The organism is Tenacibaculum amylolyticum (assembly GCF_964511145.1).
GTDB lineage: Bacteria > Bacteroidota > Bacteroidia > Flavobacteriales > Flavobacteriaceae > Polaribacter > Polaribacter amylolyticum.
On the sequence record NZ_CAZEFZ010000010.1, the window covers coordinates 1 to 57,671 of the forward strand.

General features: G+C 32.7%; 60 protein-coding genes (1 of these 60 running past the window's edge). 43 read left to right on the forward strand and 17 right to left on the reverse strand.

Annotation, left to right across the window (positions count from 1 at the left end; genetic code table 11):
- The 4 genes from ACKTTC_RS05040 to trkA form a co-directional block, all read right to left on the reverse strand.
- Nucleotides 1-1,682 (reverse strand): hypothetical protein (locus ACKTTC_RS05040; protein WP_408038715.1); only part of this gene is annotated, 1,682 nt, incomplete at its 3' end.
- A gap of 99 nt (nucleotides 1,683-1,781) precedes the next feature.
- On the reverse strand, nucleotides 1,782-2,438 hold the full coding sequence (locus ACKTTC_RS05045; protein WP_408038716.1) for a phage tail protein: 657 nt from the start codon (nucleotides 2,436-2,438) through the stop codon (nucleotides 1,782-1,784).
- 227 nt (nucleotides 2,439-2,665) lie between these two features.
- Entirely contained in the window at nucleotides 2,666-4,165 is a 1,500-nt protein-coding gene (locus ACKTTC_RS05050) for a TrkH family potassium uptake protein (protein ID WP_408038717.1), read from the reverse strand.
- Complete coding sequence (trkA, locus tag ACKTTC_RS05055) at nucleotides 4,165-5,511, reverse strand: Trk system potassium transporter TrkA (RefSeq protein ID WP_408038718.1); 1,347 nt, start codon at nucleotides 5,509-5,511, stop codon at nucleotides 4,165-4,167. Before trkA ends, ACKTTC_RS05050 begins: the two co-directional genes overlap by 1 nt.
- 145 nt (nucleotides 5,512-5,656) lie before the next feature.
- Here trkA and radC point away from each other — a divergent pair, with 145 nt between their 5' ends.
- The 3 genes from radC to ACKTTC_RS05070 are packed head-to-tail and all read left to right on the forward strand — an operon-like array spanning nucleotide 5,657 to nucleotide 8,567.
- Nucleotides 5,657-6,343, forward strand: a complete 687-nt coding sequence (gene radC / locus ACKTTC_RS05060; protein ID WP_408038719.1) for a RadC family protein — start codon at nucleotides 5,657-5,659, stop codon at nucleotides 6,341-6,343.
- A gap of 11 nt (nucleotides 6,344-6,354) precedes the next feature.
- On the forward strand, nucleotides 6,355-7,665 hold the full coding sequence (locus tag ACKTTC_RS05065) for a polysaccharide deacetylase family protein (RefSeq protein ID WP_408038720.1): 1,311 nt from the start codon (nucleotides 6,355-6,357) through the stop codon (nucleotides 7,663-7,665).
- Nucleotides 7,662-8,567 (forward strand): hypothetical protein, encoded by a 906-nt coding sequence (locus ACKTTC_RS05070; protein ID WP_408038721.1) that lies wholly within the window; start codon nucleotides 7,662-7,664, stop codon nucleotides 8,565-8,567. The genes ACKTTC_RS05065 and ACKTTC_RS05070 overlap by 4 nt, the downstream gene beginning before the upstream one ends.
- Here ACKTTC_RS05070 and ACKTTC_RS05075 read toward each other — a convergent pair.
- From ACKTTC_RS05075 to ACKTTC_RS05090, 4 genes are all read right to left on the reverse strand, one after another.
- Nucleotides 8,547-9,818 carry an MATE family efflux transporter gene (locus ACKTTC_RS05075; protein WP_408038722.1) on the reverse strand — a complete coding sequence of 424 codons (1,272 nt, stop codon included), beginning with the start codon at nucleotides 9,816-9,818 and terminating at the stop codon, nucleotides 8,547-8,549. The genes ACKTTC_RS05070 and ACKTTC_RS05075 overlap by 21 nt on opposite strands.
- Nucleotides 9,815-10,936: a glycosyltransferase gene (locus ACKTTC_RS05080; RefSeq protein WP_408038723.1), complete on the reverse strand. Its 1,122-nt coding sequence runs from the start codon at nucleotides 10,934-10,936 to the stop codon at nucleotides 9,815-9,817. Before ACKTTC_RS05080 ends, ACKTTC_RS05075 begins: the two co-directional genes overlap by 4 nt.
- A gap of 262 nt (nucleotides 10,937-11,198) precedes the next feature.
- Nucleotides 11,199-11,810, reverse strand: coding sequence for a DUF3575 domain-containing protein (locus ACKTTC_RS05085; protein WP_408038724.1), 612 nt, complete (start codon nucleotides 11,808-11,810; stop codon nucleotides 11,199-11,201).
- A gap of 92 nt (nucleotides 11,811-11,902) precedes the next feature.
- The gene (locus ACKTTC_RS05090) at nucleotides 11,903-13,012 is read right to left on the reverse strand and encodes a helix-turn-helix domain-containing protein (protein ID WP_408038725.1); all 1,110 of its coding nucleotides are present in this window, start codon (nucleotides 13,010-13,012) and stop codon (nucleotides 11,903-11,905) included.
- 87 nt (nucleotides 13,013-13,099) lie between these two features.
- Between ACKTTC_RS05090 and ACKTTC_RS05095 the strand changes: the two genes are divergently transcribed.
- The 4 genes from ACKTTC_RS05095 to ACKTTC_RS05110 are packed head-to-tail and all read left to right on the forward strand — an operon-like array spanning nucleotide 13,100 to nucleotide 16,483.
- Entirely contained in the window at nucleotides 13,100-13,783 is a 684-nt protein-coding gene (locus ACKTTC_RS05095; protein ID WP_408038726.1) for a YjjG family noncanonical pyrimidine nucleotidase, read from the forward strand.
- Between the two features lie 32 nt (nucleotides 13,784-13,815).
- A complete protein-coding gene (locus ACKTTC_RS05100) occupies nucleotides 13,816-14,364 on the forward strand; it encodes a hypothetical protein (RefSeq protein WP_408038727.1) in 549 nt (182 codons plus the stop codon).
- Nucleotides 14,365-14,370: 6 nt separating this feature from the next.
- Entirely contained in the window at nucleotides 14,371-15,750 is a 1,380-nt protein-coding gene (locus ACKTTC_RS05105) for a DUF5723 family protein (RefSeq protein WP_408038728.1), read from the forward strand.
- A gap of 1 nt (nucleotide 15,751) precedes the next feature.
- Complete coding sequence (locus ACKTTC_RS05110; protein WP_408038729.1) at nucleotides 15,752-16,483, forward strand: hypothetical protein; 732 nt, start codon at nucleotides 15,752-15,754, stop codon at nucleotides 16,481-16,483.
- Here the strand turns inward: ACKTTC_RS05110 and ACKTTC_RS05115 are convergent.
- Nucleotides 16,480-17,751 carry a replication-associated recombination protein A gene (locus ACKTTC_RS05115; protein WP_408038730.1) on the reverse strand — a complete coding sequence of 424 codons (1,272 nt, stop codon included), beginning with the start codon at nucleotides 17,749-17,751 and terminating at the stop codon, nucleotides 16,480-16,482. The genes ACKTTC_RS05110 and ACKTTC_RS05115 overlap by 4 nt on opposite strands.
- A gap of 76 nt (nucleotides 17,752-17,827) precedes the next feature.
- Between ACKTTC_RS05115 and ACKTTC_RS05120 the strand changes: the two genes are divergently transcribed.
- Entirely contained in the window at nucleotides 17,828-18,577 is a 750-nt protein-coding gene (locus tag ACKTTC_RS05120) for a rhomboid family intramembrane serine protease (protein WP_408038731.1), read from the forward strand.
- Nucleotides 18,578-18,581: 4 nt separating this feature from the next.
- Here ACKTTC_RS05120 and rlmB read toward each other — a convergent pair whose 3' ends face one another.
- The 8 genes from rlmB to ACKTTC_RS05160 form a co-directional block, all read right to left on the reverse strand.
- Nucleotides 18,582-19,319: a 23S rRNA (guanosine(2251)-2'-O)-methyltransferase RlmB gene (gene rlmB / locus ACKTTC_RS05125; RefSeq protein WP_408038785.1), complete on the reverse strand. Its 738-nt coding sequence runs from the start codon at nucleotides 19,317-19,319 to the stop codon at nucleotides 18,582-18,584.
- A gap of 80 nt (nucleotides 19,320-19,399) precedes the next feature.
- On the reverse strand, nucleotides 19,400-20,923 hold the full coding sequence (locus ACKTTC_RS05130) for a RagB/SusD family nutrient uptake outer membrane protein (protein WP_408038732.1): 1,524 nt from the start codon (nucleotides 20,921-20,923) through the stop codon (nucleotides 19,400-19,402).
- A 19-nt stretch (nucleotides 20,924-20,942) separates the two neighbouring features.
- Entirely contained in the window at nucleotides 20,943-24,281 is a 3,339-nt protein-coding gene (locus tag ACKTTC_RS05135) for a SusC/RagA family TonB-linked outer membrane protein (RefSeq protein ID WP_408038733.1), read from the reverse strand.
- 170 nt (nucleotides 24,282-24,451) lie between these two features.
- Complete coding sequence (locus tag ACKTTC_RS05140; RefSeq protein WP_408038734.1) at nucleotides 24,452-25,792, reverse strand: vanadium-dependent haloperoxidase; 1,341 nt, start codon at nucleotides 25,790-25,792, stop codon at nucleotides 24,452-24,454.
- Nucleotides 25,782-29,039, reverse strand: coding sequence for a VCBS repeat-containing protein (locus tag ACKTTC_RS05145; RefSeq protein ID WP_408038735.1), 3,258 nt, complete (start codon nucleotides 29,037-29,039; stop codon nucleotides 25,782-25,784). Before ACKTTC_RS05145 ends, ACKTTC_RS05140 begins: the two co-directional genes overlap by 11 nt.
- Before the next feature lie 69 nt (nucleotides 29,040-29,108).
- The gene (locus ACKTTC_RS05150; protein WP_408038736.1) at nucleotides 29,109-30,686 is read right to left on the reverse strand and encodes a RagB/SusD family nutrient uptake outer membrane protein; all 1,578 of its coding nucleotides are present in this window, start codon (nucleotides 30,684-30,686) and stop codon (nucleotides 29,109-29,111) included.
- 11 nt (nucleotides 30,687-30,697) lie between these two features.
- Nucleotides 30,698-33,874 carry a SusC/RagA family TonB-linked outer membrane protein gene (locus ACKTTC_RS05155; RefSeq protein ID WP_408038737.1) on the reverse strand — a complete coding sequence of 1,059 codons (3,177 nt, stop codon included), beginning with the start codon at nucleotides 33,872-33,874 and terminating at the stop codon, nucleotides 30,698-30,700.
- A gap of 117 nt (nucleotides 33,875-33,991) precedes the next feature.
- Entirely contained in the window at nucleotides 33,992-35,656 is a 1,665-nt protein-coding gene (locus ACKTTC_RS05160) for a BamA/TamA family outer membrane protein (protein ID WP_408038738.1), read from the reverse strand.
- A 178-nt stretch (nucleotides 35,657-35,834) separates the two neighbouring features.
- Here ACKTTC_RS05160 and rpsL point away from each other — a divergent pair, with 178 nt between their 5' ends.
- From rpsL to eno, 35 genes are all read left to right on the forward strand, one after another.
- Nucleotides 35,835-36,215: a 30S ribosomal protein S12 gene (gene rpsL / locus ACKTTC_RS05165; RefSeq protein WP_075342596.1), complete on the forward strand. Its 381-nt coding sequence runs from the start codon at nucleotides 35,835-35,837 to the stop codon at nucleotides 36,213-36,215.
- 31 nt (nucleotides 36,216-36,246) lie between these two features.
- The gene (rpsG, locus tag ACKTTC_RS05170; protein ID WP_408038739.1) at nucleotides 36,247-36,723 is read left to right on the forward strand and encodes a 30S ribosomal protein S7; all 477 of its coding nucleotides are present in this window, start codon (nucleotides 36,247-36,249) and stop codon (nucleotides 36,721-36,723) included.
- Nucleotides 36,724-36,728: 5 nt separating this feature from the next.
- Nucleotides 36,729-38,846 (forward strand): elongation factor G, encoded by a 2,118-nt coding sequence (gene fusA / locus ACKTTC_RS05175; protein ID WP_408038740.1) that lies wholly within the window; start codon nucleotides 36,729-36,731, stop codon nucleotides 38,844-38,846.
- An 8-nt stretch (nucleotides 38,847-38,854) separates the two neighbouring features.
- A complete protein-coding gene (gene rpsJ / locus ACKTTC_RS05180) occupies nucleotides 38,855-39,160 on the forward strand; it encodes a 30S ribosomal protein S10 (RefSeq protein ID WP_075342599.1) in 306 nt (101 codons plus the stop codon).
- 717 nt (nucleotides 39,161-39,877) lie between these two features.
- Nucleotides 39,878-40,495, forward strand: coding sequence for a 50S ribosomal protein L3 (rplC, locus tag ACKTTC_RS05185; protein ID WP_408038741.1), 618 nt, complete (start codon nucleotides 39,878-39,880; stop codon nucleotides 40,493-40,495).
- Nucleotides 40,495-41,124, forward strand: coding sequence for a 50S ribosomal protein L4 (gene rplD / locus ACKTTC_RS05190; RefSeq protein ID WP_408038742.1), 630 nt, complete (start codon nucleotides 40,495-40,497; stop codon nucleotides 41,122-41,124). The genes rplC and rplD overlap by 1 nt, the downstream gene beginning before the upstream one ends.
- Nucleotides 41,125-41,134: 10 nt before the next feature.
- Entirely contained in the window at nucleotides 41,135-41,422 is a 288-nt protein-coding gene (gene rplW, locus ACKTTC_RS05195; RefSeq protein ID WP_132722874.1) for a 50S ribosomal protein L23, read from the forward strand.
- A 14-nt stretch (nucleotides 41,423-41,436) separates the two neighbouring features.
- Complete coding sequence (gene rplB / locus ACKTTC_RS05200) at nucleotides 41,437-42,261, forward strand: 50S ribosomal protein L2 (RefSeq protein ID WP_075342603.1); 825 nt, start codon at nucleotides 41,437-41,439, stop codon at nucleotides 42,259-42,261.
- Between the two features lie 6 nt (nucleotides 42,262-42,267).
- A complete protein-coding gene (rpsS, locus tag ACKTTC_RS05205; protein WP_075342604.1) occupies nucleotides 42,268-42,546 on the forward strand; it encodes a 30S ribosomal protein S19 in 279 nt (92 codons plus the stop codon).
- A gap of 9 nt (nucleotides 42,547-42,555) precedes the next feature.
- Nucleotides 42,556-42,960, forward strand: coding sequence for a 50S ribosomal protein L22 (gene rplV / locus ACKTTC_RS05210; protein ID WP_408038743.1), 405 nt, complete (start codon nucleotides 42,556-42,558; stop codon nucleotides 42,958-42,960).
- 11 nt (nucleotides 42,961-42,971) lie between these two features.
- Nucleotides 42,972-43,691, forward strand: a complete 720-nt coding sequence (gene rpsC, locus ACKTTC_RS05215; RefSeq protein ID WP_408038744.1) for a 30S ribosomal protein S3 — start codon at nucleotides 42,972-42,974, stop codon at nucleotides 43,689-43,691.
- Nucleotides 43,692-43,710: 19 nt separating this feature from the next.
- Nucleotides 43,711-44,142, forward strand: a complete 432-nt coding sequence (gene rplP / locus ACKTTC_RS05220) for a 50S ribosomal protein L16 (RefSeq protein WP_408038745.1) — start codon at nucleotides 43,711-43,713, stop codon at nucleotides 44,140-44,142.
- A 12-nt stretch (nucleotides 44,143-44,154) separates the two neighbouring features.
- The gene (gene rpmC, locus ACKTTC_RS05225) at nucleotides 44,155-44,346 is read left to right on the forward strand and encodes a 50S ribosomal protein L29 (protein WP_408038746.1); all 192 of its coding nucleotides are present in this window, start codon (nucleotides 44,155-44,157) and stop codon (nucleotides 44,344-44,346) included.
- A gap of 19 nt (nucleotides 44,347-44,365) precedes the next feature.
- The gene (rpsQ, locus tag ACKTTC_RS05230; RefSeq protein ID WP_100925418.1) at nucleotides 44,366-44,623 is read left to right on the forward strand and encodes a 30S ribosomal protein S17; all 258 of its coding nucleotides are present in this window, start codon (nucleotides 44,366-44,368) and stop codon (nucleotides 44,621-44,623) included.
- Nucleotide 44,624: 1 nt separating this feature from the next.
- The gene (gene rplN / locus ACKTTC_RS05235; RefSeq protein ID WP_408038747.1) at nucleotides 44,625-44,993 is read left to right on the forward strand and encodes a 50S ribosomal protein L14; all 369 of its coding nucleotides are present in this window, start codon (nucleotides 44,625-44,627) and stop codon (nucleotides 44,991-44,993) included.
- Nucleotides 44,994-45,007: 14 nt separating this feature from the next.
- Nucleotides 45,008-45,316 (forward strand): 50S ribosomal protein L24, encoded by a 309-nt coding sequence (rplX, locus tag ACKTTC_RS05240; RefSeq protein ID WP_408038748.1) that lies wholly within the window; start codon nucleotides 45,008-45,010, stop codon nucleotides 45,314-45,316.
- A gap of 2 nt (nucleotides 45,317-45,318) precedes the next feature.
- Entirely contained in the window at nucleotides 45,319-45,870 is a 552-nt protein-coding gene (gene rplE / locus ACKTTC_RS05245) for a 50S ribosomal protein L5 (RefSeq protein ID WP_408038749.1), read from the forward strand.
- 4 nt (nucleotides 45,871-45,874) lie between these two features.
- Nucleotides 45,875-46,144: a 30S ribosomal protein S14 gene (rpsN, locus tag ACKTTC_RS05250; RefSeq protein ID WP_091891535.1), complete on the forward strand. Its 270-nt coding sequence runs from the start codon at nucleotides 45,875-45,877 to the stop codon at nucleotides 46,142-46,144.
- Nucleotides 46,145-46,309: 165 nt separating this feature from the next.
- The gene (locus tag ACKTTC_RS05255) at nucleotides 46,310-47,494 is read left to right on the forward strand and encodes a DUF6973 domain-containing protein (protein ID WP_408038750.1); all 1,185 of its coding nucleotides are present in this window, start codon (nucleotides 46,310-46,312) and stop codon (nucleotides 47,492-47,494) included.
- Nucleotides 47,495-48,116: 622 nt separating this feature from the next.
- Nucleotides 48,117-48,515: a 30S ribosomal protein S8 gene (gene rpsH, locus ACKTTC_RS05260; protein ID WP_408038751.1), complete on the forward strand. Its 399-nt coding sequence runs from the start codon at nucleotides 48,117-48,119 to the stop codon at nucleotides 48,513-48,515.
- Nucleotides 48,516-48,531: 16 nt separating this feature from the next.
- A complete protein-coding gene (rplF, locus tag ACKTTC_RS05265) occupies nucleotides 48,532-49,077 on the forward strand; it encodes a 50S ribosomal protein L6 (protein WP_408038752.1) in 546 nt (181 codons plus the stop codon).
- A gap of 11 nt (nucleotides 49,078-49,088) precedes the next feature.
- Nucleotides 49,089-49,439 carry a 50S ribosomal protein L18 gene (gene rplR, locus ACKTTC_RS05270; RefSeq protein WP_408038753.1) on the forward strand — a complete coding sequence of 117 codons (351 nt, stop codon included), beginning with the start codon at nucleotides 49,089-49,091 and terminating at the stop codon, nucleotides 49,437-49,439.
- A gap of 11 nt (nucleotides 49,440-49,450) precedes the next feature.
- Complete coding sequence (gene rpsE, locus ACKTTC_RS05275; RefSeq protein ID WP_408038754.1) at nucleotides 49,451-49,972, forward strand: 30S ribosomal protein S5; 522 nt, start codon at nucleotides 49,451-49,453, stop codon at nucleotides 49,970-49,972.
- An 11-nt stretch (nucleotides 49,973-49,983) separates the two neighbouring features.
- Complete coding sequence (rpmD, locus tag ACKTTC_RS05280) at nucleotides 49,984-50,166, forward strand: 50S ribosomal protein L30 (protein WP_274635086.1); 183 nt, start codon at nucleotides 49,984-49,986, stop codon at nucleotides 50,164-50,166.
- A 14-nt stretch (nucleotides 50,167-50,180) separates the two neighbouring features.
- Nucleotides 50,181-50,630: a 50S ribosomal protein L15 gene (rplO, locus tag ACKTTC_RS05285; RefSeq protein ID WP_408038755.1), complete on the forward strand. Its 450-nt coding sequence runs from the start codon at nucleotides 50,181-50,183 to the stop codon at nucleotides 50,628-50,630.
- Between the two features lie 12 nt (nucleotides 50,631-50,642).
- Complete coding sequence (secY, locus tag ACKTTC_RS05290; RefSeq protein ID WP_408038786.1) at nucleotides 50,643-51,965, forward strand: preprotein translocase subunit SecY; 1,323 nt, start codon at nucleotides 50,643-50,645, stop codon at nucleotides 51,963-51,965.
- A gap of 1 nt (nucleotide 51,966) precedes the next feature.
- Nucleotides 51,967-52,182: a translation initiation factor IF-1 gene (gene infA, locus ACKTTC_RS05295; protein WP_068206835.1), complete on the forward strand. Its 216-nt coding sequence runs from the start codon at nucleotides 51,967-51,969 to the stop codon at nucleotides 52,180-52,182.
- Between the two features lie 12 nt (nucleotides 52,183-52,194).
- Nucleotides 52,195-52,311, forward strand: a complete 117-nt coding sequence (gene ykgO / locus ACKTTC_RS05300) for a type B 50S ribosomal protein L36 (protein WP_010181906.1) — start codon at nucleotides 52,195-52,197, stop codon at nucleotides 52,309-52,311.
- A gap of 105 nt (nucleotides 52,312-52,416) precedes the next feature.
- A complete protein-coding gene (gene rpsM / locus ACKTTC_RS05305; protein WP_408038756.1) occupies nucleotides 52,417-52,782 on the forward strand; it encodes a 30S ribosomal protein S13 in 366 nt (121 codons plus the stop codon).
- 34 nt (nucleotides 52,783-52,816) lie between these two features.
- Complete coding sequence (gene rpsK / locus ACKTTC_RS05310; RefSeq protein WP_100925405.1) at nucleotides 52,817-53,203, forward strand: 30S ribosomal protein S11; 387 nt, start codon at nucleotides 52,817-52,819, stop codon at nucleotides 53,201-53,203.
- Between the two features lie 83 nt (nucleotides 53,204-53,286).
- Nucleotides 53,287-53,892, forward strand: coding sequence for a 30S ribosomal protein S4 (gene rpsD / locus ACKTTC_RS05315; RefSeq protein ID WP_408038757.1), 606 nt, complete (start codon nucleotides 53,287-53,289; stop codon nucleotides 53,890-53,892).
- Between the two features lie 105 nt (nucleotides 53,893-53,997).
- A complete protein-coding gene (locus ACKTTC_RS05320) occupies nucleotides 53,998-54,990 on the forward strand; it encodes a DNA-directed RNA polymerase subunit alpha (protein ID WP_408038758.1) in 993 nt (330 codons plus the stop codon).
- A 74-nt stretch (nucleotides 54,991-55,064) separates the two neighbouring features.
- Complete coding sequence (rplQ, locus tag ACKTTC_RS05325; RefSeq protein ID WP_408038759.1) at nucleotides 55,065-55,562, forward strand: 50S ribosomal protein L17; 498 nt, start codon at nucleotides 55,065-55,067, stop codon at nucleotides 55,560-55,562.
- Nucleotides 55,563-55,662: 100 nt separating this feature from the next.
- The gene (carA, locus tag ACKTTC_RS05330) at nucleotides 55,663-56,772 is read left to right on the forward strand and encodes a glutamine-hydrolyzing carbamoyl-phosphate synthase small subunit (protein ID WP_408038760.1); all 1,110 of its coding nucleotides are present in this window, start codon (nucleotides 55,663-55,665) and stop codon (nucleotides 56,770-56,772) included.
- Nucleotides 56,773-56,876: 104 nt separating this feature from the next.
- A protein-coding gene (gene eno, locus ACKTTC_RS05335; RefSeq protein WP_408038761.1) for a phosphopyruvate hydratase crosses the window boundary here: on the forward strand, nucleotides 56,877-57,671 show its 5' portion. It continues 495 nt past the right edge of the window; the window shows 795 of its 1,290 coding nt (coding positions 1-795); its start codon is at nucleotides 56,877-56,879; the stop codon falls past the right edge of the window.

Sequence of the window (57,671 nt, forward strand, 5' to 3'; positions counted from 1 at the left end):
TCAGCACCAGCAAAAGTGAAACTTACCGCATCGTCATTAGCAGCATTAATAGGAGATTGATCTATAGCGACAGAATATCCTGTTGGTACAATGCCATCTACAAACACATTTGCAGTACTTCCTACGTTATTTAATGTTAAATTTGCAGCTGTTCCCGAACCATTTTGTAAAGTTCCTCCATTGGCTGATAAACTTCCTACAGCAATACCATCTGTATCAGAATCACCAGCTTGTACTGTGTACCTAAATGTTAACGCAGAAGTTCCTGAAGAAGCAGGTTGAAAAACAGCTTGACGAGTTGTGCTACCAATAGTAATAGCTAATTGTGGAGTACCACCAGTGGTATTTACAGTTATGTTTTCATCAAAGTTTACTGCAAAGTCTAAGTTTTGACCTACAGAATACGTGGCATTACTAGGAACTGTTACACTTGTAACATTAGGAATAGTAGTGATAGTGATAGTTCTTGTATCATTAACACTTGCAGCATTGGAGTCTGTGGCGGTAATTGTAATGGTTCTATTACTTGTTCCTGGAGTTGTAGAAGTGTTTCTATATCGTAACGATTGTAAAACTTCTTGTACAATAGCGTTAGTAGCATTACTATTAAAAGTAATGGTAAGTGCTGTGTTATTTGTAACAGTACCACCACTAGCACTTAAGACTCCAACTGTAGTTCCATTAGCTAAAATATTTGTTCCACTTACAGTAATTGCAGTGCCATCTCCATCAGTATCAGAAATACTAATTTCATCTGCAGCTTCAGCGTTTGCTGTAATTTGAGTTACCAATGTTCCACCATTCCAATCTGCATCTCCATCAGCATCATTAACTGTACCAGTAGCATCTATTTGTGTAGCTGAATTTCCTTCAGTATAATTTAGTGTTGAGTTGTCAATAGCAATTGTTGGGTCTGTGTTTCCTCCTGTAATTGTAAAAGCAGCTGAGGCGTTATTATATGGAGTATCATCATCTGCTTCCCAGTTATTCAAATCCATAATAGCAGCTAAAATTGTTGCTTTATCACCAGTGTGTGGTGCAGAAGCTTTATAGCGAGCATTTTCCCTTTCTCCTCCACCAGGTAAATCTGGCGCACCAGCATTTAATGGACTTCCTGATATATATAATGATAATGCGTTTGTACCATTAGTTAAGTTAGTTGGTAGTGAGCTTGCGGAACTAGATGTGTTACTAGCTAAGTGCCACCCATTAGCTTGTAGATTATCATCATCTGAATTTATAGCTGCTATGAAATCAGAATTATTAGGAGTTAAAGCATTAGCTGATTGATAGGCGAATATTTGATCACCTCCAGCTGAAGCACTCCACGAACCAGCTACTAAAACTATATTTCCAGTAGTGCTTCCGCCAAAGATTGTTGCAGAAGGTGTGTTTTTATTAATTAACAATTGTGTTCCTGCTGTTAGTGGAGTATCGGAAGTAAAAGTTAATATTCCTTCTGAATTAGTAACTAGCCATGCACTTCCATCCCATGTTCTTTCGGAAAAATGGATAACAGTATTTGAAGTTATATCAACAAGTAATACAATAGAAAATAGGTCAGAACCATCTCTATCCATATGGGTAAAAGCAATATCACCAGGTTGTAATGTTGTTTGAGATTTAACAATATTACCTTGGAGGAAAAGTAATAAAAAAGTTATAAGAGTAATTCTTTTCATTATAGATTAGTTTTAATTAGTTAAGTACTAAAAATACAGAAAAGTAAAGCGCAAACCAAAATCTACACTTTACTTTGTCGTTTATAATCAATACTTTAATTAGTTTCTTGAAGGGAAGATACCTTGTAAAGCTATAATATACCTAACAACGGTATATGGTTGTCTATTCTCAACAGCTCGCGACCCTCCAGTTAACCCTGTAGTAACAGTACCGTTAACAGTAACAGGTGCAGGCGCTAGAGTAGCATCAGGAGTTCCAGTGCTGTAAATGAAGTTATTACCTCCCGCATCTGGTATTGCTAAATGATGATTTGAGGGTTCATCAGAATTTGCTGTATCCTCAACTACAGAGATGTTAGCGATACCTACTGTTTGAGTGAAGATAGCTGTATGATTATGAGAGGGTAAATTTAATGTATTTAAAGTGTTATCTTCTGTGCCTCCTCTTTGCCCTTGTATATAGGTATAGCTAGATCCAGGATGTCTACCAGCACTCATAGCTACTCTACCACGTAAATCTGGTAAACCGAAAGTAGTTCTTCCGTCACCTCCATACATAGTTCCTAATAAAGAAAATAAAGCAGAGTTAGAAGCAATAGGTAATAATTGTCCTTCACAAAAAGCCCATCCTCTTGGTGCGAAATTTCCTGCAAATATTCTAACTTCACCTAAGATAGGTTCTTGTGCATTTGCTGTTGTACTTGATAGACAAAAAGCGATAAATAATAATCCAATAATTTTTTTGATAGAATTCATAATCGTTTAGTTTTTGGTTAGTAAAATTTTATATAATCCCACTAACAAAATTACTTGCGATTAACTGTGTTTTCTTTCAAAAAGGATTAAGTGAGGAAATTTAAGGAATAAGTGCCTACTTTTTTGTAATAAGTGCTGTTACAGTATATACAAGGGTATATATATAGGGTATTAGTACCTTAAATTAGGTTACAGGAGTTTAAATTTTCAGAATAAGCGTAATGAAATTAATTTTTCTTCCAGAAGAAAGGTGTAAATAAAATTAGTACTGTAAAGAGTTCTAAACGTCCTATTAGCATTAAAAAAGAACAAAATAATTTAGCACTATTGGTAAGATGTGAAAAATTATCTACAGGACTAACACTACCAATAGCAGGTCCTATATTTCCTAGTGATGATGCAGATGCTCCTAGAGCAGATTTTACATCTAATCCCATCATAGCTAATATTACTGTACCTACAATAAAAATAAGCATGTATAGGATAAAAAAGGAAATAATATTAAAAACAATTGTTTGTTTTACTGCTTTACCATCGTACCGAACAGGTATGATAGCGTTAGGGTGTAATGATTTTTTAAATTCTAAAAAACTATTTTTCAACATAACAATATGTCGAACAATTTTTACTCCTCCTGAAGTAGATCCAGCAGAACCTCCCACAAAAAATAGGGCAAAGAAAATAGCAGTAATAAAATAGCTCCACATGGTAAAATCAGCAGTAACAAAACCAGTGGTGGTTACTACGGATACTATCGAAAATAACGCATGTCTAATAGCACTTTCAGCTTTTCCTAACACCATAGGATGCTCAATAGAAGTTTGTAATGAAGAATCTTGTAAAAAGATAATACAAAAGCTAACAATTAGGGTAATACATAAAATTCCTAAGCTATAATATTTAAATTCTTCACTACGAATTGCTTTATTCACTTTTCCTTTTAACATAAAATAGGTAAGGACAAAGTTTGTACCTGCAATAAACATAAAGAATATTATGATGTATTGTATTAAAGGCATTCCGTTCCAATAAGCAACACTTGCATTTTTTGTAGAGAAACCACCTGTACTTACAGTAGCCATAGAATGGTTAATAGCATCAAACCAAGTCATCCCAGCAACTTTAAGAAGCAAGAATTCAGCAAGAGTTAACCCCACATAAATTAACCATAATCGCTTAGCTGTATCTGTAATTCTTGGATGTAATTTATCTGCTGAAGGCCCAGGAGCTTCAGCCATAAATAACTGCATCCCTCCAATACCTAAAAGTGGTAAAATGGCAATTGTTAAAACAATAATTCCCATTCCTCCAATCCAATGTGTTGCACTACGCCAAAACAAAATTCCTTTTGGCATACTTTCAATATCAGTTAAAATAGAGGAACCTGTTGTAGAATATCCTGAAATTGTTTCAAAAATGGCGTTTACGACAGAAGGAATACTACCTGTTAGTAAATAGGGAAGCATACCCGTTAAAGTAAGTGTAACCCATCCTAGTGTAACAATTAAATACCCTTCTTTTTTCTGAAGATTCTTATTGTCAGGCTTATTAAAGAAAAACAAAATAAGTCCTAATGAAATGGTTATAATACCTGCATTTAAAATTCCCCAAACAGCTTCTTCTTTGTAGTAGATGCTAAAAGGGATTGCTAACCACATAAAAGCTCCGTTTAGTATTGCAGTAATACCGAGAAAGCGATAAATTAATTTAAGATTTAAATTGTCCATTAATTAAAAAGATCTTCTACGGTTGTAATTGCTTCAGGTAAACAGAATACAATGACATAATCACCTGCTTGTATTTGCATGTCTCCAAAAGACATTAAAGCTTTTCCATTTCTAATAACACCTCCAAAGACAGCTTCTCTAGGGAAACGAAGATCTTTAATAGGCTTTTCGGTTACTTTTGCATTTTCTTGTACTTCAAATTCAAAAACCTCCGCATCTACATTATGTAAATTAGCAAGTGCTAAAATTTCACCTTTACGTATATGACGGAAAATATTACTTGCAGCAATTAATTTTTTATTAATTAAAGTGTCAATACCAATAGTTTGTGAAATATTGATATAATCCATATTTTCAACTAAGGCAACTGTTTTTTTAACACCTTTAGATTTAGCTACCAAGCAAGACATGATATTAGTTTCAGAATCGCCAGTAACAGCAATAAAGGCATCCATATCACGAATATTCTCTTCTTCTAATAATTCTAAATCTCTACCATCTCCATTAATAACAAGAGTAGATCTTAAATCTTCGGCAAGTGTTAATGCTTTTTCTCGTCTTTTTTCGATTAACTTTACTTTAAAGTTTTCCTTACAAAGATTACGAGCAGTTTTTTTACCTATACTACTTCCTCCAAGAATCATAACATTCTTAATTTCTATATGTTCTTTACCACATATAGGGTATAGTTTTTCAACGCTATAATTAGGAACAGAGAAATATACTTGATCATTCATCTTATATCGAGTATCACCTCTAGGAATAATGGTTTGTGCCATTCCTTCTCTTTTTATAGCAATGGTAATAAAATCTACCATGTTAAACTTTTCCTTGGCTTCTTTTACAGTTAAATCTAAAATAGGGGATTTATACCCTAAAGTAGTTCCCATTACATTAAAAAGACCATTTTCGAAAGTAACTGTATCGTTAAAAGAAGATTGATGTAGTAATTGTTTAATCTCTTGAGCAGCAAGCTCCTCAGGAGAAATCATAAAATCTACACCAAAATCTTTAAAGTCTACAATATCACTACTTAAGAATTCAGGATTTTTAATTCGAGCAATTGTTTTTTTAACGCCTAAAGCTTTTCCAACGACGGCTATAGTAAAATTGGTATTTTGGCTTTCAGTTACCGCAAGTAATAAATCTGTAGAACTTATACCAATTTCTTTTAACAAATTAATAGAAGTAGCATCACCTTTTTTGGTAATTACATCTAAATGATTGTTGATATAGTTTAATCGTTCACCATCTAGGTCAACAATATAAGTATCTTGAGATTCGTAAGAAAGTAACTTAGCCAAATGAAAGCCAACATCTCCAGCACCGGCTATTATAATTTTCATATCAAAAATTAACGAAATAGTGTACAAAGGTACATCTTTATGGTGAAAAAAAATAAATCAAATTTTATTTAGTACATAATTTCTTGTAGATTAGTAGGAAATATAAGGTTGTGAATACGTTATATTGTAATTAAAAAAATTGAGCATGGAAAAGTTAAATATCAAGTCTTGGGCTATAGAAGATAGGCCCAGAGAAAAGTTAATGTTAAAAGGAAAAACGGTATTGTCTGATGCAGAACTTATCGCAATTCTTATAGCTTCAGGAAATAGGGAGGAAAGTGCTGTAGAACTATCAAAACGAATTTTAAAATCCATGGGTAACAATCTTAATAAGTTAGGAAGACTTTCTATAGAAGAATTAAAACGCTTTAAAGGAATAGGAGAGGCGAAAGCTATATCTATTATTACAGCTTTAGAATTAGGGAGAAGACGTCATTTTGAAGGAAAAAAGAGAAGTGATAAAATAGTGTCTTCTAAAGATGTTTTTAAATTGATGCAACCTATTATTGGAGATATTCAACATGAAGAGTTTTGGGTAATTTATTTAGATAATGCAAATAAGGTTTTAGCAAAACATCAAATAAGCAAAGGAGGCTTAACAGCTACTTTAGTAGATGTTCGATTAATATATAAAAGAGCATTAGAATTAGCTGCTGTAGGAATTGTTTTGTGTCATAATCATCCTTCAGGAAAGTTAAAACCAAGTAATTCTGATATTCAGCTTACAAATCAAATAAAAGAAGCTGGAGCTACCCTTAATATTAAAGTATTAGATCACGTAATAGTTATTGAAAAAAACTATTTTAGCTTTGCAGATGAAGTAATACTGTAAGACTTTTTTAATTGATACTGATATATACACATAAAATTACGCCAAGGGTACGTTATATTTTTAAGCATATCTTTACTAGAGTATTGTTGATAGATATTGATTTTACAACAAAAATAGAAGATTTTGTAGCTTTTAACGGACCAAAGTTATCGTATACTAAAGTAGCTTTAGGAAAAGAGTTTTTTATAAAAAGTACCGATTTGCTATTTCAACAAGGAGTTAATGATTTTGAAATTCAAGTTTCAAAGTGGGATAATGTACCTTGTTTCTTTTATCAAGGGAATAAATCTACCATTCCTTTTGATATTTTTTCAGCAAGCTTTTATTTAATTACTAGATATGAAGAATATTTACCGCATATAAAAGATATTCACGGTAGGTTTACAGCTAATCAAAGTATTGCTTTTTTACATGGTTTTTTAGAGCAACCTGTTATCGATATTTGGGCGTACAAATTACTTGATGTTCTAAAAGAGAGATTTCCAGATTACAATTATGGAGCTAAACGAAAGTACACATTTATGTCTACTATCGATATAGATAATGCGTATGTATATAAATATAAAAGCTCTATAAGATCTATAGCTGGCGGATTGAAAGATTTGTATAAACTTCATGTGTTTAATGTTATAGATAGATTAGCCGTTCGTTTTAATATTAAAAAAGATCCATTTAATACTTTTGATAAAATTCTTGACCTCAAGAAAAAGTATAATGTGAGGACAATATTTTTCTTTTTAATAGGAGATTATACCTCGTATGATACCAATGTTTCTGCTTCTAAAAGGAAGTTTAAACTACTCATAAAAGATATGGTAGATTATGCCAGAGTAGGACTACATCCTTCTTATTATACGATGAAGAACTTTACAAAGTTGAAAGAAGAAAAGCAGCGATTAGAGAATATAACAAACATGCCTATTTTTAGATCGAGACAACATTATTTGCGCTTTTCTCTTCCAGTTACTTATCAAAAGTTAATCGACTTAGAAATAAAAGAAGACTATTCTATGGGATATGCAAGTCATGTTGGTTTTAGAGCCAGTACTTGTACGCCATTTTATTTCTATGATTTAGATTTTGAAATTCAAACTCCGCTTAAGATTTTTCCTTTTGCTTTAATGGATACTACTTTAAATGATTATATGAAACTTACTCCAAAACAATCTTTAGGAAAAATTAATGATCTTAAGAATGAAGTAAAGAAAGTAAATGGAACATTTATTACATTGTTTCATAACGAAAGTTTAAGCGATTATTTACGTTGGAAAGGTTGGAAAAGAGTATATGAATCGATGCTAAAAATAGCGACACACGAATGATTAGGTTAGTAACAAGGAAAAAGCTAGATGTAGCAAAATATAATGATTGTATTGCGAATTCTATACAATCTAATGTTTTTGGATTTTCCTGGTATTTAGATATCGTTGCCGATAATTGGAGCGTGTTAGTACTAGAAGATTATGAAGCTGTAATGCCAATTCCATGGCGAAGAAAATTCCTTATAAAATACACATATCAACCTTATTGGGTAATTCAATTAGGAATATATTCAAAAGGAGTTGTAGATGAAGATGAGTTTTTAATTGAATTGTTCAGCGATTTTAAATATGTGAGTTTACGTATGAATAGTTCAAATTCATTTAGTATGTTCCACCCATACCATCTTCATAAGGAACTACAAACCATTTCACTTAGAGATTCTTACGATACTATTTCTTCAAACTACAATAGGAATAGAAAAAGAGAGATAAAAAAAGCATTACAAGAAGATCTAACTGAGTCTTGGAATGACTCACCAAAAAAGTTAATAGAATTATTTGAGCAAAACGTAGGTAAGCGCGTGCGTAAAATTACATCTGCAGATTATTTACGTTTATATAAACTAATGCATACATGCTTAGATAAAAATGTAGGGGAATTATTAACTATTTATAATAAGGAAGGAAAGCTAATATCTGGTGCTTTCTTTTTAAAACATCAAGATAGAGTTACCGAGTTAGTTTGTTCTTCAGATTTTAAGAATCGAAATAATGGAGCAAACACTTTTATGAATGATCGTGCGATTTTTAAATATGAACGAAATTTCGAACTCTTTGATTTTGGAGGATCGTCTATGAAAAATATAGCTAAGTATTATAAAAGCTTTGGAGCTATAGATGAAACATACATTCAATTACATTATAATAAACTCCCTCTATTATTACGATTGTTTAAGCGTTGATATAAATTTTTTGTATTCGAAATGAAATAGTAAAGCGGAAGCAATTCCAGTTCCCCACATTAATACAGCAGAAGTAATAGCAGCACCTTTAATACCGTACAAAGAAATGAGTTGCTGGTTGGTTATATAATTAATAATAATTGCTATTGCTGTTATGTAAAAATTGATTTTTACTTTTCCTATAGAGGATAATAGGTTACCGTACAAACCTCTTAAAATAAGAATCCCACAAATTCCAAATACTAAAATTCGAAAACTGTCTTTGTATTGTACAAAAGAAGCATCAAAAGCATATAAAATTTGAGAGCTAAAAAGAAAAGAGAAGAGTAAGATACAACTGCTAATAATTAAAAATAAACGAACGTATCCTTTACTGTATTCTCTAATAAAGTTTTGATTAGCTATTTTTTCTGTAAACGAAACAAAATCAGTAGTGATAAAAACTCTAGGTAGAAAAAGTAAGCTAAAAGGGATTAAAGAAATATACCTGTAAGCAGTAACTAAAGAAGGATCTTTAAGGATACTACCAATTAATAAAATATCAATGGCAAATAATAATATAGTAACTACGTTAGAGAGCCCTCCAAAAATACCATATTTCCAAAATTCTAAATCTATAAACTTTGGCTTTATTCTTTCAGAAATAGTAGTTCGTACTATGTTTGAAAAGAATAACACAGTAAGTAAAGGAGCAATTACAAATGAAAAAGCATATCCTGAGCTTTGAAAAAAGTAACTGAGAATTATTACGGAAAGGACTAACAGCAAATTATATACAATTTCTATTCGAGCATATTTTTTATTGTTATGCTCAAGACGCATTCGAATTCTGATAATTTCAAGCAGAAAAGTAGGTGTGAAAACAAAAGAGAGAATGTATAAATATCGATTAACATTAGGTATTTTAAAAGTAAGTACAGAGGTAACTAATATTAAAACGATAGTTAAAAGTAGAGAAACAATGGTTCCTTTTCTAACAACATACTGTAAAAGCTGTTGTTTTTCTTCTACAGATGTTGTTAAAGCTCCATATCTTATATAGCTTTGATGTAAGCCTAAACCAACTAAAGGGATTAAAAAAGTAACAATATTCCAAGCATACAAAACTTGTCCAAGTGGATTAGGAGCAATAAGTTGTAATGCAATCCATGAAGCAAAAAATGAAAGCAACCTAGCAATTACAGTAGCAGCAAGTACATGACTACCAGCTCTGCTCAGAAAGTTTACTATGTATTGTTTGATTGATTTCAATTACTTAAGTATAAATTAGAAAATTGTTTGGCAATTACTTCCTTACTAAAATGAGTTACAGCATAAGTATGTAATTTTTCAGCAGAAACATAAGTTTTGTGAATTGCTTGTAATTTAATTAACAAAGCTTCTTCATCCTTGGGAGTTATTAAGTATCCAAAATTATTAGGGAAAAACTCATTAACACCGCCAACGTTTGTACTAATTACTGGGGTACCACAAGAAAAACTCTCTAAAATTACACAAGGTAGATTTTCAAAGTTGCTAAACAATACAAAGACAGAAGCTTCTTGCATATAATTAACTACTTCTTGATGTGGAATATGCTCAATGAATTTAATGAAATTAACGACGTTTAACTGGGCTGCTAATTTCTTATACTTTTTTGAGTTTTCTCCAATTAAAACTAAAGAGAAATCTGTAGTATACTCTTTAAATCGTGCTATAGTATTTATAATTCCAGATACATTTTTATGATGATCTTGCATGTTAGACACATGTAAAATAGTATAAGGTGTTTTTGTTTGATGTTTTTTAGAAGCAAATAATTTGGTATCTACTACATTAGGAACACGAACAAAAGCCCCCTTCAAACCAAGTTTTTTCATGGAGTTTTCTAAATCTACAGAAACAGGACATACATATTTCGCATTTTTAGCAATATGTTTTGATAGAAAAACTTCTATTTTCGAAATCTTTTGTACTTGCGGAGAATGGTAACCCGTCCAATGTTCAGAAATTATATACTCTTTTTTTAGAAACCATTTTAAATACAAAGCAAATAACCCAAAAGGAAAAAGTTTGTTGAGATGTACAACATCAAAATGTGTTACTTTTTTCAGTAATAAAAAGAAAGCTTTATAAAACCGTTGGAATTTTACTAAGTTATTTTTGGTCGGTTTTACATATGCAATATGTGTATGGATACCATTAACAATCTTAGAGTCAACTTCAATACTACGAGTTGCATTAATGTCTGAGATAATATGAATTACAGAAACTTGATGAAGCAGGCTAACAGCTTCAGCATGTCGTTGAATAAAATCACCGTTATTAGGTAAAACTCTAGAAGGATACCAACCGCAAAGAAAAAGTATGTGTTTTTTGTTATGCTCCAAGATGATTATTTAGTGTAACTAAAAAGGGTGCTGCTATAACAACACCCTAAAAGTAATTTAAATATTTGATATGAAATATTACGATTACGCAATTTTCCCAATACTTCGTTAATGTTTAAAATGTGAAATCATCATAACAATCAATGTTTTTTTATGATACGGTAATCTGAATTTTAATATTGTAGTTGTCAAAGTTTTTTAAGGAACAACTTCAATAAATAAATTTGAAGACAGCTTTTCTTATAGTGGTTGTTTAAACAAATTAGAATCTTTTTCCGATTGTAATCCCAAATCTACCATATACTTTGAAGAGGTCATTTTCTACGCCAAAAACTCTTCCAAACCCTAAAGAGAGTTCTCCAATCCATCCATTTTTGGACAAAAACTTTCCACCTACACCCATTCCTAAACCAAACCGAGTTTTAATTCCTGAATTACTATCAACTCCAATTCCAATAGTATTGTCATCATTACTAAATAAAACAATTTCACGATCAAATTCATCAACTAGAATTGCTCCGTTTCCTTCAATAAAAAAACCAGCAGCTCTTTTTTCGCCAAAGTAAAACCTGTAGTAAGGCATAGCTGAGAATTTATAATATTCACTGTCTAATCCAACAGCTGCAGAAATTCCTATGGCAGATTCATCATTAAGAACTCTTTCATACGTTAAATCTAAAACACCTGCAATTAAGTATAAACCGTTTATCTTAATTTCATGATCTCCTTTTATTTGGTTTTTTGGTTTTTCTTCTTGTGATTGTGTTGAAATGGAAACAAAAACAAATAATAATAAGAGTATGTTGTGTACAAGAACTCCTTTATGTCTTTTAAAGTTTTGTTTTTTTAATTTAGTTTTTAGGTAATTATTCATGATTAAAAAAGTTTTTTTCAAAGCTAATTTTAGCATGGATTTTAATGTCCAATAACTCCTAATTTGCTAGAAATTGGATAGATTTTTAGAAATTAGGAAAGTTGTTTATGGATATTTTTCTTAAATTCTGTAGGAGTAATACCTGTATGCTTTTTAAAGGCATAGTAAAAAGTAGATTTTGAATTAAACCCAGATTCTAAAGCAATAGAAGTAATTGTATAGTTGGCATAATTCTCATCAAGTAATAACTCTTTAGAATAAGCTATTCTATATCCATTAATTAAATAATTGAAGTTTTGATCGCTTTGCTCATTAATTAATTTAGAGAGTTGGCTACTGCTCATTTGTAATTCAGTAGCGAGCGTTTCTAAACTGAGTAAATTATCTAAAAACCTACGGTTGTCTAAAATATAAGTTTCTATATGATTGAACTTTTTTGAGTTATTATGAAGTACTTTTTCTTGTTTAATTAAACCTTTCTCTCGAATTGCTTTTCGCTCTTTTACTTGACGTAATATGTACACTAATTCATATCCAAGCCAATAAATAAGAATAGTTGTCATTATTCTTAATGGATAATAAAAGATGATAAAACCTGTAAAATTCAAATAAAACTTAACTGCAATTGCTATTATCCAGAAACCATATGTAATTCCTCCTAAAAAAATAAAAGTATTTAACCATTTTAAATTGTCGAAACTAAGCACATCGTTAAATAGTTCCTTTTTATTTTTAATCAAGGAAAATGAGAAAATAAAAATGCTTATAGAAATTAATAAACTAAAAAGTTCTTCAAAAGCAGTATACTTTTCATAAAATAATTGATATTCATGTAATGTGCTATTATCTTTTTGAAAAGCTAAACAAACTACTTGGAAAACAATACTAATTAAAAAAAGCGGAACAATATATTTTAAGATATTAGTAAGATGCTTTTTAATGTTTAAGTAGTTAATTAAGAAAGTATAGAATAGAGGAGCTACTAAAAAATGCCATGGAATCTGAATATATTTCATGACTATAAATTGTTCTGCTAATAACCAAGATTGCATATTGTTTAAAGCAATTACTAAAATCATTAAGTTTAAGTAGTAAATCCCTCTTTCTTTATGGTTGTCTCGTTTAAAAAGAAAAATGCTAAAAGCAAAACCATGTATAGCACTTATGATTAGAAATAGATTAAAAATTTCTGAAATATCCAATTTGCTCCCGTTTAATTGATTGCAATATATTATAAATTTAATGATCCAGTTTACCTTTTAAATTGATTATATCTTTACATTTGGCCTATGGAAATTAAAAAGCACATTTTCTTCGACCTAGACCATACCTTATGGGATTTCGATAAAAATTCAGCATTATCATTTCAAAAAATATTTAAAGAACAAAAAATAGATCTAGAATTAGATACTTTTTTAGAATTGTACATGCCTATTAATTTAGCGTATTGGAAATTATATAGAGAAGAGAAAATAGGTAAAGAAGAGTTGCGATACAAGCGACTAAAAAGTACATTTGATACTCTAGAAATAGAGGTTTCAGACGAATTAATTAATATGATATCTGAAGATTATATTAAGTATTTACCTCATAACAATTTTTTAATTGAAGGAACTATTGAGTTGTTGGAATATTTAAAACCAAAATATGAGTTACATATCATAACTAATGGCTTTGAAGAAGTACAAAACTTAAAATTACAGAAGTCTAAGATAGCAGCTTATTTTGATGTTATAGTTACTTCAGAAAGTGTAGGGGTGAAGAAACCTAATCCTAAAGTATTTGCATTTGCATTAAAAGAAGCAAACATAACAGCAGAAAATGCAATAATGATTGGAGATAGTTTGGAGGCAGATATAGAAGGAGCTATAGCTGTTGGAATGGAAGCAATTCACCTTAACTTAAACAAAGAAGTAGTTGAAGGAAGCTTTACAAGTGTTAAATCATTATTAGAAATAAAACAATATTTGTAATATTACCCCGTTGAAAATTAAGAAAGTACTATATGAGAACATCCCTGTGTTATATTTTGTTACTGTTTTTTTGCTATAGTTTCATTTCATGTGTAGATGATATCGATTTTAATCAAGCAGAAAATTTAGAAATTACGCCAGTAGTAGCTGCATCATTAATTAAAGCAGATATTACTCAAAATGACTTATTTGTAGGAGGAAGCGAAGTTGGAACAATTTCTCAAACTTCATTTTTTACAGTTTTAGATAACGCTACAGCAAGAGAAGATTTAGAGAGAGTAGTTTTAAGGTTTGAAATTCTTAATCAATTTAATAGAGAGTTTAGAATAGATTTTACATTTTTAGATGAATCTGATAGTGTTACTCATGGACCTATTACCTTAAATGTAGGTGCTAATGAAACCAATTTTTCTCAAGAAGAAGAAATATTTGTAGCAAATAATACTTTATTTACAAGTACTAGAAAAATTCAAGTTGTATTAACGTTACCACCTAGTACAGATGGATCTGTAATAGATGTAAATACTCCAACTTCGTTAAGATTTAAATCTGCAGGAACTTTTTACTTTAGAGTCAATTAAAAATCTATGAAAAAAATATTATTGATTATCATATTTAGTATGATTTCTATTGGAGGAATCATGTCTCAAAACAAACAAATTTTATACGGTTTTGATGAAATTCCACAAACATTATTACTAAACCCAGGTGCAGTAACGAATTATAAGTATCACGCTGGAGTTCCATTGTTATCTGGGATTTCTACAAATGCTAGTGTTTCCGGTTTTACTATTGCTGATTTATTTAGAGCAGATAATGTAAATTTTAATACAAAACTAGATAATGTTTTGAATCAGTTAGGAACCAGTGATTATGTAGCAATTAATACACAAGTAGAAGTTATTAATGCTGGATATAAAATTAATGAAAGAGATTATCTAAGTGTTGGATATTATACAGAATTGGATGCCTTTTTTACAATTCCTAAAGATTTTTTACAACTGATTAAAGATGGTAATGCAGGATTTATTAATCGAAATTTCCTATTCTCTAGTGTAAACGTAAAAGCAGATTTATTAGGAGTAATTCATGCAGGTATTTCTAGAAAAATGAGTGAAAAACTAACTATTGGAGGTAGAGTAAAGTTATATTCAGGAGCTTTAAACGTTTTATCGAATAATAACAGAGGAAGTTTTACCACACGTTTAGGAACAGATAATATTTATGTACATACATTAAGTAATGTTGGTGTTTCTGCATATAGTTCTGGGTTTTATGATGCAAATAATGAAATTAATTTAGATGCAAGAGATATTATTGGAAGTACCTTTTTAGGATCTAATTTAGGATTAGGGTTTGATATAGGTGTAACTTACAGAATAGATCCCCAAACTGTGTTTACTGCTAGTTTATTAGATATAGGTTTTATAAGCTATTCGGAAAAAACTCGGAATGGAACTGTAAATGGAAACTATACATTTTCTGGAATCGAATTTTTATATGATAGTACAAATCCAGATTATTGGCAGCAATTAAATGATGATATAGATGCTAATATTTTAAGGGAGAATAATAGAGAATCTTATTCGGTAATGCGTCCAATAAAATTTAACGCTGCATTGCAGTATCAATTCGGAAGAACTAGAAGTGAAGAAAGTTGTTCTGATATTTCGTATAAAAATTATTATGATAATGCTGTTGGTGCGCAGTTGTATACCATTATAAGACCTATTGGTCCTAGATTTGCAATGACAGGGTTTTATCAAAGAAGAATTTCTGAAAAATTCAACACCAAAGTAACATACACAATTGATGATTTTTCATATACTAATTTTGGAATAGGAGTTTCAGCAAATGTTTGGAAGTTAAATATATATGGAGTAGTTGATAATGTGTTTCAACTTTCTGATATTGCAAATGCAAACAATGCATCTTTTCAGTTAGGAATTAATATGATATTCAAATAAAATGAAAAAAATTCTCGTTTTTCTATTTATCTCAGTAGCTGTTACAGCGCAAAAAAAAGTGAATAATTATAAATACATTATTGTACCTAAAAAGTTAGAAGCTTTTAATGAGTCAGATAAGTACCAAACGAGTTCATTAACAAAGTTTTTGTTTAATAAAAACGGGTTCATAGCTTTTTTAAGTGATGAAGAATTACCTGAAGATTTAGCAAAGAATAAATGTGGTGCTTTAACAGCAGATATTAAAGAGGATTCTGGAATGTTTTCTACAAAAACAACTATTGTATTAAAAGACTGTTTTAACAAGATAGTGTATAAGGGTACTGAGGGTAAAAGTAAAATGAAAAACTATAAAAAAGCTTATCATGAGGCTATTAGAAATTCATTTAATGGAATTAAAAAATTAAATTATAAATACATTCCTTTAGAAGAGAGTAATACCAATGCAAACGTTGATGTAGAGAATACGGTAACAAATGTTGTAGATAAAGAACCAAAAAGAAAAGAGAATATAGCGTATGATTTGTTTGCTAATTATAGTAGTAATGGATTCATATTAAAAGATGCATCAAATAATATTTCTTATGAAATACTTAGGACATCTAATCCTGAAATTTTTATTATAAAAAATAAAAACGGTGTATTTCTAAAGAAGGATAGTACTACTTGGATAGCCCAATATTATACTGATGATAAATTAACAATGAAGCCTTATAAAGTTAAGTTTAATTAGTAATTATATTTCTTATTCCACCTTTTCTTAAGAACTTCTCTGAAACTGTTTTCTCTAGCATTGTTACCAGGTTCATATAATTTTGTATTTGAAATTTCTTTAGGCATAAATTCTTGCTCTACAAAGTTGTTGTCATAACTGTGAGAATACATATAATCTTTACCGTAATCTAAGTCTTTCATTAGTTTTGTTGGAGCATTTCTCAAATGTAGGGGCACCGACAAGTCTCCTGTTTTGTGTACTAAATTTTGAGCTTCTCCAATGGCCATATATGATGCATTACTTTTTGGAGAGTTAGCTAAGTAAACTGCGCATTGACTTAATATTATTCTTGATTCAGGGTAACCAATAACCGACACTGCTTGAAATGTATTGTTAGCTAGAATTAAAGCTGTTGGATTAGCGTTACCAATATCTTCTGAAGCAGAAATTAGCATTCTACGAGCTATAAATTTTACATCTTCACCACCTTCTATCATTCTAGCAAGCCAGTATACAGCAGCATTTGGGTCGCTACCACGTATAGATTTTATAAAAGCAGAAACAATGTCATAATGTTGCTCCCCTGTTTTATCATATCTAACCGTATTTTTTTGAATTTTCTGAAGTACAAAATCATTCGTTATTTCTATTATTTCATCAGAAGAAACTAATAGTTCAAAAATGTTCAAAAGTTTACGAGCATCACCTCCAGATACTTGTAATAAAGCATCTGTTTCTTTTAATGTTATTGTTTTTTCAGATAAAATGTCATCTTTTTGAATGGCTCTATTCAATAAAGCAATTAAATCTTCTTTATCAAAAGAGTTGAGAATGTAAACCTGACATCGAGAGAGCAGGGCAGGAATCACTTCAAAACTTGGGTTTTCTGTTGTAGCACCAATTAAAGTTACCCAACCTTTTTCAACAGCACCTAAAAGAGAATCTTGTTGAGATTTACTAAATCGATGAATTTCATCAATAAAGAGAATTGGATTTTTCTGCGTGAATAGGCCACCACTTTTTTTAGCTTTATCTATAACTTCACGAACATCTTTTACACCAGAGTTAATAGCACTTAAAGTATAAAAAGGTCTTTTAGATTCGCTTGCTATAATATTGGCTAAAGTAGTTTTACCCACGCCAGGAGGTCCCCATAAAATTAATGATGGAATAATTCCTTGTCTAATATGTTGAGTTAAAATTCCTTTATCCCCAACTAAATGTTGTTGACTAATATAGTCGTCTAAAGTTTTCGGACGAATTCTTTCTGCCAAAGGTGCGTTCATAAGGTAAAAATACTAAAGATTTCTGACAGAAATTCGGATTTTAAAAAATGGATTTATTTTTGTTATTTAGAAAAGTATGAACGAAAAGGAGTCATTACAGTATAATAATAATATAGTTGCAATTCCATTTGTATTTGTATTTTTAATCTGGTTTATATATTGGATTGAAATTAAATTCGGATTTAATTTTAATAAGTTTGGTATACTTCCTAGAACTTTTAGCGGTTTTAAAGGTGTTTTATTTACTCATTTTATACATAGTGATACAAAACACCTATTTAATAATTCAGTACCTCTTTTTGTGCTTTTAATGAGCCTTTTTTACTTTTATAAAGATGTTGCTTTAAAGGTTTTGGTTTTTGGAGCCTTATTTACAGGATTACTAACTTGGGTTATAGGGAGAGAGTCATATCATATAGGTGCTAGTGGAATAGTATACCTGCTTTTTAGTTTCATTTTTTTTAGCGGAATTATAAGGAAGCATTATCGATTAGTTGCAATGTCTCTTATTACCATTTTTTTATATGGCAGTATGATTTGGTATGTCTTTCCAATAAAAGAAGGAATTTCTTGGGAAGGACATTTGTCAGGTTTATTGATAGGAGTAGTTTTTGCCATTGTTTACAGAAAACGAGGGATTATAAAAGAGAAATATGTATTTTCAAAATCAGCTTTTGATGATATGTTCGATGAAGAAGGGAATTATGTACCACCAGTTTTAGAGGAAGAGAATAGGATAGAGGATGTGGAAGAAAATAAAACAGTAGGAATTAATGAAATTTCCTACCGTTATATTTATAAAGCTTCTTCAAATGAAGAAGAATAGTTTTTTATTGTCTTTGTCTTATCGCTTCGTAGAGAAAAGCACCACATGCAACAGATACATTAAGAGATTCAATTTCTCCTAATAGAGGTAACTTGCCTTTATAGTCTACCATTTTTAAAATAGAATTGCTTACACCTTTATGCTCAGAACCCATAATAATTGCAGTAGGTTGTTTAAAGTCAAAATCATACACTGAATCTTCAGTTTTTTCAGTAGCCGCGACTAGTTTAATATCAGCTGCTTGTAATTGAAAAATAGCATCTTTAATATGATCAACTTTGCAAATAGGTATTTTAAAGGCTGCACCAGCTGAAGTTTTAATAGTTTCTGAGTTTACAGGAGCACTACCACTTTTTTGTATAATAATAGCATCTACGCCAGTACATTCAGCAGTTCTTATGATTGCTCCAAAGTTTCTAACGTCAGATAATTGGTCTAGAACTAGGAATAAAGGCATTTTGTCTGAATCTAAAACTTTTTCAATTACTGAATCTAAATCTTGGAATTCTATAGGAGAGGTTTTAGCAACAGCACCTTGATGATTATTATGTTTAGATAATCTATTTAATTTCTCTACAGGAACAATACTGGTAGAGATCTTGTTTTTTTTAAGAATTTTGTCTAATTGAAAATATAAATCACCTCGTAACCCTTTTTGTAAATAAACTTTTTCAATTGTAGAGCCACTTTCTATAGCTTCTATTATTGCACGTATACCAAATATTGTTGTTGCTTCTGTCATGTTGCAAAAGTAATTCATTTTATGATATAAAAAAACCACCTCTTTTGAGGTGGTTTTATTTATAATAAATACGTTATGTATTATTGGTTCTGATCGTTGATGAATGGGTTGTTTTGAATCTCACCTTGAGGAATTTCAAAAGTCATTCTTTCATCGTTATAAGGAATTGGAACACCTACAAAAGATAAGTGGTTTGCACCTCTTGTTGTAGTTGCTTTGTTACGCTTCATTGCTAAGTAACTCTTACCTTCTCCCCACATCTCTAAACGAGTTTGTAAGTAGATCTCATCTAATAATGCTTGACCGCTTAATGCATCAATATAAGAAGCATCAGGAACTCTTCTAGCCATTAAAGCTTTTAAAGAGGTTCTAGCAGCACCTTCAGCACCAGCTCTAGCATTTGCCTCAGCATTTAATAAGTATGCTTCTTCAATACGCATATAAACGTAATCTGCAGTTACACCAACTTGTGGACCACTAAAGAAATTATTAGTACCAGCAACAGCAGGTGAGTAGTAGAACTTTAATAATGGTTGTAAATTTCTACCACTTGCAGGATTATTAAAGAATTGAGCTCTTCTTACATCATTAGTAGGCATTTGGTTATATAAATTGATATCCATTGCTTTATAGTCTCCAGCTCCAGCATAACTATATGAGTAAGAATCTATTTGTCCCCACCAAGAAATTAATCCTAATTGGTTAGCAGGCACAAGATCAATACCCCACATCCAGCTTGAAGTAGCAACATCGTTAAACCCGTTAGTAACTTCTCCTGGAGCTAACATTGTATGATTTCCAGCATTAATTACTTGTTGAGTTAACTGAGCAACATCGGTATCTCTACCGCCTTTAGCACCTAAAGCATACGCTAAAATCATACGAGCAACGTCTTGGTTAACCGCAGTTTTAGAACCTCTGTTAAACCCATCTAATAAAGTAATGGCCTCATTTAAATCACTTTCAATAAGATCATAAACTTCTTGTGCAGTTGATTTAGGTAAGTTAGCTGGCTCCACTCTTGTGTATAAAGGCAAGATAGGTTCAGATGCATTATATTCTTTTTGATAGAATTGAGCTAGATAAAAATAAGAGTGAGCTCTCATTGCCTTAGCTTGTCCCATATTATATCTTGAATCAGCATCTGTTGGAGTAACATCAGTACCTCCTAAATTGTCAATGATTGTATTTGCAGATCTAATAATTCTATAATAGTATCTCCAAACTTGTCTATTATCACCAAAAGTAAAATCTTGAGTAGCTTCGAATGCAGTAATACTAGCTCTATACCATCCAAATGTACTTCTACTTAAAGCCATATCACCACAAAGCATATCGCTAAATACATCATAAGATTTATGTCCAAAATCATCATGACCACCAGTACCACCACTACCAGTCTGAATCATTTGCGCATACATACCATTTACAAAAGCCGCAGGTATATTTGAATTTGTTTGGGCTCCTACTTCTAATTGAGCAGAGGTAAGGTTTGTAGTAGGTTGACTTTCTCCTGATACCCCGCTATTATTTAATAATTCGTCACTACAGCTATATGACATAGCTAAAATTGCAGAAACAAATAATATTTTTATATTTCTCATTTTTTAATAAACTTTTTAATTAAAACTTAACTCTCACTCCCATCGTGATTGTTGTTGCAGGCGCATAAATTCTTCTTCCTGAACTTCCTGTTTCTCTAATAGCTGGGTTAAATCCTTCTCTAGCTGTATTAATAAATAAGTTATCGCCAGATACCCAGATGTTTATAGCGTCTATACCAGAGTCTTGCATAAAATTACTAGGAACAGTATAACCAATTCTAGCGTTATTTAATGCTATAAAATCAGTACTAGTGATAAAACGAGAAGAAGTTGAAGTGATGTTTTGTACAGCATTATCAGATAATAAAGGCACATCTGTAATATCACCTGGTTGTTGCCATCTGTTTAAGATATCAACGTGGAAGTTTGTACTACCAGCACCAAAACGGTCACTCATTAACTCAGCATACTGATTGTCATAAGCGTATCCTCCTAAACTATATGTGAATTGAGTAGCAAAATCGAAGTTACCTAATTTACCTGAAAGTCTAAAGGCACCTCTTACATCAGGAATTAAGGTCTTATCTAAGAATACTTGAGTTGCATCAGCATAAGTTTTAGTAGTAGTTTTTTGAATATTAGCACTTGGATCAGCTAATCTATATTCGTATAAAGTACTTGTATTACTTGGATCACCATTTGGTAATACAGAGAAATCAGCTTCTCCAGTATCTAAAACACCATTATTGTTTTTATCATCATAATATTGGAACCACATTGGAGCACCATCTGCAGGGTCTACACCAGCCCACTCTTGCATCCAGAAATCAAAGATTGAACGACCAGCAGCATATGCATAAGCACCATCGTTACTAGAACTAGTGTCTATAATTCTTTCTTGACCTGTAGATGGATCGATTGGCATAACTAACATTTCATTACTTAAAACTTCACCATTTACAGATAAATCTAATTTGAAGTTTTCATTGTTAACTAAGTGTCCAGTTACATCAAATTCGAAACCAGAGTTTAATACAGAACCGTCATTTACTAAGATAGAAGCAATACCTAATGATGAACCAACTCTTCTGTTAAAGAATAAGTTATCAGTCTCTTTTCTATAGTAATCGAAGTTAGCATCAATGTAATTACCAACGCTTAATTCAACCCCTCCTTGTAACATTCTTGAAGTTTCCCAAGTTAAATTTTCGTTACCTGGAGTATTTAAGTCTAAAGATAATTCACCTCCAATTAAATCAGAGTTAAAGATATCAAATCCAGAAGCTGTACCAGCACCATCTTGATCTCCAGTAACACCCCAAGAAGCTTTAACTTTTAAATAAGAAAGGAAACTACCTTGCATGAAGTCTTCTTCACTTACTACCCAAGCAGCACCAATAGAACCAAATGTACCCCATTTGTCTTTTACAAAACGAGAAGAACCATCTGTTCTTAAAGATCCTGTGATATAATATTTGTTAGCAAAGTTATAGTTAACTTGTCCAAAGTAAGATTCGATAGCTGATCCATTAGCAAAACCTGTAGCTGGTCTAGAATCTTCTAAGTAGTTACTAAGGTTAACTAAACCTGGTACAATTACATTTTGCTTAGCAGCAGAAGCTTGTTCAAATCTTCTTTCAAATGTTTCATGAGCAGCTAATACTTCTAAAGAGTGGTCTCCAAAAGAAGTTTTATAACGTAATAATTGTAAGAAAGTTTGAGACCATCTGATTTGATCTGTTACAGTAATAGATCCATTTATAGCTCTAGATCCACCATATGCGTGGTTAGAAACATTATTTCTTTGGAAGTAAGAATATTGTCCTCCGAATCTAGTCTCAAATGTTAATTCATCTGTTAATTTAAAATCTGCATTAAAATTACCATTAATAGCATGTGTTTCTCTAGTGTCAGAATCTAATACAGCAGAACCAATAGGGTTTAATAAATCTGCATTTGGTCTATTTCTTGTAAATCCATTAGCTAAACCAGTTAAAGAACCATAATCATATTGGTATCCTCCAAATATTGGATCAGGGATTAAATTAGCTGTATTTGGGAATCTTGCAAATACTGGATATAATGGAGCCATTTTATCGGCAAATTCGAAAACATTTTCAGAACCTACAATTTGTCCATTATTTGTACTTTCTGAAAAAGCATAGTTAAGATTAGAAGTTACTTTTAACCAGCTTTTAACATCTGAAGTTAAGTTTAATCTTGTAGTATATCTTCTAAAATCTGAGTTAATAGTATAACCATTGTCATCTAAATATCCTAAAGATACAAAGTATCTAGATTTGTCTGAACCACCACCCATACGTAGGTTTGCTTCAGTTCTAATACCTTCACCAAAAGCTTCGTCAGCATATCTTTCAGGTGTAAATAATCTTTGTACACCAGGTCTAACATTTCTTGTTGTAGGATCAATTAACGCTGCTCCATTTGCATTCCAAATATTGTAACCAGCACCAGCTCCTACAGGTAAAGATTCTCCTGCAACACCAGTACTTCCTCCAAATAATGATAAGTTAGCGAAAGCTTCAGCATCACCACCTAAACTTGCTGGGATAAACTCAGTAGGATTTACTCTACCTTTGTTGTATAATCCTTCCCATACTAAACCTATCCATTGCTCTGGAGAATCAATAACATCATATCTTGGGATAATTTGAGCATTAACCCCAGATTTTACGTCTACTTCTATATATGACTTTTCCGAAGAAGTTCCACTTTTAGTAGTAATTAAAATAACTCCGTTTGCTCCTCTAGATCCGTAGATTGCAGTTGCAGTAGCATCTTTTAATACTGTAGTACTTTTGATATCTGCAGGGTTAATAGAGTTTAAGTCGAAATTCCCAGCAAAAGGAATACCATCAACTACATATAAAGGAGATCTGTTCCCATTTGGAGAACCATAACCTCTTACACGAACAGTACCAATAGTACCTGGCTGTCCAGAAGTATTGATTACAGTAACCCCAGCTACCTCTCCAGCTAAAGCTTGAGAAACGTTAGAAAAAGATTTAGCCTCTAAATTTTCAGTTGCAACAGTAGCAGCAGTACCCGCATATGATTGTTTAGTAGCAGTACCATAACCAACTACAATAATCTCTTCAAGTAAATTGTCTGTTTCTAATGTTAAACTGATATTATTAGATGAACCAACCACTCTTTCTGCAGTTTTCATACCAACAAAACTGAATACTAATACATCTCCTGTTTTTGCCTTGATAGAGTAGTTACCGTCAAAATCAGTTTCTGTACCAGAGGTAGTCCCTTTTTTTAATACACTAACTCCAGGTAACGGACCTGATTCATCGGAAACAGTACCTGAAATCGTTCTTTCTTGCGCAAATGAAATCTGCACAACCAACGCTAGTAAAAGCGTTAAAATTCCATTAAACTTTGTTTTCATTGTATAATTGTTTGAATTAATCAAATGCTAAAGTCTTAATTTTATCTTAAATAAACAATTTTTTAACAGAAAAAACGAAATAGCGCTGCTTTAAAATAAGGATTGGAAGAATTATTTTAAGGATTAAACAGTAATTAAAGGAATTTTTTAAAGAGTTTTTATTTTGAGAATTAATAGGTATAATTGATCTTTTCTTGATGATTATTGAAAACAGCATGACCTTGTGTTAAGCCTAGGTTTATAGCTGAAATATAATGTATACCACCGTACAGTCTACTCATAGCAGCTTCTTGTGCAGCTTTTCTAAATGATTTGAATTCTCGTGCAGGTAGACCGTAAGGAATTTCAGTAGTATCGTTGAAGTAAAAATTATCCCCAAAAATAGAGGTTAAAGTTTCTGAGGCTGCTCCAGAAACCACAGAATGTCCACTTGTGTACTCCGGAAAAGGAGGGGTTTGTAGTATAGGTTCCCAATCTTCATCGATATAATTATTAATTAATGTTTCTGGTCTGACTAAATTACTTCGGTATTTTTCGTCCCAACAACTAATAAAAGCATCAGCAATAGAAATTGAAGTCTTGGTATATGCGTATACAGTTTTTTCAAAATCAAATTTGCTTTTTAAACAAGCAATCTTACAAATGCCAATCCAGTGTGCTCCAGGAGTTATTTTTTTAGAAGCAAACATAAAATGTCCTTTTGTAACGGAAACATAAGGGTTGCAATCCCAGAATCTAGCAATTGCAATTTCTTCAGAACTATCTCCCTTTTTTGAAATTTCTTTATGAGTATTATAAACTTCAATTAATTCTTTATAAAATGGGCTGTCTTTCTCTAATGAAAATTTAGGGGGTGGTATAGGTTTGAATTGAGAGGCAGAATCTAGTGTGAATGTTCTAATTTTATTCCAATGGGGTTCTATAGCATCCATATAAGATGGAGGTGTAGGTTTCCATTGAGCTGGATCATCAGAGAAGACATTGTGCTCAGGCATTGTTCTAGTTTGAGCATAGTTGTCTTTATTCATCCAATCAATAATTTGTTTAGAATAATGTAAACCATAGGTTTTAGAATTATTAAAAACAGCTGGATTACGTTTTTCCCATTGATTATAGAGGCTATCTCGATACTGGAGTAGTTTTTCTTTTGAAAAGATCAATTCTTTCGCAACATCTAAATATGCAATTAAAGACGATAGTTGATGATTTACATCTTCCTCATTAGAAGGCTTTGTGATTTTTAATTTATTTAGTTGGTTGGAAAGGCTTTTATATTCTTTACTATTTCCATTTAAAGCTTCGTAGGCAGCTATATTAGGATAGACGTATATTCTACTAGCTACAGGTGGTGAAAAAACATCATGAATCATAATTTGTGTTAGTTTGTCAACTAATCCATGATATGATTCTGGAGTGACTACTATCTTCTGCTCTTCTTTTTTACAAGAAATAATTGTGAAAGAAAAAATAGAAGAGATTAATAATATATATATGTATGAGTTATTTTTCATTAATGAAATAAGATTTGATAGTGTCGTTATTAGGGATTACTAATAAAGCCTTTTTGTCTTTTAAGTCTATTACGGATGCATTTCTCACTTCAGTGTCAATAGGGGAAATACCTAGAGAACTAGTTTTTAAATAATGATCTTTGTTTTTTAATAAAAGTCCTTTGTTGCTTTCATAACCACCATGAAAAGTATTTACTGATTTTGAGTTACCAAAAGCTAAAATATTTTGTTCGTTATCAAGGGTTATTTTATTGAAAGAATTTATTGGGGCTAGTTGAAAACTTTTTGGTAAACTTTTAAAAGAGTTAAAAGTACCGTTGTCGTTTTCTATATAGCCAGAAAAAAGATTATTAACCTCGTATTTTGTTGCTCTATTTAAAGCTTCTTTTGTTAATACTTGATCTATGGTTTTCATTGCATAATCTTCGTACTTGACAAATCTTTTCTTTATAATATTCATCTGAGATGCTAATTCGTCTTTTGAATATATTGGGTAATACTTTCCTTCTATATTATAAGCAACTACGGTTTCTTTTTTACCATTATTATCAAAATCTGAGTGATACATTACTAAAGGAGCTTTTTCAGAAGCCTTGAACTTAGTATTATTCCCCCAATTTCCTAATAAAATATCTTGATCTCCATCTTTGTCTATATCGAATGTTGTTACAGTTTGCCATAAACCTGCTAATGAAGGTGAGTTTTTAGTAGGTTCTAGCTTTCCTTGGTTGTTTAAGTATATTCTTGGATAATCCCATTCTGTAGAAACTACTAAGTCTTTAACATTGTCGTTATTTAGATCTTCCCAGATTGCATCTGTTACATGAGATTGTAATTTGAAGTTATTATCTATTTTGAAATTGCCTTTGCCATCATTGTTAAGTAAATATGAGTTAACGGCTTCTCCAAAATCGTTAGGATTGGATCTTATACCTATAAATAAATCGATATCTCCATCTTGATCATAATCATAAGGTTTGACGGTAGATGTAATGTATTTATTATTGGGAATACTGCTTGATCTAACAAAAGTACCATTATCATTACGGTATAACCTGTCAACTTCGTATTTCCAATTTCTGCTTTGATTAATTCCTGAACCAACATAAAGATCTAGATCACCATCATTATCAGCATCAAAAAAAGTAGCACTGGTATCTTCAAAAAGAGCATCCTCTTCAATGTTGGGAATATTTTTAGGTGTAAGTTCGTTACCGTTGTTTAAAAATAATTTAGCTTTATTTCCAGAACTATTTCCGATGAAAACATCATCATATCCGTTTCCATCTATATCACCCATAGCAAAAGCTGGTCCACTTGTAGAAACTTTGTATGGAATTAAGCGTTCAACATAAAAATCATTATATCGATCTTCTTTATGAGTATAGTCGATGATATTAGCTTCTGTAAATAGATTCTCCTTTGTTGAAGTATTAGGAATCCATTTTTTTGAGAGTTTTGGATCGTACTTTATAGTAACTAGTTTGTTTATTTCTGGATTCTTAATAGTTTGTTTTTGGTTATTTGGCCATATAATATTAATTGAGTCAATGGTTGTTATTGAGTCTAATCCGAAATGTAAATTATTAGTTACAGAAGAAATAAAACCTCTTGAATTGAATAATTGTTTAAGTTGTGCTTTGTTTTTTGTGTATACAATAGCTTTGGTACCTATTCCGTTTCTGTTTTTATCTGTATAATCAAAGTTTAATTGAATGTGATTGTTCTCCGCAGTGTTTTCATAAATTAAAGCAAAATCATTCATGTTATTGGTTACTAAATCTAAATCACCATCTAAGTCTAGATCGGCATAAGTAGCACCGTTAGAAAGTGTTGATAAATCCTCTATCCATTCATTGTTTTTACTTTCGAATTTAGAATTATTACCTTTAAATATTTGATTTGGAACACTTCCAGAAGGCATTTCGCTTAAAGAGGCGAGCAACCATTCATCTTTTGATTGTTTTTTGTTGCGATATTTGTATTTGCTAGCAACATACATTCTGAAGTCTAAGTTATTTGGACGCCTTAAGATCCCATTAGCAACGAAAATGTCTTGATAACCATCGTTGTTAAAATCAGCAATTAATGGACTCCAACTCCAATCAGTACTCGCAAGGTTGTTGTATAAGGCTTCTTCATGAAAATATTCACCAGCATTATTAATTTGTAGCATGTTTCTAGCATACTGGTCTTGGTATCCTAATTTCTGTAATTGAAGATGAACATTTAACATTGTGTCATCTCCTTCAGATTCTTTTACAGCGCGTTCGTCTTTAGGAAGCATGTCTAAAGTTATGATATCTTGAAAACCATCTCCATTTACATCAGCAGCATCGCTTCCCATAGAAAACCTGCTAATCATAGAAAATTTGTCAGCTAAAGACTCGGTAAAAGTACCATCTTGGTTGTTTATGTAGTAGTAATCATCTTCATGGAAATCGTTACAAACATAAATATCGTCCCAACCATCATTGTTAAAGTCAGCGATAGAAGCGCTTAAACCATAACTATTAACACCTCCGTAAATTTTAGCTTTTTCACTACTATTTATAAATTTATTATTGTCATTTTCTAATAGGACGTCACCTGTAAGGCTTGTTCTTTTTTCTCTTAATAGGGCAGGGCCATGCGAGGTTTTTGTATGTACAGCATGGTTTACTATATAAACATCTAAATCATCGTCTTTGTCGTAGTCAAAAAAATATGCTTGTGTGGAATAACCTTCATAATCTAGGTTATATTCTTTGGAGCGTTCAGTGAAAGTGTTGTCACCATTATTTATGTATAGCTCATTGTGTCCTTTGAAATCTAAAAGACCTGAAACGGCAGATACATAAATATCGAGAAAACCATCGTTATTTATATCTACTATAGTTGCTCCAGTTTGCCAGTCAGCATTTCCTTTTACACCAGCTTTGTCAGTGATATCTTCAAATGTTAAATTCCCTTTATTAAGATATAGTTTATTGTCTCCTTTATTTGATACAAAATAAATATCAGGTAAATTATCGTTATTAAAGTCGCCTACAGTAACACCGCCTCCGTTGTAGTAATAGATGTAGTTTATTATGTTGTGTTTTACATTGTCTTCAATTACATTCTTAAATGTAACTCCAGTTGTTTCGGGGGGAAGTTTTTTAAACAGGTATGATTTGTTGTTTTGTTTTGGTAGTTTATTTTCTTTACTGCAGTTGTAAAAAGTAATAATTGATAAAAGTAATATTAAAGGTAATTTTGTATTCATTTATAAATGAAGTTATTTCCTATAAAAAAGGGGTTGTTTTAAAACAACCCCTTTTAATTTTATTAGTTATTAATTTAGGGATCCTGAAATAGGATTAAAGTCTGTCTCGAAAGCTGGAACTGGCCAGTATTCTAAGTAACCATAATTGATAGTGGCATTTGTGTTTACGACACCATTAGTATCTAGTACTCTAGCACCTGTTCTGCTTCCTGCAGCAATACCGTATCTTCTTGCATCATAGAAAGAAACGGCTCTCATGAATAATGCTAAACGACGTTCTTTTCTAATTTCTTCTAAAGCATTAGCTTGAGACATTCCCGTACCAACAGTAGCTGGTAAACCAGAGTTTTGGAATGTTCTAACAGCATCTAAGTGTCCTAATCCGCCTTCAACATCATTTGTTCTTACTTTTGCTTCTGCTAAGAATAATTGATTCTCTTCATAAGTACCTGCGTAATACATTGTAACGGCAAGTGGAGTAGAAGAAACGATTGGAGAAGAATCTTGCCAGAAATAAGTTGCTCCATACTGAATTCCTCTACCTCTTGGGTTAGGGAAAGGGAAACCTGAAGCAGCAGCATCGAAATAACGATTTAATCTAGCATCACCAGCATTAATATCTTGGATTAAACGATCACTTGGGAAATACCAGAAACCAGTAACTTGTCCAGGTAACCATCCGTTATCTATAAATGAAGATTCAGACTGCATAGTGAAAGCATTTGTGTTGCTTGTAACACCATTGTTAGCCCAAGTAATAACTTGATTCCAGTTTGCTGCTGTCATGTCAGCAACTTTGGTGTTATATACCATGTTACGAGCTCTTAATGTATTAGCGTTTGCTTGTAATCCATCTTTGTCAACTTTTGAAGCTAAATAAGAAAGGTGTAAATTAGTTAATCTAGCATTGAAAGTAGTGTTGTCTGAAACAGCAGCTAAAAGCGTATTTAATTCATCTAATAAAGTATTAGATTTATTAATTAATTCTGAGTTTGCAACATAAGTAGTAACAGGTTCAGAGCTTGGGTTTGTTAAAAGTCCTCTGTCGTTAATAACTCCTTGTTCGTATATAGAACCTAATCTGTGGTACGCATATGCTTTCCACCATGTAGCCCATGCTTGGAAAGCTTGTTTGTCAGCTTCACTAGCAGGTAAAGCATCTAATGCTTCAATAATAGTGTTAGATTGAACAATTACACTATACATATCTCTCCACTCGTACTGTGTAGCATTATCACTACCAGCAGCTCTTGTGTTTCTAACCTCAATTTCTCCTGGTTGTGGCCCTCCTTGTGGTGGTGTTACAACTGTACCATCGTCAAGAGTGATAGAAGCAGTTTGGTTTACCCAACGGCCTCCAAAATTACCCCAAGGCATTGTCATAACATCTCCCATAGTTTCATGGTAACCGTATACAAACCATAACATTGGGCTTTCATTTTCGTTACCAACACTTTGGAATGTATCATCAGTTGCTAAGAAATCATAAACTCCTTTAGCAAATGTAGTTAAACCATCAACATTACCTAAAGATGATGTAGAAGGTAAGTTGTTGTTAACGGGCTGTATATTAGTTTCAAGTAGATTGTCCTGGCATGAAACTAAAACTGCCAGAATAAATATCGAAATATATTTTATTTTTTTCATCTTTATTAATATTAGAAAGTAATATTGATTCCTAAGTTGTAGCTCTTCGTGTTAGGATGTGTAAATTCATCAAATCCTCTTTGAAAAGTATTTCCAAAACCTCTTGCAGCTTCAGGGTCTAACCCAGTGAAGTCTGTAATAGTAATTAAGTTTCTACCAGAAAGTGTAATGTTTAACTGGTCTAATGCTTCAATACCTAATAAATCTTTTAATTTGAAACGTAAGCTGATATCTCTAAATCTTAAGAAAGATGCATCTTCGATAAAGTGAGACGTAGGAACGTTTGTGTTGTATAAAGAAGTATAGTAAGAAACAAAGGCACCTGTTTGATTTGTTCCAGAAGGATCTTCGATTGTTACAGGTACTGCAGTGTCAGCATGTAAACCATTGTTGTATAACCATTGCTTTGCTCTGTTGTATACATCCATTCCTTGGAACCAATCTAATTGTACAGATAAAGAAACAAAATTGTTAAAAGTTATGTCGTTTAAGAATGTCATTACAAAATCAGGTTGAGTACTACCAAGAGTTCTAGTATCTGGTGTGATTACTACTCTACCAGTATTTTTGTTTACAACATAACCTGTACTAGCTACTGTAAAGTTGTTTCTGTCTGCTACTGGTATAATTGGGTTTCCTTGTAAATCTGTTTGGTCTAAGCTAGTTACTACATCTCTAACATTAAATGAACCGATTTCTTGTCCTTCTTGTAATACGAAGAAATCTCCAGTTACTACAGGTAAACCATTAGCGATTTTGTCAAGAATTGCTGTAGATTTTGTGTAACGAAGACCAAAGTCCCATGCTAATTTTTCAGATTTATAAGCGCTTAAGTTTAAAGAGGCTTCTATACCATCACTACTAATGTCATATGCGTTTGAAGAAACAGCAGAAGAACCTGTACTTGTAGGTAAACCTAAGTCAAAAATAGCACCGCTTGTTTTTCTGTTAAAGTAGTTGATAGATCCATCAATAGAGTTTAACCAACCGTGATCATTGTTGAAGTCAAATCTATAATCTGTACCAACTTCAAATTCTTTTGCAATCTCCACATCTAGAGTTGGGTTAGCAACAGTAGAAGGGATTGAGCTAATTACTTCACTTCCTACAGTAGTTGCTTGGAATGTGAAAATATTTTGTCCAAATAAAGGTTGGATACCAGCCTCACCATACGCTCCTCTTAATTTAAGAGTAGTCACGGTTTCAGAGTCTAAAACATCTGCAATATTGAAATATGCATCTGCTCTTGGGAATGTGAAGCTTTTCCCTGTTCCAAATCTATTTGACTTATCTGTTCTGAAACCAACAGAAAACCCAGCTAAAGAACCATAATCGAATTTTTGGTTCACTAAAACACCATACGTTCTAAATGGAGCTTCGAAAAAGCTGTTGAATGTTTTTACAACTGCTTGGTTAATGTTAAATGTACCAAAACCACCAGCAGGAAGATTTGTTCCTTGGATACTTGTAGTTCTTAAATTTCTGTCTCTCCAATCAAAATTTACAGTAGTAGTCGATGTTACTGGAATCGACCATCCTAGATCTTCTTCTAAATCAAGTACAAGGTTCGCAGAAAGTAATAAGTTTTGAAAGTATTCTTGCGAGTCAATATGATTTAAGATACCAGATAAATTCGGGGAAATTTGTGATGCTTGTAAGTTAGCTGTCTGATTTTCTTGAAAGAAAGTGAAATTCTGAGTATATGTATCGTAACCGTATTTTAATCCTAAGCTAAGTTGATCGATAGGGTTGTAAGTTATATCAAAGTTTGCTATATATCTCGTAATCTCATCTAATCTAGTTTGAATTTGTTGATAGAAGAAAGGGTTTGCAGAGTTAGGATCTGTAGCGTCTGGAGCAACTACTAATTGTCCTGCAGAGTTTCTGTTGAAGAAATTAACATACGGTAAGTTTTGGAATACGTTGTTAATTAAGTTACTAGAATTCGCATTATCAGTATTTGTCCCAGTGTCATTTGAACTGTTTACAACATCGAAACGCGTGTTAATTGTTATTTTGTCATTAAGATCAAAACCTAAGCTTAATCTTGCGTCATATTTTACATATTTACCTTCAACTAAAACACTCTCTTGCTCTGTTCTGTTACCAGAAATTAAATATCTGATTTTTTCAGAACCTCCAGATACAGTTGCACCATGTCTTAAATTAAAAGCATTCTTAAATAAAACATCAGTAGCATCATAAAGTTGCTCAGCATATGGAGTATCATTAATACCTTCAGCACCTAATTGTGTAGTTCCTACGGTTCTTTCGTTTACGTCTACAGCTAAATATTGTCCTAGGTTGTTTAACTGAGTAACAGGAGTTCCGTTTAAGTCTATAATGAAACCGTTTGAATTAGTAGTGTAACGGTGTAAACGTGCTCTTCTCATTGCATCGTTAGTAATTGCTTGAGATAAACCAACATTTGTATTGATAGAAACTACAGGTTTACCAGAACGTCCCTTTTTCGTAATGATGTTAATTACCCCATTTGCTCCTTGGGCACCATATATTGTACCAGCAGCAGCGCCTGAAATTGTTTCTACTCTTTCTACGTTACTAAAATCAATATCTGCAAGACGAGAACTCAAATTTGAAGCTCCACCAAGACTACTTTGCGAAGTAGAAACTTGAACTCCATCAATTAAGATCATTGGTTGAGATGAATTTAAACTACCAATAGCTCTTAATACAATGTTTTGTTGCTGACCTGGTTGTCCAGATGTAGATTGGATTACAGTACCAGCAATTTTTCCTTGTAATGCTTGGTCAATAGATTGAGCACCTGCATCTTGTAAATCTTCTGCTTTAACAGAATTTACAGCAACACCAATCTTTTTTCTTGATGTACCTGATGCTACTCCTGTTACAACAACTTCGTCTAAGACGCTGCTGTCTTCGGTCATGGAAACATTAATTGTGCTGGAGCTTCCAACTGTTTTTTCAATAGTTTTCTTTCCTACAAAGCTGAAAACTAATACGTCTCCTGATTTTGCTTTGATTGAGTAGTTCCCGTCAAAATCTGTTTCGGTACCTACTTTGGTTCCTTTAATTAAAATACTAACTCCAGGTAAGGGTCCTGAATCATCAGAAACAGCACCTGAAATCGTTCTTTCTTGTGCAAAGGAAATGTGCACAATCAACGCTAGGAATAGCGTCAAAATTCCATTAAATTTTGCCTTCATTTTTATATTTATTTGAATTAATGATTGCTAAAGTCTTAAAATAAACTTAAAAAAACAACAAAAACAGTTAATAAAATACAAAATAATGAGGCTATTTGTTAAAAAAAAGAATTGTTTTTAGAAGAAATTTTTTAATGTTAAAGATAGGTTAAAACCCTTATTGGTACTGTTAAAATTGGAGTTTCCTGCGTTTGCAATTATGTTAATTATGGTTTTATTTAATGTAAATGAATAGCCTATGCCGTATCCAAATGCGTTTTTTGTTTGTTTATCAGTGTTTTGAATGATTCCGAAATCAGTGATAGAGTATAGGTAAGAGTTTTTTGAAGTTAGAAATCGGTATTCTAAATTAAAAAAAGAGTATTTAGGGGTGAATATACTTTGTTGTTCAAAGCCTCTAATTGAATTAGGGCCGCCTATTCTGTATAGTTCGTTTACTAGATAATTGTTTGAAAAAAGTATTCCAGTTTCATTGTGTAGGTAGACTGAATTTCTTGGATTTATTTCGTGTAAATAAGAGCTTTCTATGTTGAGTTTGCTTTGTGTTTGTTTGTTGTTATTGGTGGTTCTGGACCCTAATGAGTATTGTAAGTTTATCCTGAGTTTAGTTTTAAATAATGGGTGGTCTTTTGGAATAGTGTAGGATGCGTTAAAACCACCAAAAGTAGTGGAGTAATTTTCGATGCTACTTTGATTTATAACTAAAGTGTTTGTAGAAGTCTCAGTTTCGAAGAAAAGTCCAACTTCTGTGCTTGAATTTATATTGTATAATAAACTAGTGTGGAATTTTGAATTCAAAAAAGTACTATCCTGTTTGTGAATTTCAAAGGATGTTTGATTCGAAAAAGATGAATTGAATAAATATGGGATTTTAGTGTTTAAGTTGAAATTTTGACTATCATTACCATTTGCATTCCATTTAATGTTGAGCTCTTCACCAGTGTTTAATATGTTTACAAGGTCTAGAAAGATATTACCACTGATTAATAAATCTTGGTTATCGGGATTTGAGTTTAGGCTAATTAACCCATCAAAACTACTAACGTTTGTTTTTTCTAAATATAAATAAAGAGTTGTGGAGTCTGTATTGAATAAAACTTCAGGTCTTTTTATTTCTTTTATGAATTTTAAAGATTTCAGATTTCTAGAAGTCTTAAAAATAGCTTCTTGGTCAAAGGTTTTTCCTTTTTTTAATCGAAGAAAGTGGTCTAAATAACTACGAGGAAAGTTTTCGTATCCCTTTACAATTATTTTGTCCAGAATTCTTTTTTCTGATTCGTTAATCTGTATGGTAGCAAACAAGTTGTTTTTTTGAAGTTTAATATTACTTAGTTTTATTTTAGAAAAAGGTTTTCCTTCTTTTTTGAAATAAGACTTTATGGTATTTAAAATGTTACTTAGCTCAGAGAAGTGAATGCTAAGTTTGTTTCTTGTTGAGAAAAGTTTTTTTTGAATAGTTTTATTTTGCTTGGGGAATTGCAAGTGGATTGAGTCTATTTTCTTTCCTAACGAAAGGTTTAATGTAGAGATGCTATCGTTTTTATGAATTAAAGTGTCGACTGTACTGTAGAAATAGCCTTTCAGTTTTAATTGTTGGAATACACTATCAGTTTGAGTTTGTATTGCTGTTTTTGAGTCAAGTTTTTTCTTGAATTTAAGTTGGGTTAAAATAGTTTTTTCAATAGAATCTTTAGAAGTGATTTTGAAAGATAATTTTTGCGCAAAAAGACTCGTTCCTGTTAGTAAAAGGAAAAAAGTTAATATGGATTGTGTTTTTTTCAATGTAGAATAATATGGGCTAAAGTACATTAAAATCAATAGATTTGGTTTAAAATGAATTGATGATTTAAAAATAACTTGCTGATATTTGAATAATTAGAAATTAATCGTACATTTGCACACTCTTAAAAATAGAGAATTAATATTAATAAGTACAAACGAAAACAAGTAATTAATTAGTATGCCAACTATTCAACAATTAGTTCGTAAAGGAAGAACCAAAATAACTAAGAAGAGTAAATCGGCTGCTTTGACTGCATGTCCTCAAAGACGTGGTGTTTGTACGCGTGTGTATACTACTACACCAAAGAAACCTAATTCAGCAATGCGTAAAGTAGCGCGTGTTAGGTTAACGAATGGTAATGAGATCAACGCGTATATCCCAGGAGAAGGACACAATCTTCAAGAGCACTCGATAGTATTAGTTAGAGGTGGAAGGGTAAAAGATTTACCAGGGGTTAAATATCACATCGTACGTGGTGCATTAGATACTGCAGGTGTTGAAGGAAGAACTCAACGTAGATCTAAATATGGAGCAAAACGCCCTAAAGACAAAAAGTAAGATTAATCAGTAACTTTTTTAATGTAAAGACATGAGGAAAAGAAGAGCGAAAAAGAGAGTTTTGTTACCAGATCCAAGATTCAACGATCAGTTAGTAACACGTTTTGTGAACAACTTAATGTGGGATGGTAAGAAATCAGTAGCGTTCAAAGTATTTTACGATGCAATGGATATCGTAAACGAAAAGAAAACTGACGAAGAAAAGTCAGCTTTAGAAATTTGGAAAGATGGTTTGTCAAATGTAATGCCTCACGTAGAAGTTCGTTCACGTCGTGTAGGAGGGGCTACATTCCAAATACCAATGCAAATCCGCCCAGATCGTAAAGTTTCAATGGCGATTAAGTGGATGATAAGTTATGCACGTAAGCGTAACGAAAAAACAATGGCACAACGTTTAGCATCTGAAATTTTAGCTGCAGCTAAAGAAGAAGGAGCAGCAGTTAAGAAAAGAGTAGATACTCATAAGATGGCTGAAGCTAACAAAGCATTCTCACACTTTAGATTTTAATAACAATGGCTAGAGATTTAAAATTTACTAGAAATATCGGTATTGCTGCACATATTGATGCAGGAAAAACTACAACTACCGAGCGTATCTTATTTTATACGGGAGTTTCTCATAAGATTGGAGAGGTTCACGATGGTGCATCTACGATGGACTGGATGGAGCAAGAAGCAGAAAGAGGTATTACAATTACTTCTGCTGCAACAACTTGTGAGTGGAAATTTCCAATTGAAAATGGACAGCCTACTCCAGATACAAAAGGATATCACTTTAATATTATTGATACTCCTGGTCACGTTGATTTTACTGTAGAGGTAAACCGTTCATTACGTGTATTAGATGGATTAGTATTCTTATTTTCTGCGGTTGATGGTGTTGAGCCTCAGTCAGAAACAAACTGGCGTTTAGCTGATAACTATAAAGTGCCTCGTATTGGTTTTGTTAACAAGATGGACCGTCAAGGATCTAACTTCTTAGCAGTATGTCAGCAAGTAAAAGATATGTTAAAGTCTAATGCAGTGCCAATCGTATTAAACATTGGTGATGAAGCAGACTTTAAAGGGATTGTAGATTTAGTAAAGAACCGTGCTATTGTATGGCATGATGATAACTTTGGATCTACATTCGATATCGTTGATATTCCAGAAGATTTAAAAGAAGAGGCTGCAGAGTTAAGAGCAAAATTAATTGAAGAAGTTGCTGCTTACGATGAGAACTTATTAGAGAAGTTCATGGAAGATGAGAACTCTATTACAGAAGAAGAAGTACACGCTGCTTTACGTGCTGCTGTAATGGACATGTCTATCATTCCTATGGTTTGTGGATCGGCATTTAAAAACAAAGGTGTTCAGTTCTTATTAGACGCTGTTTGTCGTTATTTACCTTCTCCAACAGATAAAGAAGCAATCATCGGTACTGATCCTAATACAGGTGAAGAGATTGCTCGTAAGCCATCTGTACAAGAGCCATTCTCAGCTTTAGCATTTAAGATTGCAACAGACCCATTCGTAGGTCGTTTAGCATTCTTCCGTGCATACTCTGGTCGTTTAGATGCAGGTTCTTACGTATTAAATAACCGTTCAGGTAAAAAAGAGCGTATTTCACGTATTTACCAAATGCACTCTAATAAACAAAATGCAATTGATTTTATTGAAGCAGGAGATATTGGAGCAGCAGTAGGATTTAAAGATATTAAAACAGGTGATACTTTATCTGCGGAAAAAGCACCAATCGTTTTAGAATCTATGGATTTCCCAGATCCGGTAATCGGTATCGCTGTTGAGCCAAAAACAAAAGCTGATGTTGATAAATTAGGTATGGCTTTAGCAAAATTAGCTGAAGAAGATCCAACATTTACAGTAAAAACAGATGAAGCTTCAGGTCAAACAGTAATTTCAGGAATGGGTGAGTTACACTTAGATATTATTGTAGATCGTTTAAAGCGTGAGTTTAAAGTTGAAGTTAACCAAGGTCAACCTCAAGTAGAGTACAAAGAAGCAATTACAGCATCTGCAGAACACAGAGAAGTTTATAAGAAACAATCTGGTGGACGTGGTAAGTTTGCGGATATCGTATTCAAAATGGAGCCAGCAGAAGAAGGTAAGCAAGGTTTAGAGTTCGAATCTATCATTAAAGGTGGTAACGTTCCTAAAGAATTTGTTCCTTCAGTAGAAAAAGGTTTCAAAGAAGCAATGAAAAATGGTCCATTAGCAGGATACGAAATGGATGCAATGAAAGTAACCTTAATGGATGGTTCTTTCCACCCTGTAGATTCTGATCAATTATCATTCGAATTAGCTGCGAAATTAGGTTATAAAGCTGCTGCAAAAGCTGCAAGAGCCGTAATTATGGAGCCAATGATGAAATTAGAAGTGTTAACTCCAGAAGAAAATATGGGTGACATTGTAGGGGATTTAAACAGAAGACGTGGTCAAGTAAATGATATGAGCGACCGTTCTGGTTCTAAAGTGGTAAAAGCAATTGTACCATTATCAGAAATGTTTGGTTATGTAACTTCATTACGTACATTATCTTCTGGTAGAGCAACGTCTACTATGGAATTCTCTCACTATGCAGAGACACCAAGTAACATTGCAGAAGAAGTAATCGCTAATGCTAAAGGTTAATTATTAAGATGAGTCAAAAAATTAGAATAAAATTAAAATCTTACGATTATAATTTAGTAGATAAGTCTGCTGAGAAAATCGTTAAGACCGTAAAGAGTACAGGAGCGGTAGTAAACGGACCGATTCCATTACCAACTCATAAAAAGATTTTTACTGTATTACGTTCACCACACGTAAACAAAAAATCTAGAGAGCAATTTCAATTATCTGCTTACAAGCGTTTATTAGATATCTATAGTTCTTCATCTAAGACTATCGATGCCTTAATGAAACTTGAATTACCAAGCGGAGTTGAAGTAGAGATCAAAGTATAAGTATTTTAAATACTTTAAAAATAAGAAGCCTTTTTACATTTTGTAAAGAGGCTTTTTTGTGTTTAAGAGTTTTTTAATTTTATTATAGATCAAATACTTGATATTATTCCTTACTTTACTATAAAACTCTATAATATCACTGTTCCTGACATAATTATTTATAACTATAATGTATGTTTCTGTAAATAGCAACGATATGAGGTGGCTTTTAGTAGAATTACTAAGTCAAATTAAAGTATGGTTTTGCTGTGAAAAATACTTTAATTGATAAAAGGTTTTTTAATCTTAATACTGTTTGTTTACAGAGGTAGTTAATGTTGAATGATAGAAGATTCGATAGGTGAGTAATTGTTTTTTTGAGAGAAGTATGCCTTTTTAATGATTGTAATTTAAATGTGTTTTTCTAGTAATTCCTGCAACTTCCAATAAATCATATAAATAAGTGGTTTTGATTTGTTTATATATGTTTTTTTTTATACTTTCGCAGTCCGAAATTGGATGTTAATCAATTTTAACGCATAATTTCAGTAACATGTCCGGAGGGTTTCGCGAAGGAAAAACGGTAAAACACAAACAGTTAAGAGCTAAAATCGTGTTTTACGCTCTTTTTTTTTGAGTAGGATTTAAAGGACGCCGAAACATTTGTTTCAAATAATTATTTATTAATAGACGCGCTGGATAAAATTGTAAAATCTAATCGTCTTAAAATTAACAGATATGTCTGGGTTAATAGGAAAAAAAATCGGAATGACCAGCTTATTCGACGAGAATGGGAAGAATATCCCATGTACCGTTATCGAAGCAGGTCCTTGCGTAGTTACCCAAGTCAGAACCGAAGAAGTTGATGGTTATTCAGCTTTACAGTTAGGTTTCGATGACAAAAAAGCAAAAAGTTCTAACAAAGCGTTAGATGGCCACTTTAAAAAAGCTGGTACTGTTGCAAAGAAAAAAGTTGTTGAATTTCAAGGTTTTGATGGTGAGTACAAATTGGGTGATTCAATTACAGTAGAGCACTTTACTGAAGGAGAGTTTGTTGATGTTTCAGGGACTTCTAAAGGTAAAGGTTTTCAAGGGGTTGTTAAACGTCACGGATTTGGTGGTGTTGGACAAGCTACACACGGTCAGCATAACCGTTTAAGAGCGCCAGGTTCTATTGGTGCAGCTTCTTATCCTGCAAGAGTGTTCAAAGGAATGCGTATGGCAGGACGTATGGGAGGCGACAAAGTTAAAGTTCAAAATTTAAGAGTATTAAAAGTAGTTCCAGAAAAGAACCTTTTAGTAGTGAAAGGAGCTATTCCAGGACACAAAAACTCTTATGTAATCGTTGAGAAATAATGAAAGTAGCAGTATTAGACATTACAGGAAAAGATACTGGTAGAAAAGTTGAACTTTCTAACGAAGTATTCGGAATTGAGCCAAACGATCATGCAATTTACTTAGATGTAAAGCAATATTTGGCGAATCAAAGACAAGGAACTCACAAGGCTAAAGAAAGAGGTGAGATCACTGGAAGTACTAGGAAGATTAAAAAACAAAAAGGTACAGGTACAGCACGTGCTGGTAGTATCAAGTCTCCAGTATTTAGAGGTGGAGGACGTATCTTCGGTCCAAGACCAAGAAACTATTCTTTCAAATTAAACAAAAACTTAAAGCGTTTAGCTCGTAAATCAGCTTTAAGTATCCAAGCAAAAGATAACAATTTAGTAGTAGTTGAAGATTTCAATTTTGAAACTCCAAAAACGAAAGAATTTGTTAAAGTATTAAAAGCATTAGAATTAGACGCATCAAAGTCATTATTTGTATTAGGTAACGAAAACAAAAACGTTTACTTATCTTCTAGAAATATACAAAATTCTAAAGTGGTAAGTGCTACAGGAGTAAATACTTATAACGTTTTAAACGCTAAAAAAGTAGTTATTGCAGAGAGTACTTTAGAAGGAATTGAATCTAACTTAAGTAAATAGGATTTTTCAGATGAGTATTTTAATAAAACCTATTATTACAGAGAAAGCGACAAACGATAGCGAAAAATTTAACCGTTATACATTTGTTGTAAATAAGAATGCTAACAAAATTCAAATTAAAGACGCGGTAGAAGCTACTTACGGAGTAACAGTAGAGAAAGTAAGGACTTTAAATCACCCAGCTTTAAGAAAAACTAAGTACACTAAAAAAGGACTAGTTTCTGGTTTAACAAGCGGTTATAAAAAAGCGGTTGTTCAGTTAGCAGATGGAGAAATTGATTTTTATAACAATCTATAAGAATAGCAAGACAAATGTCAGTTAGAAAATTAAAACCAATAACACCAGGTCAGCGTTTTAGAGTTGTGAATGGGTTCGACACCATCACTACTGATAAGCCGGAAAAGTCATTATTGGCACCGAAAAAAAGAACTGGAGGTCGAAACAATCAGGGTCGTATGACTACTCCTAACAGAGGAGGAGGACATAAAAGAAGATATCGTATTATCGATTTCAAAAGAAATAGATACAACGATCCTGCTACAGTATTAACTATCGAGTACGATCCAAACCGTACAGCGTTTATCGCGTTAGTTCAATATGCTGATGGAGAAAAGCGTTATGTAATTGCACAAAACGGATTAAAAGTAGGACAAACAATCGTATCAGGAAAAGAAGCTACACCAGATGTTGGTAACGCAATGTTCTTAAGTGATATTCCTTTAGGAACAACTATTTCTTGTATCGAGTTACGTCCAGGTCAAGGAGCTGTTATGGCTCGTTCTGCAGGTTCTTTTGCTCAATTAATGGCAAGAGACGGGAAATATGCTACAGTAAAGTTACCTTCAGGTGAAACAAGATTAATCTTACAAACTTGTTTAGCAACTATTGGAGTTGTATCTAACTCAGATCACCAATTATTAGTTTCTGGTAAAGCAGGTAGATCTAGATGGTTAGGTAGAAGACCTAGAACTAATGCAGTTAGAAAGAACCCAGTTGATCACCCAATGGGAGGTGGTGAAGGACGTTCTTCTGGAGGACATCCAAGATCTAAGAATGGTATCCCAGCTAAAGGATATAAGACTAGATCTAAGACTAAAGCTAGTAATAAGTATATTATAGAACGTAGAAAGAAATAATAAATCATGGCAAGATCATTAAAAAAAGGACCGTACGTTCACTATAAATTAGAAAGAAAAGTGTTAGCTAACGTTGAATCAGGTAAGAAATCTGTAATCAAAACTTGGTCTAGAGCTAGTATGATTACTCCTGATTTTGTTGGACAAACAATTGCAGTTCATAACGGACGTCAGTTTGTACCTGTTTACGTTACAGAAAACATGGTAGGTCATAAGTTAGGCGAATTTTCACCAACACGTTCATTCCGTGGACACGCTGGTGCTAAAAATAAAGGAAAAAAATAGTAGGATATTATGGGAAGTCGTAAACATAACATGGCACAACAGTTAAAAGAAGCTAAAAAGCAAAGAGCATTTGCAAAGCTTACTAACTGTCCTACGTCACCAAGAAAAATGCGCTTAGTAGCAGATTTGGTAAGAGGAGTAGAAGTTGAAAAAGCTTTACAAATCTTAAAATTCAGTCCAAAAGAAGCATCTCGTAACTTAGAAAAGTTATTATTATCAGCTATTGCTAACTGGCAAGCTAAAAATGAAGATGCAAGTATTGAGGATGCTGGATTATTTGTGAAATCTATTTATGTAGATAGCGCTGGAATGTTAAAGAGATTAAGACCAGCTCCACAAGGACGTGCACATAGAATTCGTAAGCGTTCTAATCACGTAACTTTAGAGTTAGGAACTAAAAATAACAGTAATTAATCAAAGTAGAAATGGGACAAAAGACAAATCCAATAGGAAATCGTTTAGGAATTATCAGAGGATGGGAATCTAACTGGTATGGTGGAAATGACTACGGAGATAAGATTGCTGAAGACGATAAGATAAGAAGGTATTTAAAAGCTAGATTATCTAAAGCAAGTGTTTCTCGTATCATTATTGAGCGTACTTTAAAACTTGTAACCGTTACTATCACTACTGCACGTCCAGGTATCATTATTGGTAAAGGAGGTCAAGAGGTAGACAAGTTAAAAGAAGAGCTTAAGAAGATTACAGGTAAAGAAGTTCAAATCAACATTTTCGAAATTAAGCGTCCAGAATTAGATGCAAATTTAGTTGCAGCTAGTATTGCTCGTCAAATCGAAAACAGAATTTCTTACAAGCGTGCTACTAAAATGGCTATCGCGGCTGCAATGCGTATGAACGCAGAAGGTATTAAAGTTCAACTTTCTGGTCGTTTAAACGGAGCTGAAATGGCACGTTCTGAACACTATAAGGAGGGAAGAATTCCTTTATCTACTTTTAGAGCAGATATCGATTATTCACTTGTTGAAGCGCATACTACATACGGAAGAATCGGTGTGAAAGTATGGATTATGAAAGGCGAGGTTTATGGAAAGCGTGAATTATCTCCATTAGTAGGATTATCTAAGCAAAAAGGTAATTCTAACAAAGGTGGAGGTGGAAGACGTCAACCTCGTAGAAGAAAATAATTTTTAAAAGAAATTAGAGATGTTACAGCCAAAAAGAGTAAAATATCGTAGAGTTCAGAAGGGTAAAGGTAATATGAGTGGAAACTCTGGAAGAGGTACTCAGTTATCAAACGGAATGTTTGGTATCAAATCCTTAGACCAGAACTTACTTACTTCTCGCCAAATAGAAGCTGCACGTATCGCGGCAACTCGTTACATGAAAAGAGAGGGGCAACTTTGGATTAAAATTTTCCCGGATAAACCAATAACAAAGAAACCGTTAGAGGTACGTATGGGTAAAGGTAAAGGTGCACCAGATCATTTCGTAGCTGTTGTTAAACCTGGTAGAATATTATTTGAAGTTGGTGGAGTACCAATGGAAGTAGCAAAAGAAGCTTTACGCTTAGCTGCACAAAAATTACCAGTAAAAACAAAGTTTATCATAGCGAGAGATTTTGATTATAACGCTTAATTCTAATAGATCATGAAACAATCAGAAATAAAAGAATTATCAACAGCTGACTTACAAGATAAGCTAGGAGCGTTGAAGAAAAACTATACTGATCTTAAGATGGCACACGCTATAACTCCATTGGAAAATCCATTGCAGTTAAGAACCTTAAGAAGAACTGTAGCAAGAATTGCTACAGAGTTAACTAAAAGAGAATTACAATAAATTCTAGTCAGTTTTAAAGATGGAAAAAAGAAATCTTAGAAAAGAGAGAATAGGTGTTGTATCTAGCAACAAGATGGAGAAGTCTATCGTAGTTAGCGAGGTAAAAAGAGTAAAGCACCCAATGTACGGTAAATTCGTTAAGAAAACGAAGAAGTACGTTGCACATGACGAGAATAACGATTGCAACATTGGAGATACAGTGAGAATAATGGAAACACGTCCATTAAGTAAATCTAAGCGTTGGAGATTAGTAGAAATCCTAGAAAGAGCTAAATAATATGTTACAGACAGAATCAAGATTAAAAGTAGCAGACAACACTGGAGCGAAAGAAGTTTTAGTGATTAGAGTTTTAGGAGGAACAAAAAAGCGTTACGCTAGCGTTGGAGATAAAATTGTTGTAACAGTTAAGTCTGCAACTCCAAACGGAACTGTAAAAAAAGGTCAAGTATCTCGTGCAGTTGTTGTTCGTACTAAGAAAGAAATTAGACGTAAAGACGGATCATATATTAGATTTGATGATAATGCTTGTGTACTTTTAAATCCTACAGAGGAAATGAGAGGAACACGTGTATTCGGTCCAGTGGCTCGTGAATTACGTGAGAAACAATTTATGAAAATAGTATCATTAGCACCAGAGGTGTTATAAAATCAGATTTTAAGATGAAGAAATTTAAAATTAAATCAGGAGATACTGTTAAAGTTATCGCAGGAGATCACAAAGGATCTGAAGGAAAGGTTTTACGTATTCTTAAAGATAAGGATAGAGTAGTAGTAGAAGGTGTAAATATGGTATCTAAGCATACAAAACCTAGCGCTGCAAATCCACAAGGAGGTATCGTAAAGCAAGAAGCACCATTACATATTTCTAACGTTGCTTTAGTAGAAAACGGTGAAGCAGTAAGAGTAGGTTATAGAGTAGAAGGTGATAAGAAAGTAAGATTTTCAAAAAAATCAGATAAAGCAATATAACTATGAGTTACGTACCAAGATTAAAAGAAGAGTACAAAAGTAGAGTTATTAAAGCTCTAACTGATGAGTTCGGATATAAGAACGTAATGCAAGTACCTAAATTACAAAAGATTGTTGTAAGTAAAGGTGTAGGTGCTGCAATTGCTGATAAAAAATTAATCGAATATGCAGTTGATGAATTAACTGCAATCACAGGTCAAAAAGCAGTTTCAACTGTATCTAAGAAAGACGTTGCAAACTTCAAATTACGTAAAGGAATGCCAATTGGAGCTAAAGTTACGTTAAGAGGAGATATCATGTACGAATTTTTAGATCGTTTAATTACAGCTTCTTTACCACGTGTAAGAGATTTCGGTGGAATTAAAGCAAATGGTTTCGATGGTAGAGGTAATTACAACTTAGGAATTACTGAACAAATCATCTACCCAGAAATTAATATTGACCAAGTAAAGAAAATCAGTGGTATGGATATTACATTTGTAACATCTGCTGGTACTGATAAAGAAGCGAAGTCATTATTAGGAGAATTAGGTTTACCATTTAAAAAGAATTAACAACATGGCTAAAGAATCAATGAAAGCGCGTGAGCGTAAAAGAGCTAAAACGGTTGCTAAATATGCTGAAAAGAGAAAAGCTTTAAAAGAAGCTGGAGACTATGAAGCATTACAAAAGTTACCAAAAAACGCTTCACCAATTAGAATGCACAATCGTTGTAAGCTAACTGGTCGTCCAAAAGGATACATGCGTCAGTTTGGAATTTCACGTGTTACTTTCCGTGAAATGGCAAACCAAGGATTAATTCCTGGAGTAAAGAAAGCAAGCTGGTAGAAACTAGCTTTATAAATATAAAAAGGCGGACAATTGAAAAATTGTTCGCCTTTTTTATTATATTCGTGATAAAATTGTCACGTTTAAAATTGCATGAAAACTTCTCAAAGCCTATGTCGTTGCTTAGCGTGAAAAATTGTTGAATCAATCTAAATTTTATATATTATGAAGAAGATAAATTATATTATCTCTGCTTTTTTTATTGCCTTATTGGTAAATTGTACAGGAAACGATAACGAAGTCCTTAATGAATCTAATATCGCTCATGAGAATTTAAATACTTATAAAGGAATTCTTGTAAATAATAGGTTAAATGCACCAATTATAGATAGTGATAATAAAACCTTAGCTCGAAAAGAAAGTGCTAAAACAATTAATTTGGAAGATTTTAGCTTAGATCAAATAGCAAAAGCAGTAGAAGAAGAGTTAGCCAAATTTCCTTACATCAAAGAAGGAGACAATGTAACAGAAAAAGTAGAGCTTTTAAGAAAAGACTTTCCAACATTATCAGATGAAGACATTCAAAAGAATATAAATGTAATTGAAGAATATTATCATCAAAGTTTAGACTATTTAGTTTATAAGAAATTGTCGGATCAAGCACGTGAGTCTTCAAAAATTACTAAAAATGATTACGGAAGTGCTCAAGTAGATTGCATAGATAATAAAGGAGTTTTTAGAAGTTATGGAGGGTCATTTGGTTCTAGAGCTATGGCACTTGCTGCATTCTATCAAGCTGGTCAAGCTAAGAATATTGCTGCAGCTGAATATCCTAGTTTAGCTTCGGCAGATACAAAACACGATGCTTACAGACATATTTTATGGAGCGCTCTTTTATGTAGGTATTATTATACAGTATCTTCTAAAGCTCCTAAGTTAAGTTATGCTAAAACGGTTACAGATGCTTGGGAAGAGTGTGGTAATAATGAAAAAGATGCAATGTATATGGACTATCATAATAATGAAATAGGAAGAAGAGTATATGATAGAAATACGCCTTATGAAAAGTTTTTAGGTTTTGTAGTAGGATTAAAAACACCAAGTGTTGATTTACTAAAACAAAAAACAAAAGAAGAAGTTGAAAAGGCTTTTTATGTTACTGGTACAACTCAAGAGAGAGCAGACAAAATTAGAACTAAGACATATAATTGTGTTACTAAATATCATAGAAGATCTAGATATATATGTGACGATAATTTTGATAGTGGCTTTTTACCAAATCCTACAATTAGTGATTTTGATGATAGAGAAACACGTATTGTTGAACCTGATGGACCTGAGTGTTGGGAAACGTATTATGAAGCTTATCAGTCTTGCGATGGTACATTAGCTGTATATATATCACAATAAATAATTACGCCTTGATAGTTTAATCAAAATGACTATCAAAATAGGTTAATAGATTTACTAGCACATAAAAAAGACAGGCAATTGAAAAATTGCCTGTCTTTTTATTTAAGATGTTTCTATATGGAAGAGCTTTCTTAATACGATTTCTATATTTTATACGATTAAGATGGAAAGTTGTTACTATTCATTGTTTTGATTTATAGCTTTTTATTTTTTCTTTTTAACTCTTTTTATTTCTAGGTGTAATAGGAAAATATAATGTAGAAATATTTAAAATAATCAGTAATAAAAATTAAAAATAATCCTTTTTTGAAACGATTTTGACAAAGTTTTCTTTCGCCTTAAAAAAGGATGGAAATAAGCAATAAATTAATAGTCAAACTGATAATTCATAAAAGCCTTTTTTTTTCGAAAAGTTTGTGTATATTTGCACACTGTTTTTACAGGGTGAATTATGCTTTGTTGTGAACGCTGTGCAGGAATGCATATTTAAGTGAATAACAAAAACTAATTTGCAGTTAAAAACAAAAAAAATAGTATTAACTGGTTTCAGGTTTAGTAATTACGAATAATCGTAGGAACTACAGAAATTACTAAAAACCAAAACCGCAATTAATTTAGTATGTATACAGATCCAATCGCGGATTTTCTTACTCGTGTTAGAAACGCTATTATGGCAGGACACAGAGTTGTTGAAGTTCCAGCTTCAAAGTTGAAGAAGGAGATGACTAAGATTTTGTTTGATCAAGGATACATTTTAAGCTACCAGTTCAATGACGATAAAGTTCAAGGAACTATTAAAATAGCTTTAAAGTATGATCGCTTAACAAAAGAACCGGTTATCCGAAAAATTCAAAGAGTATCTACACCAGGTTTACGTAAGTACGTAGGTGCAAAAGAAATGCCAAGAGTTTTAAATGGACTTGGTATTGCAATTGTATCAACTTCAAAAGGTGTAATGACCAACAAAAAAGCTCGTCAAGAGAATGTTGGTGGAGAGGTATTATGTTACGTTTACTAAAAAAACATTTTGTAAGATGAGTAGAATAGGTAAAAGCCCAATCACATTGCCACAAGGTGTTGAAGTAAAAGTAAACGATAACGTGGTAACAGTAAAAGGTAAATTAGGAGAATTAACTCAAAAGTTAACTTCTGATATTACTGTAAAGATCGAAGATGGTACATTAACATTAGAAAGACCATCAGATAGTAAAGAACACAAAGCTGCACATGGTTTATATCGTGCTTTAATCAGTAACATGGTTGAAGGTGTTAGCAAAGGTTACACTAAAGAATTAGAGTTAGTTGGAGTAGGTTATAGAGCGTCTAACCAAGGACAAAAGTTAGATTTAGCTTTAGGATTTTCTCATAACATTGTTTTAGAGTTAGCACCAGAAATTAAGGTTGAGACAGTATCTGAAAAAGGTAAAAATCCAATCGTAAAATTAACTTCTTATGATAAGCAGTTAGTGGGGCAGGTTGCAGCAAAGATTCGTTCTTTCCGTAAGCCAGAACCATATAAAGGTAAAGGAGTTAAGTTTGTTGGTGAAGTAATTAGAAGAAAAGCAGGTAAATCTGCATAATAATTAGTGTTATGGCATTATCAAAACTTGAAAGAAGACAACGTATAAAGTATAGAATTAGAAAAGTTGTTTCTGGTACAACTGAAAAACCTAGGTTATCAGTTTTTAGAAGTAATAAAGAAATCTATGCTCAAATAATAAATGATGTAGAAGGTGTAACGTTAGCATCTGCTTCATCGAGAGATAAAGAAATTGCATCTGGTTCTAAAGCAGAAACTGCTGCAGCAGTAGGAAAAGCAATCGCAGAGAAAGCTGTGAAAGCTGGAATTGAAACTGTTGCTTTTGATAGAAATGGATACTTATACCACGGACGTGTTAAAGTATTAGCAGAAGCTGCAAGAGAAGCTGGTTTAAAATTTTAAGAAATTATATTATGTTAGGATATAAAAACGTAGAAAGAGTAAAACCAAGCGGATTAGAGCTTGTAGATAGATTAGTTGGTGTGCAACGTGTTACCAAAGTAACAAAGGGAGGTAGAGCATTTGGATTCTCTGCTATCGTTGTTGTTGGAGATGGTAAAGGAGTTGTAGGACACGGATTAGGAAAATCTAAAGATGTATCATCTGCAATTGCAAAAGCAGTTGAAGATGCAAAGAAGAACTTAGTACGTATCCCACTTTTAGACGGAACATTACCACACGAGCAAAAAGGTAAATTCGGAGGAGCTAAAGTATTTATTAAGCCAGCTTCTCACGGTACCGGAGTTATTGCAGGTGGTGCAGTACGTGCCGTATTAGAGTCTGTAGGAGTACATGATGTATTATCAAAATCTCAAGGATCATCTAACCCTCACAATGTTGTAAAAGCAACTTTCGATGCGTTATTACAATTACGTAGTGCAGCAACAGTTGCAAGACAAAGAGGTATTTCTTTAGAGAAAGTTTTTAACGGATAAATTTTAGGACGATGAGTAAAATTAGAGTTACACAAGTAAAAAGTCAAATAGGTCGCCTTAAAAATCAAAAAAGAACATTAGAGGCCTTAGGATTACGTAAAATGAACCAAACTGTAGAACACGATGCAACAGCTACAATTTTGGGAATGGTAAATAAAGTTCAACACTTAGTTTCTGTAGAAGAAATTAAATAAGAAGATAATAAAAAATGGGTTTACATAACTTAAAACCAGCGGCAGGGTCTACTAAAAGCGATAAGCGTATCGCTCGTGGAGAAGGTTCTGGTCGTGGAGGTACCTCTACAAGAGGACATAAAGGAGCTAAATCTCGTTCAGGATACTCTCGTAAAATAGGATTTGAAGGAGGACAAATGCCACTTCAAAGACGTGTGCCTAAGTTCGGTTTCACAAACATAAACCGTAAAGAATACGTAGGTGTTAATTTAGATAGATTACAAGAGTTAGTAGATAACGGTAGAATTTCTGATACAGTTACTATGGACGTTTTAGTAGAAAACAGATTAGCACGTAAAAATGACTTAGTTAAAATATTAGGTCGCGGAGAATTAAAAGCTAAATTAAATATAACTGTACACAAATTTACAGCATCAGCTAAAGCAGCTATCGAAGCAGCTGGAGGTGAGGCAGTAACATTATAAGAACTGTAAATGATGAATTTTATAAATACTTTAAAAGACATTTGGAAAATTGAAGAGTTAAAAGAAAAATTACTTTTAACAATTGGTTTAATCGCTGTATATCGTTTCATGGCTGCTGTTCCCTTACCGGGAATAGACCCAACACAGTTGGCAGCACTAAAAGATAGTACAGACGGTGGTCTTTTAGGAATTTTAAATGCATTTACAGGTGGGGCATTTGCCAGAGCATCCGTAATGGCACTCGGTATAATGCCTTACATTTCTGCATCTATTGTAGTTCAATTAATGGGAATTGCGGTTCCTTACTTACAAAAATTACAAAAAGATGGAGAGAGTGGACGTAAGAAAATTACGCAAATTACACGTTGGTTAACAATTGCAATTACCTTAGTGCAAGGACCAACGTATATTACAGCAATTAAAACGCAATTCGGTTTGCCAGAGTCAGCTTTCTTAGTTGGTGGGTTAACCTTTTGGGTTTCATCTATGATATTACTTACTGCAGGAACAATTTTTGCAATGTGGTTAGGAGAGCGTATTACAGACAAAGGTGTTGGTAATGGAATCTCTTTATTAATTACAGTAGGTATTATCGCCAACTTCCCAGCAGCATTCCTACAAGAATTTATTTCTAAAACTACCAATGCAGGTGGTGGAGGTATCATGATGATATTAATTGAAGTTCTAGTGTGGTTTGTTGTAATATTATTAACTGTGTTACTAGTAACTGCTGTTCGTAAAGTAGCGGTTCAGTATGCTAGAAGAACAGCTATTGCAAACATTAAAGATGTTGAAGGTGCTAGACAGTACATTCCTTTAAAGTTAAACGCAGCAGGTGTGATGCCAATTATCTTTGCACAAGCAATTATGTTTTTACCTATTACGTTAGGTCAAAAATACCCTGCATTAGTGAGTTTAACAGATATCAACGGATTATGGTATAACGTAATTTTTGCTTTATTAATAATTATCTTTAGTTATTTCTACACAGCAATTACAATTCCAACGAATAAAATGGCCGAAGACTTAAAAAGAAGTAATGGTTTCGTTCCAGGTTACAAACCAGGTGAAGAAACAGCAAACTATTTAGATTCAGTTCTATCTAGAATTACATTCCCAGGGTCTTTATTCTTAGCAGCATTATCTATTTTGCCTGCTATAATTGTACAGTTTGGAGTAACTCAAAACTGGGCATTATTCTACGGAGGTACATCCTTAATCATTATGGTAGGAGTTGCTATCGACACAATTCAACAAATTAATTCGTATTTATTAAACAGTCGTTACGACGGTTTAATGAAAACAGGTAACACTAATAGAAAATCATTAAAATAATATGGCTAAGCAACCAGCAATTCAACAAGATGGAACAATAACGGAAGCATTATCTAATGCAATGTTTCGTGTAGAATTAGAAAATGGACATATTGTTACGGCACACATTTCAGGTAAAATGCGTATGCACTATATCAAACTTTTACCAGGAGATAAGGTAAAGTTAGAAATGAGTCCTTATGATTTAACTAAGGCAAGAATTACTTACAGATATTAAAAACACACACTGATGAAAGTAAGAGCATCATTAAAGAAGAGAAGTGCCGACTGTAAAATTGTACGCAGAAAGGGCAGATTATATGTAATTAATAAAAAGAATCCTAGATTTAAACAAAGACAAGGATAATAAAGAAATTGAGTTATTAGTAATTAGTAGTTAGATGAATCTGCTTGAAATAGAAATGTTTAGGATTCTAACAACTAAAAACTAACAGCTAAAAACTATAACAATATGGCAAGAATCGCAGGTATTGATATTCCAAAGAACAAAAGAGGTCTTATCTCTTTAACATATATCTTTGGTATCGGAAAAAGCAGAGCTAAAGAAATTTTAGCAGAAGCAAAAGTTGACGAGAACATTAAAGTTCAAGATTGGAACGATGATCAAATTGCAGCAATTCGTGAGCAAGTTGGTAAGTACACTATAGAGGGTGAATTACGTTCAGAAGTTCAATTAAACATCAAACGTTTAATGGACATCGGTTGTCAAAGAGGAATCCGTCACAGACTTGGATTACCTTTAAGAGGACAAAGAACTAAAAATAACTCTCGTACTAGAAAAGGTAAGAGAAAAACTGTAGCTAACAAGAAAAAATAATCGTTGAGATTATTTTTACTAATAGTAAAGAATCATGGCAAAATCTAAAGTAACAAAAAAGCGTAAAGTTGTAATTGAGTCTACAGGAGAGGCGCACATCACAGCATCGTTCAATAACATCATCATCTCTTTAACAAACAAAAAAGGAGATGTAATTTCATGGTCTTCTGCAGGTAAAATGGGCTTCAGAGGTTCTAAAAAGAACACTCCTTATGCAGCTCAATTAGCAGCTGAAAACTGTGCTAGCGTAGCTAAAGAAGCTGGTTTACGTAAAGTAAAAGTTTATGTAAAAGGACCAGGAAATGGTAGAGAATCTGCAATCAGATCAATCCATAACTCAGGAATCGAAGTAACAGAAATCATTGACGTTACACCAATTCCACACAATGGTTGTAGACCTCCAAAAAGAAGAAGAGTATAATTATAATATTTTAACACAAGCAGGATTCATGATTGTCGAAGGAGTAAGCCTTAATTCACAATCCCTGCTTAAATTTTTTAGAAATGGCAAGATATACAGGACCAAAAACTAAGATTGCTCGTAAATTTGGCGAGGCAATTTTCGGAGACGATAAGAACTTCGAAAAAAGAAACTACCCTCCAGGACAACATGGTGTTGGAAAGAGAAGAGGAAAGAAATCTGAATATGCAGTACAGTTAATGGAAAAGCAAAAAGCTAAGTATACATATGGTATCTTAGAGCGTCAATTCCGTAACTTATTTAAAAAGGCTCAAGCATCAGGAGGAATTACTGGTGAAGTATTATTACAATTATGTGAGTCTCGTTTAGATAACACTGTATACCGTTTTGGATTATCTAACTCACGTAGAGGAGCTCGTCAATTAGTATCGCACCGTCACATCACTGTTAATGGTGAGATCGTTAACATTCCATCATACAGATTAAAAGCTGGAGATGTTGTTGCAGTAAGAGAGAAATCTAAATCATTAGAGGCTATCGAAAACGCATTAGCTTCTAATAGTAATGTATACGAATGGTTAAGCTGGAATGCTGATCAAAAGTCTGGAACATTTGTTAAAGCTCCAGAAAGATTACAAATTCCAGAAAACATCAAAGAGCAATTAATCGTAGAATTGTACTCTAAATAATAAAATAATCATAATCACATTGGTATTTGGCCAAAGGGTTTATTCGTATTTCTTCAAACTTATAAACCGCGCAACCAAATAACAATTAAAACGAAGAAAAAAATAATGGCGATTTTAAATTTTCAAAAACCAGATAAAGTAATCATGATCGAATCTACTGATTTTTCAGGTAGATTTGAATTCAGACCATTAGAACCAGGTTTTGGTTTAACTATTGGTAATGCGTTACGTAGAGTTTTATTATCTTCTTTAGAAGGTTTCGCAATTACATCTTTAAGAATCGACGGTGTTGAGCACGAATTTTCAACAATTACTGGAGTAGTAGAAGATGTAACTGAAATGATCTTAAACTTAAAGCAAGTTCGTTTCAAAAAGCAAATCGAAGAGTCAGATAGAGAAACTGTAACGATCGCAATATCTGGTCAAGAGCAGTTAACTGCTGGAGACTTACAGAAATTTATTTCAGGTTTCCAAGTATTAAATCCAGATTTAGTAATCTGTAATATGGATAAATCTGTAAAGATTAATGCAGAAATTACCATAGAAAAAGGTAGAGGATTTGTACCTGCTGAAGAAAACAAAAAATCAGGAGCACCATTAGGAACAATTTTTACAGATTCTATCTTTACACCAATTAAAAATGTAAAGTATGCTGTAGAAAACTTCCGTGTTGAGCAAAAGACTGATTACGAAAAATTAGTATTTGATATCGATACAGATGGTTCAATTAATCCTAAAGATGCTTTAACGGAAGCAGCTAAGATTTTAATCCACCACTTTATGTTATTCTCAGATGAGAGAATTACATTAGAGGCAGATGAAATTGCACAAACTGAATCGTATGATGAAGAATCACTTCACATGCGTCAGTTATTAAAGACGAAATTAGTAGATATGGATTTATCTGTTCGTGCTTTAAATTGTTTAAAAGCTGCAGAAGTAGATACGTTAGGAGACTTAGTGTCATTTAACAAAGGAGATTTAATGAAGTTCAGAAACTTTGGTAAAAAATCATTAACAGAATTAGAAGAGTTAGTGAACAATAAAGGATTAAGTTTCGGAATGGATTTATCGAAATACAAATTAGATAGAGATTAATATTTAACGAGGGTATCATAATTTGCTCCTCAAGAGTGGGTAGAGCAAGATGATAGTCTTAAAACTAAAAGGTCATGAGACACGGTAAAAAAGTAAACCATTTAGGTAGAAAAACAGCACATAGAAAATCTATGTTAGCGAATATGGCTTGTTCTTTAATCGAGCACAAGCGAATTAATACTACAGAAGCTAAAGCGAAAGCTTTACGTAAGTATGTAGAGCCATTAATTACAAAAGCTAAAGCTGATAACAATGCAACTGCAGAGCAAAACATGCACAACCGTCGTGTTGTATTTAGTTACTTACGTAACAAATATGCAGTTACAGAATTATTCAAAGAAATTTCTGTAAAAGTTGCAGACAGACCAGGAGGATATGTTCGTATCATCAAGTTAGGAAATCGTCAAGGTGATAACGCACCAATGGCAATGGTTGAATTAGTTGATTACAACGAATTATATAACCCTAATGGTAAGAAGGCTAAGAAGAATACTCGTCGTAGCCGTAGAGGTGGAGCTAAGAAAGAAGCAGCACCTGTAGCTGATGTTGAAACTTCACAAGAAGAAGAATAAATGACAGTTCTATAAATTACAAAAAGGATAAACAATTTCGTTTATCCTTTTTTTTTAAACTATTTTTGACAAACTTTTCAAGTCCATACATATACAACAGATGAAATATACAACAAGAAAAAAGGCCCTAGTGTTACTGGCAGATGGAACAATTTTTTATGGGAAGTCTATAGGGATTGAAGGTACCGTAACTGGAGAAATATGCTTCAATACTGGTATGACAGGTTATCAAGAAATTTTTACAGATCCGTCGTATTTTGGTCAGTTAATGGTAACTACCAATGCACATATTGGTAACTATGGTGTAAATAACGAAGAAGTAGAATCTGAAGGAATAAAAATTTCAGGGTTAATTTGTAGAAATTTTAGTTTTGAACATTCAAGAATAGATTCAGATGGAAACTTAAAAGATTGGTTTGAAAAACACAATCTAGTTGCAATTTCAGATGTAGATACACGTGCTTTAGTTTCATATATTAGAGATAATGGAGCTATGAATGCAATTATTTCTACAGATGTTGAAAATATAGATGCTTTAAAGGAACAGTTGGCTAATACACCAAACATGGAAGGTCTAGAATTAGCATCTAAAGTGTCTACAAAAGAGCCATATTTTGTAGGTAATGAAAACGCAACCTATAAAATTGCTGCATTAGACATCGGGATTAAAAAGAATATCTTAAGAAATTTAGCAAAGAGAGATGCTTATATTAAAGTGTACCCATACAATGCAAAGTTCAACGAATTAGCAGCTTGGAATCCTGATGGTTATTTCATCTCAAATGGACCTGGTGATCCAGAACCGTTAACCGAAGCGCAAGCATTAGCAAAAGAAGTAATAGCAAAAGATTTACCATTATTTGGAATTTGTTTAGGACACCAAGTAATTGCATTAGCAAATGGTATATCAACGTATAAAATGCATAATGGACATAGAGGAATTAATCATCCAGTAAAAAACCTTGAGACAGGAAAAGGAGAGATTACTTCTCAAAATCATGGATTTGCAATTAATAGAGAAGAAACTGAAGCACATCCAGATGTAGAAATTACACATTTACATTTAAATGACGATACCGTAGCTGGAATCAAGATGAAAAGTAAAAACGTATTTTCAGTACAATATCACCCAGAAGCAAGTCCTGGACCTCACGACTCAGAATATTTATTTGATCAGTTTATAGAGAATATAAAAGCCGTTAAAAGTTAAGAGAAAACTGAAAACGATTTCGTAGAAAATAATTAAAAAATAATTTTTTATAAGGTAGCCTTTGTAAATTAGCTACTAACAAATAACAAAAAAACATACAAGAAATGAGTATTATTATCAACATTCATGCACGTCAAATTTTTGATTCGAGAGGGAACCCAACTGTTGAAGTAGATGTAACTACAGAAAATGGAGTATTAGGTAGAGCAGCTGTGCCTTCAGGAGCTTCTACAGGAGAGCATGAAGCAGTTGAATTACGAGATGGTGGTGATGCTTATATGGGAAAAGGAGTTGCGAAAGCAGTAGAAAACGTAAACTCAATTATAGCTCAAGAATTGTTAGGAACTTCTGTTTTTGAACAAAACCTAATCGATCAAATGATGATTGAATTAGATGGAACACCTAACAAATCAAACTTAGGAGCAAATGCAATTTTAGGAGTTTCATTAGCAGTTGCAAAAGCAGCAGCAAACGAATTAGGAATGCCATTATATAGATATGTTGGAGGAGTAAGTGCAAACACATTACCAGTTCCAATGATGAATATTATTAATGGAGGTTCTCATTCAGATGCACCTATTGCTTTCCAAGAATTTATGGTAATGCCTGTTAAAGCAAAAAACTTTACGCATGCAATGCAAATGGGATCTGAGATTTTCCACAATCTTAAAAAGGTACTTCATGATAGAAATTTATCTACAGCCGTTGGAGATGAAGGAGGTTTTGCGCCAACTTTAGAAGGTACAGAAGATGCTTTAGATACAATTGCATTAGCTGTTAAAAATGCTGGATATTCTTACGGAGATGAAGTAATGATTGCTTTAGACTGTGCTGCTGCAGAGTTCTATGTAGACGGTAAGTATGATTATACGAAGTTTGAAGGAGAAACAGGAAAAGTT

Bases quoted from the DNA above. Each gene is read 5' to 3' on its own strand.
- ACKTTC_RS05045 (WP_408038716.1), bottom strand. From the start codon at position 2,438: ATGAATTCTATCAAAAAAATTATTGGATTATTATTTATCGCTTTTTGT.
- ACKTTC_RS05050 (WP_408038717.1), bottom strand. From the start codon at position 4,165: ATGGACAATTTAAATCTTAAATTAATTTATCGCTTTCTCGGTATTACT.
- trkA (WP_408038718.1), bottom strand. From the start codon at position 5,511: ATGAAAATTATAATAGCCGGTGCTGGAGATGTTGGCTTTCATTTGGCT.
- radC (WP_408038719.1), top strand. From the start codon at position 5,657: ATGGAAAAGTTAAATATCAAGTCTTGGGCTATAGAAGATAGGCCCAGA.
- ACKTTC_RS05070 (WP_408038721.1), top strand. From the start codon at position 7,662: ATGATTAGGTTAGTAACAAGGAAAAAGCTAGATGTAGCAAAATATAAT.
- ACKTTC_RS05085 (WP_408038724.1), bottom strand. From the start codon at position 11,810: ATGAATAATTACCTAAAAACTAAATTAAAAAAACAAAACTTTAAAAGA.
- ACKTTC_RS05095 (WP_408038726.1), top strand. From the start codon at position 13,100: ATGGAAATTAAAAAGCACATTTTCTTCGACCTAGACCATACCTTATGG.
- ACKTTC_RS05100 (WP_408038727.1), top strand. From the start codon at position 13,816: ATGAGAACATCCCTGTGTTATATTTTGTTACTGTTTTTTTGCTATAGT.
- ACKTTC_RS05105 (WP_408038728.1), top strand. From the start codon at position 14,371: ATGAAAAAAATATTATTGATTATCATATTTAGTATGATTTCTATTGGA.
- ACKTTC_RS05110 (WP_408038729.1), top strand. From the start codon at position 15,752: ATGAAAAAAATTCTCGTTTTTCTATTTATCTCAGTAGCTGTTACAGCG.
- ACKTTC_RS05115 (WP_408038730.1), bottom strand. From the start codon at position 17,751: ATGAACGCACCTTTGGCAGAAAGAATTCGTCCGAAAACTTTAGACGAC.
- ACKTTC_RS05120 (WP_408038731.1), top strand. From the start codon at position 17,828: ATGAACGAAAAGGAGTCATTACAGTATAATAATAATATAGTTGCAATT.
- rlmB (WP_408038785.1), bottom strand. From the start codon at position 19,319: ATGACAGAAGCAACAACAATATTTGGTATACGTGCAATAATAGAAGCT.
- ACKTTC_RS05130 (WP_408038732.1), bottom strand. From the start codon at position 20,923: ATGAGAAATATAAAAATATTATTTGTTTCTGCAATTTTAGCTATGTCA.
- ACKTTC_RS05135 (WP_408038733.1), bottom strand. From the start codon at position 24,281: ATGAAAACAAAGTTTAATGGAATTTTAACGCTTTTACTAGCGTTGGTT.
- ACKTTC_RS05140 (WP_408038734.1), bottom strand. From the start codon at position 25,792: ATGAAAAATAACTCATACATATATATATTATTAATCTCTTCTATTTTT.
- ACKTTC_RS05145 (WP_408038735.1), bottom strand. From the start codon at position 29,039: ATGAATACAAAATTACCTTTAATATTACTTTTATCAATTATTACTTTT.
- ACKTTC_RS05150 (WP_408038736.1), bottom strand. From the start codon at position 30,686: ATGAAAAAAATAAAATATATTTCGATATTTATTCTGGCAGTTTTAGTT.
- ACKTTC_RS05155 (WP_408038737.1), bottom strand. From the start codon at position 33,874: ATGAAGGCAAAATTTAATGGAATTTTGACGCTATTCCTAGCGTTGATT.
- rpsL (WP_075342596.1), top strand. From the start codon at position 35,835: ATGCCAACTATTCAACAATTAGTTCGTAAAGGAAGAACCAAAATAACT.
- rpsG (WP_408038739.1), top strand. From the start codon at position 36,247: ATGAGGAAAAGAAGAGCGAAAAAGAGAGTTTTGTTACCAGATCCAAGA.
- fusA (WP_408038740.1), top strand. From the start codon at position 36,729: ATGGCTAGAGATTTAAAATTTACTAGAAATATCGGTATTGCTGCACAT.
- rpsJ (WP_075342599.1), top strand. From the start codon at position 38,855: ATGAGTCAAAAAATTAGAATAAAATTAAAATCTTACGATTATAATTTA.
- rplC (WP_408038741.1), top strand. From the start codon at position 39,878: ATGTCTGGGTTAATAGGAAAAAAAATCGGAATGACCAGCTTATTCGAC.
- rplD (WP_408038742.1), top strand. From the start codon at position 40,495: ATGAAAGTAGCAGTATTAGACATTACAGGAAAAGATACTGGTAGAAAA.
- rplW (WP_132722874.1), top strand. From the start codon at position 41,135: ATGAGTATTTTAATAAAACCTATTATTACAGAGAAAGCGACAAACGAT.
- rplB (WP_075342603.1), top strand. From the start codon at position 41,437: ATGTCAGTTAGAAAATTAAAACCAATAACACCAGGTCAGCGTTTTAGA.
- rpsS (WP_075342604.1), top strand. From the start codon at position 42,268: ATGGCAAGATCATTAAAAAAAGGACCGTACGTTCACTATAAATTAGAA.
- rplV (WP_408038743.1), top strand. From the start codon at position 42,556: ATGGGAAGTCGTAAACATAACATGGCACAACAGTTAAAAGAAGCTAAA.
- rpsC (WP_408038744.1), top strand. From the start codon at position 42,972: ATGGGACAAAAGACAAATCCAATAGGAAATCGTTTAGGAATTATCAGA.
- rplP (WP_408038745.1), top strand. From the start codon at position 43,711: ATGTTACAGCCAAAAAGAGTAAAATATCGTAGAGTTCAGAAGGGTAAA.
- rpmC (WP_408038746.1), top strand. From the start codon at position 44,155: ATGAAACAATCAGAAATAAAAGAATTATCAACAGCTGACTTACAAGAT.
- rpsQ (WP_100925418.1), top strand. From the start codon at position 44,366: ATGGAAAAAAGAAATCTTAGAAAAGAGAGAATAGGTGTTGTATCTAGC.
- rplN (WP_408038747.1), top strand. From the start codon at position 44,625: ATGTTACAGACAGAATCAAGATTAAAAGTAGCAGACAACACTGGAGCG.
- rplX (WP_408038748.1), top strand. From the start codon at position 45,008: ATGAAGAAATTTAAAATTAAATCAGGAGATACTGTTAAAGTTATCGCA.
- rplE (WP_408038749.1), top strand. From the start codon at position 45,319: ATGAGTTACGTACCAAGATTAAAAGAAGAGTACAAAAGTAGAGTTATT.
- rpsN (WP_091891535.1), top strand. From the start codon at position 45,875: ATGGCTAAAGAATCAATGAAAGCGCGTGAGCGTAAAAGAGCTAAAACG.
- ACKTTC_RS05255 (WP_408038750.1), top strand. From the start codon at position 46,310: ATGAAGAAGATAAATTATATTATCTCTGCTTTTTTTATTGCCTTATTG.
- rpsH (WP_408038751.1), top strand. From the start codon at position 48,117: ATGTATACAGATCCAATCGCGGATTTTCTTACTCGTGTTAGAAACGCT.
- rplF (WP_408038752.1), top strand. From the start codon at position 48,532: ATGAGTAGAATAGGTAAAAGCCCAATCACATTGCCACAAGGTGTTGAA.
- rplR (WP_408038753.1), top strand. From the start codon at position 49,089: ATGGCATTATCAAAACTTGAAAGAAGACAACGTATAAAGTATAGAATT.
- rpsE (WP_408038754.1), top strand. From the start codon at position 49,451: ATGTTAGGATATAAAAACGTAGAAAGAGTAAAACCAAGCGGATTAGAG.
- rpmD (WP_274635086.1), top strand. From the start codon at position 49,984: ATGAGTAAAATTAGAGTTACACAAGTAAAAAGTCAAATAGGTCGCCTT.
- rplO (WP_408038755.1), top strand. From the start codon at position 50,181: ATGGGTTTACATAACTTAAAACCAGCGGCAGGGTCTACTAAAAGCGAT.
- secY (WP_408038786.1), top strand. From the start codon at position 50,643: ATGAATTTTATAAATACTTTAAAAGACATTTGGAAAATTGAAGAGTTA.
- infA (WP_068206835.1), top strand. From the start codon at position 51,967: ATGGCTAAGCAACCAGCAATTCAACAAGATGGAACAATAACGGAAGCA.
- ykgO (WP_010181906.1), top strand. From the start codon at position 52,195: ATGAAAGTAAGAGCATCATTAAAGAAGAGAAGTGCCGACTGTAAAATT.
- rpsM (WP_408038756.1), top strand. From the start codon at position 52,417: ATGGCAAGAATCGCAGGTATTGATATTCCAAAGAACAAAAGAGGTCTT.
- rpsK (WP_100925405.1), top strand. From the start codon at position 52,817: ATGGCAAAATCTAAAGTAACAAAAAAGCGTAAAGTTGTAATTGAGTCT.
- rpsD (WP_408038757.1), top strand. From the start codon at position 53,287: ATGGCAAGATATACAGGACCAAAAACTAAGATTGCTCGTAAATTTGGC.
- ACKTTC_RS05320 (WP_408038758.1), top strand. From the start codon at position 53,998: ATGGCGATTTTAAATTTTCAAAAACCAGATAAAGTAATCATGATCGAA.
- rplQ (WP_408038759.1), top strand. From the start codon at position 55,065: ATGAGACACGGTAAAAAAGTAAACCATTTAGGTAGAAAAACAGCACAT.
- carA (WP_408038760.1), top strand. From the start codon at position 55,663: ATGAAATATACAACAAGAAAAAAGGCCCTAGTGTTACTGGCAGATGGA.